The 57,671-nt window shown below is 45.8% G+C and carries 45 protein-coding genes, 1 tRNA gene and 2 riboswitches (1 of these 48 running past the window's edge); of the genes, 28 read left to right on the top strand and 18 right to left on the bottom strand.

Annotated features, from left to right (window positions below):
* Positions 1-110: part of a GlsB/YeaQ/YmgE family stress response membrane protein coding region (locus ACWNM1_RS18560; protein ID WP_449602143.1), annotated on the bottom strand (this coding region is incomplete at its 3' end). The annotated region extends 126 nt beyond the left edge of the window; the window shows 110 of its 236 annotated nt.
* Between the two features lie 249 nt (positions 111-359).
* Here ACWNM1_RS18560 and ACWNM1_RS18555 point away from each other — a divergent pair.
* Positions 360-1,409, top strand: coding sequence for a lactonase family protein (locus ACWNM1_RS18555; RefSeq protein ID WP_449602142.1), 1,050 nt, complete (start codon positions 360-362; stop codon positions 1,407-1,409).
* Positions 1,410-1,538: 129 nt separating this feature from the next.
* On the opposite strand, the gene ACWNM1_RS18550 is transcribed toward ACWNM1_RS18555, so the two are convergent.
* On the bottom strand, positions 1,539-3,806 hold the full coding sequence (locus ACWNM1_RS18550) for an alpha/beta hydrolase (protein WP_449602141.1): 2,268 nt from the start codon (positions 3,804-3,806) through the stop codon (positions 1,539-1,541).
* 389 nt (positions 3,807-4,195) lie between these two features.
* On the opposite strand from ACWNM1_RS18550, the gene ACWNM1_RS18545 reads away from it, so the two are divergent.
* The 4 genes from ACWNM1_RS18545 (at position 4,196) to ACWNM1_RS18530 (ending at position 7,997) form a co-directional block, all read left to right on the top strand.
* Positions 4,196-5,323, top strand: coding sequence for a sulfate ABC transporter substrate-binding protein (locus tag ACWNM1_RS18545; protein WP_449602140.1), 1,128 nt, complete (start codon positions 4,196-4,198; stop codon positions 5,321-5,323).
* 101 nt (positions 5,324-5,424) lie between these two features.
* On the top strand, positions 5,425-6,279 hold the full coding sequence (cysT, locus tag ACWNM1_RS18540) for a sulfate ABC transporter permease subunit CysT (protein WP_449602139.1): 855 nt from the start codon (positions 5,425-5,427) through the stop codon (positions 6,277-6,279).
* Between the two features lie 518 nt (positions 6,280-6,797).
* Positions 6,798-7,661: a sulfate ABC transporter permease subunit CysW gene (gene cysW, locus ACWNM1_RS18535; protein WP_449602138.1), complete on the top strand. Its 864-nt coding sequence runs from the start codon at positions 6,798-6,800 to the stop codon at positions 7,659-7,661.
* A gap of 111 nt (positions 7,662-7,772) precedes the next feature.
* Positions 7,773-7,997, top strand: coding sequence for a YezD family protein (locus tag ACWNM1_RS18530; RefSeq protein WP_042184406.1), 225 nt, complete (start codon positions 7,773-7,775; stop codon positions 7,995-7,997).
* Between the two features lie 298 nt (positions 7,998-8,295).
* Here the strand turns inward: ACWNM1_RS18530 and ACWNM1_RS18525 are convergent, their stop codons facing one another.
* Positions 8,296-8,604: a hypothetical protein gene (locus ACWNM1_RS18525; RefSeq protein ID WP_076285185.1), complete on the bottom strand. Its 309-nt coding sequence runs from the start codon at positions 8,602-8,604 to the stop codon at positions 8,296-8,298.
* Positions 8,605-8,857: 253 nt separating this feature from the next.
* On the opposite strand from ACWNM1_RS18525, the gene ACWNM1_RS18520 reads away from it, so the two are divergent.
* The 3 genes from ACWNM1_RS18520 (at position 8,858) to ACWNM1_RS18510 (ending at position 11,790) form a co-directional block, all read left to right on the top strand.
* Positions 8,858-9,271: a GNAT family N-acetyltransferase gene (locus ACWNM1_RS18520; RefSeq protein ID WP_449602137.1), complete on the top strand. Its 414-nt coding sequence runs from the start codon at positions 8,858-8,860 to the stop codon at positions 9,269-9,271.
* A 217-nt stretch (positions 9,272-9,488) separates the two neighbouring features.
* Positions 9,489-10,121 (top strand): NAD(P)-dependent oxidoreductase, encoded by a 633-nt coding sequence (locus ACWNM1_RS18515; RefSeq protein WP_449602136.1) that lies wholly within the window; start codon positions 9,489-9,491, stop codon positions 10,119-10,121.
* A 46-nt stretch (positions 10,122-10,167) separates the two neighbouring features.
* A complete protein-coding gene (locus ACWNM1_RS18510; protein ID WP_449602135.1) occupies positions 10,168-11,790 on the top strand; it encodes an NAD(P)H-hydrate dehydratase in 1,623 nt (540 codons plus the stop codon).
* A 7-nt stretch (positions 11,791-11,797) separates the two neighbouring features.
* On the opposite strand, the gene ACWNM1_RS18505 is transcribed toward ACWNM1_RS18510, so the two are convergent.
* Positions 11,798-12,253, bottom strand: coding sequence for a hypothetical protein (locus ACWNM1_RS18505; protein WP_449602134.1), 456 nt, complete (start codon positions 12,251-12,253; stop codon positions 11,798-11,800).
* 32 nt (positions 12,254-12,285) lie between these two features.
* Positions 12,286-13,185 carry an SDR family oxidoreductase gene (locus ACWNM1_RS18500; RefSeq protein ID WP_449602133.1) on the bottom strand — a complete coding sequence of 300 codons (900 nt, stop codon included), beginning with the start codon at positions 13,183-13,185 and terminating at the stop codon, positions 12,286-12,288.
* A gap of 129 nt (positions 13,186-13,314) precedes the next feature.
* On the opposite strand from ACWNM1_RS18500, the gene ACWNM1_RS18495 reads away from it, so the two are divergent.
* The 3 genes from ACWNM1_RS18495 to sdaAA all read left to right on the top strand — a co-directional run bounded on the left by ACWNM1_RS18495 (position 13,315) and on the right by sdaAA (position 15,785).
* A complete protein-coding gene (locus ACWNM1_RS18495; protein ID WP_449602132.1) occupies positions 13,315-13,890 on the top strand; it encodes a DUF4269 domain-containing protein in 576 nt (191 codons plus the stop codon).
* Positions 13,891-14,199: 309 nt separating this feature from the next.
* Complete coding sequence (gene sdaAB, locus ACWNM1_RS18490) at positions 14,200-14,910, top strand: L-serine ammonia-lyase, iron-sulfur-dependent subunit beta (protein WP_449602131.1); 711 nt, start codon at positions 14,200-14,202, stop codon at positions 14,908-14,910.
* The gene (sdaAA, locus tag ACWNM1_RS18485) at positions 14,907-15,785 is read left to right on the top strand and encodes an L-serine ammonia-lyase, iron-sulfur-dependent, subunit alpha (protein WP_042184434.1); all 879 of its coding nucleotides are present in this window, start codon (positions 14,907-14,909) and stop codon (positions 15,783-15,785) included. Before sdaAB ends, sdaAA begins: the two co-directional genes overlap by 4 nt.
* A gap of 28 nt (positions 15,786-15,813) precedes the next feature.
* On the opposite strand, the gene ACWNM1_RS18480 is transcribed toward sdaAA, so the two are convergent.
* A complete protein-coding gene (locus tag ACWNM1_RS18480; protein ID WP_449602130.1) occupies positions 15,814-16,116 on the bottom strand; it encodes a hypothetical protein in 303 nt (100 codons plus the stop codon).
* 61 nt (positions 16,117-16,177) lie between these two features.
* Between ACWNM1_RS18480 and ACWNM1_RS18475 the strand changes: the two genes are divergently transcribed.
* On the top strand, positions 16,178-16,375 hold the full coding sequence (locus ACWNM1_RS18475; RefSeq protein ID WP_042184438.1) for a YwbE family protein: 198 nt from the start codon (positions 16,178-16,180) through the stop codon (positions 16,373-16,375).
* A gap of 104 nt (positions 16,376-16,479) precedes the next feature.
* Here ACWNM1_RS18475 and ACWNM1_RS18470 read toward each other — a convergent pair whose 3' ends face one another.
* Entirely contained in the window at positions 16,480-17,205 is a 726-nt protein-coding gene (locus ACWNM1_RS18470) for an HNH endonuclease (RefSeq protein ID WP_449602129.1), read from the bottom strand.
* Between the two features lie 365 nt (positions 17,206-17,570).
* On the opposite strand from ACWNM1_RS18470, the gene ACWNM1_RS18465 reads away from it, so the two are divergent.
* From ACWNM1_RS18465 to ACWNM1_RS18410, 12 genes are all read left to right on the top strand, one after another.
* Complete coding sequence (locus ACWNM1_RS18465; protein WP_449602128.1) at positions 17,571-18,053, top strand: hypothetical protein; 483 nt, start codon at positions 17,571-17,573, stop codon at positions 18,051-18,053.
* Between the two features lie 52 nt (positions 18,054-18,105).
* Complete coding sequence (locus ACWNM1_RS18460; RefSeq protein WP_449602127.1) at positions 18,106-19,125, top strand: LacI family DNA-binding transcriptional regulator; 1,020 nt, start codon at positions 18,106-18,108, stop codon at positions 19,123-19,125.
* 302 nt (positions 19,126-19,427) lie between these two features.
* On the top strand, positions 19,428-19,673 hold the full coding sequence (locus ACWNM1_RS18455) for a hypothetical protein (RefSeq protein WP_449602126.1): 246 nt from the start codon (positions 19,428-19,430) through the stop codon (positions 19,671-19,673).
* A gap of 8 nt (positions 19,674-19,681) precedes the next feature.
* Positions 19,682-20,758, top strand: coding sequence for a glycoside hydrolase family 30 protein (locus tag ACWNM1_RS18450; RefSeq protein ID WP_449602125.1), 1,077 nt, complete (start codon positions 19,682-19,684; stop codon positions 20,756-20,758).
* A gap of 28 nt (positions 20,759-20,786) precedes the next feature.
* A complete protein-coding gene (locus ACWNM1_RS18445; protein WP_449602124.1) occupies positions 20,787-24,014 on the top strand; it encodes a cellobiose phosphorylase in 3,228 nt (1,075 codons plus the stop codon).
* 254 nt (positions 24,015-24,268) lie between these two features.
* Entirely contained in the window at positions 24,269-25,219 is a 951-nt protein-coding gene (locus tag ACWNM1_RS18440) for an ABC transporter permease (protein ID WP_449602123.1), read from the top strand.
* Positions 25,220-25,237: 18 nt separating this feature from the next.
* Positions 25,238-26,128 carry a carbohydrate ABC transporter permease gene (locus ACWNM1_RS18435; RefSeq protein ID WP_449602122.1) on the top strand — a complete coding sequence of 297 codons (891 nt, stop codon included), beginning with the start codon at positions 25,238-25,240 and terminating at the stop codon, positions 26,126-26,128.
* A gap of 110 nt (positions 26,129-26,238) precedes the next feature.
* Positions 26,239-27,921 (top strand): extracellular solute-binding protein, encoded by a 1,683-nt coding sequence (locus ACWNM1_RS18430; RefSeq protein WP_449602121.1) that lies wholly within the window; start codon positions 26,239-26,241, stop codon positions 27,919-27,921.
* Between the two features lie 127 nt (positions 27,922-28,048).
* A complete protein-coding gene (locus ACWNM1_RS18425) occupies positions 28,049-29,950 on the top strand; it encodes a cache domain-containing sensor histidine kinase (RefSeq protein ID WP_449602120.1) in 1,902 nt (633 codons plus the stop codon).
* A complete protein-coding gene (locus ACWNM1_RS18420; RefSeq protein ID WP_449602119.1) occupies positions 29,947-31,509 on the top strand; it encodes a response regulator in 1,563 nt (520 codons plus the stop codon). The genes ACWNM1_RS18425 and ACWNM1_RS18420 overlap by 4 nt, the downstream gene beginning before the upstream one ends.
* 156 nt (positions 31,510-31,665) lie before the next feature.
* Positions 31,666-32,469 (top strand): aminoglycoside N(3)-acetyltransferase, encoded by an 804-nt coding sequence (locus tag ACWNM1_RS18415; RefSeq protein WP_449602118.1) that lies wholly within the window; start codon positions 31,666-31,668, stop codon positions 32,467-32,469.
* A gap of 36 nt (positions 32,470-32,505) precedes the next feature.
* Positions 32,506-33,144, top strand: coding sequence for a histidine phosphatase family protein (locus tag ACWNM1_RS18410; RefSeq protein ID WP_449602117.1), 639 nt, complete (start codon positions 32,506-32,508; stop codon positions 33,142-33,144).
* An 84-nt stretch (positions 33,145-33,228) separates the two neighbouring features.
* Here the strand turns inward: ACWNM1_RS18410 and ACWNM1_RS18405 are convergent, their stop codons facing one another.
* The gene (locus ACWNM1_RS18405; protein WP_449602116.1) at positions 33,229-41,049 is read right to left on the bottom strand and encodes a 5'-nucleotidase C-terminal domain-containing protein; all 7,821 of its coding nucleotides are present in this window, start codon (positions 41,047-41,049) and stop codon (positions 33,229-33,231) included.
* A gap of 433 nt (positions 41,050-41,482) precedes the next feature.
* On the bottom strand, positions 41,483-42,769 hold the full coding sequence (serS, locus tag ACWNM1_RS18400; protein ID WP_449602115.1) for a serine--tRNA ligase: 1,287 nt from the start codon (positions 42,767-42,769) through the stop codon (positions 41,483-41,485).
* A 497-nt stretch (positions 42,770-43,266) separates the two neighbouring features.
* Here serS and ssuE point away from each other — a divergent pair, with 497 nt between their 5' ends.
* Positions 43,267-43,815: an NADPH-dependent FMN reductase gene (gene ssuE / locus ACWNM1_RS18395; protein ID WP_042184465.1), complete on the top strand. Its 549-nt coding sequence runs from the start codon at positions 43,267-43,269 to the stop codon at positions 43,813-43,815.
* Positions 43,816-43,986: 171 nt separating this feature from the next.
* On the opposite strand, the gene ACWNM1_RS18390 is transcribed toward ssuE, so the two are convergent.
* From ACWNM1_RS18390 to ACWNM1_RS18375, 4 genes are all read right to left on the bottom strand, one after another.
* Positions 43,987-45,018 (bottom strand): ribonucleotide-diphosphate reductase subunit beta, encoded by a 1,032-nt coding sequence (locus ACWNM1_RS18390; protein WP_036682584.1) that lies wholly within the window; start codon positions 45,016-45,018, stop codon positions 43,987-43,989.
* 247 nt (positions 45,019-45,265) lie between these two features.
* Positions 45,266-47,599: a ribonucleoside-diphosphate reductase subunit alpha gene (locus ACWNM1_RS18385; protein ID WP_042184468.1), complete on the bottom strand. Its 2,334-nt coding sequence runs from the start codon at positions 47,597-47,599 to the stop codon at positions 45,266-45,268.
* A gap of 55 nt (positions 47,600-47,654) precedes the next feature.
* Positions 47,655-48,170, bottom strand: coding sequence for an anaerobic ribonucleoside-triphosphate reductase activating protein (gene nrdG / locus ACWNM1_RS18380; protein WP_449602114.1), 516 nt, complete (start codon positions 48,168-48,170; stop codon positions 47,655-47,657).
* The gene (locus ACWNM1_RS18375; RefSeq protein WP_449602113.1) at positions 48,167-50,152 is read right to left on the bottom strand and encodes an anaerobic ribonucleoside triphosphate reductase; all 1,986 of its coding nucleotides are present in this window, start codon (positions 50,150-50,152) and stop codon (positions 48,167-48,169) included. The genes nrdG and ACWNM1_RS18375 overlap by 4 nt, the downstream gene beginning before the upstream one ends.
* A 217-nt stretch (positions 50,153-50,369) precedes the next feature.
* A riboswitch (cobalamin riboswitch) is annotated at positions 50,370-50,604 on the bottom strand.
* A gap of 375 nt (positions 50,605-50,979) precedes the next feature.
* Between ACWNM1_RS18375 and ACWNM1_RS18370 the strand changes: the two genes are divergently transcribed.
* Entirely contained in the window at positions 50,980-51,288 is a 309-nt protein-coding gene (locus ACWNM1_RS18370; RefSeq protein WP_076285946.1) for an MTH1187 family thiamine-binding protein, read from the top strand.
* 95 nt (positions 51,289-51,383) lie between these two features.
* Positions 51,384-51,455 (top strand) — tRNA-Thr (locus tag ACWNM1_RS18365).
* 346 nt (positions 51,456-51,801) lie between these two features.
* On the opposite strand, the gene ACWNM1_RS18360 is transcribed toward ACWNM1_RS18365, so the two are convergent.
* The 5 genes from ACWNM1_RS18360 to ACWNM1_RS18340 all read right to left on the bottom strand — a co-directional run bounded on the left by ACWNM1_RS18360 (position 51,802) and on the right by ACWNM1_RS18340 (position 56,048).
* Entirely contained in the window at positions 51,802-52,278 is a 477-nt protein-coding gene (locus ACWNM1_RS18360) for a DUF2231 domain-containing protein (protein WP_449602112.1), read from the bottom strand.
* Between the two features lie 17 nt (positions 52,279-52,295).
* Positions 52,296-53,630, bottom strand: a complete 1,335-nt coding sequence (locus ACWNM1_RS18355) for a sensor histidine kinase (protein WP_449602111.1) — start codon at positions 53,628-53,630, stop codon at positions 52,296-52,298.
* Positions 53,617-54,312 carry a response regulator transcription factor gene (locus ACWNM1_RS18350; RefSeq protein WP_449602110.1) on the bottom strand — a complete coding sequence of 232 codons (696 nt, stop codon included), beginning with the start codon at positions 54,310-54,312 and terminating at the stop codon, positions 53,617-53,619. Before ACWNM1_RS18350 ends, ACWNM1_RS18355 begins: the two co-directional genes overlap by 14 nt.
* Before the next feature lie 136 nt (positions 54,313-54,448).
* On the bottom strand, positions 54,449-54,559 hold the full coding sequence (locus ACWNM1_RS18345; RefSeq protein ID WP_449602109.1) for a hypothetical protein: 111 nt from the start codon (positions 54,557-54,559) through the stop codon (positions 54,449-54,451).
* Positions 54,560-55,655: 1,096 nt separating this feature from the next.
* Complete coding sequence (locus ACWNM1_RS18340) at positions 55,656-56,048, bottom strand: hypothetical protein (RefSeq protein WP_449602108.1); 393 nt, start codon at positions 56,046-56,048, stop codon at positions 55,656-55,658.
* A 491-nt stretch (positions 56,049-56,539) separates the two neighbouring features.
* A riboswitch (cyclic di-GMP riboswitch) is annotated at positions 56,540-56,630 on the top strand.
* 111 nt (positions 56,631-56,741) lie between these two features.
* Between ACWNM1_RS18340 and ACWNM1_RS18335 the strand changes: the two genes are divergently transcribed.
* Positions 56,742-57,671: choice-of-anchor A family protein (locus ACWNM1_RS18335; protein ID WP_449602107.1), on the top strand; the 930-nt coding region annotated here is incomplete at its 3' end.

The raw sequence follows: 57,671 nt of genomic DNA, 5'->3' as shown, positions 1-57,671 counted from the left end.
ATACCTGCGATAATGTTACCAATTACCCCGCCTGGAATATCTCTGCCCATAATCAGACCCGCTAACCAACCAATGATCCCACCAACAATTAACATCCATAAAAAACTCATGTTACTTCAACTCCTTCGTTTTGTTGTTTTCGATGTCTACTATTAACCTTGCCAATCATGTTTAAACCACTTGTAAAAACTTACTACTGCCGGTAGAGTTAGGAAATGGCCTCAAAATTGAACCCGATAATGTATTACAACTATAAACATGCTATAGTGAAAAAATATTATGAAATACTGAGTAAGTTGCTATCAGTAAAGGGTAATTAAGAAGTAAATACAATTTATACAAACAAAGGAGTCGCTACTATGGAACGGCCTAATGAGGTATTGTTTTATGTGGGAACGTACAACCCTGAAGGTGAGGAAGCTATTCTACTATGCTCACTTAGTTCTTCATCAGGGGAAATGAAGATTCTTGAGGGTACTAAGGGCATTGAGAATCCATCGTTTTTAGCAGTAAACAGCACAGGCAGCGTGCTCTATGCGGTTAGTGAGAAGGATGAGGGCGAGGTCTATGCCTTTGCTATTAATCCTGTTACTAAAGCCTTGAGTCCACTTGGAAGTCGTCCTACGGAAGGTGGCGCTCCTTGTTATGTCTCAATCAGTCCTAAGCAAGATTACATATTCGTCTCTAATTATTCGGGTGGCAATGCCAACGTATTTCCTGTAAATGAGGATGGTTCGCTTCAGGTCATGTCTGATCAAGTGAAACATGTAGGTTCAGGAATTCGTGAAGACCGTCAGGAAGCTCCGCATCCACACTCCGTCATTCCGGATGGAAGCGGCAAGCATATACTGGTTTGCGACTTGGGACTGGATCAAATCCTGATTTATCGCCTTGAAGAAGGTAAGCTGTCTAAGCATCGGGAGATTAATCTTCCACCAGGTTCAGGCCCACGCCATCTAGCGGTACACCCTTCAGGACAATGGATTTATCTGGCGAATGAACTAAACTGTACCGTAACGGTATTTGCTAATGATGAGCAGAATGGGAACCTCAGCATTTTACAGCATGTCAGCACGCTTCCAGAGCAATATAATGCGGGTAGTGATGATACAGCTTCCGATATTCATGTATCGCCATGTGGTAAATTCTTGTATGTCTCAAACCGGGGACAAGATAGTATCGCCTTGTTCCATATTGAGGGTTCAACAGGTCATCTTGAAGCGGTAGATTGGCAGGTTACAGGCGGACGTACTCCGCGTAATTTCGCCATTATTGGTGGTAAGCTGCTCGCTGCGAATCAAAATAGTGATATTATTACTTCGTTCTCCATCGATAGTGACAGTGGCAGATTAATTCCTACAGGGAACGAGCTGAAGATAAAGACACCGGTCTGTATTCAAGCCGTGTAGGCTGGGAATAGGTTATTGTATGTTTCAATATTAGGGGCTATTCCCCGGAATTCATCAAAATAAAAGGCCTTCCCATCAGCTGTACATGTGCTGAGGGGAAGGCCTTAAATGGTATAATGGCAAGTTACCTTAAAACATATTTCGAATTCCTAGATCGTAAAAGCCTATGTCATCTAGCATGATTTTATCTCCCTCGGCTTCAAGGTAGAAGGTGATTTCCGTCAGGTTCTCAGGCTCTAGCTCAGGTTCTTCTTCCTGAAACTGTTCAAACGGCATCTCATAGGTCTGAAATACAGCTTCGGACAGATCACCGTACTTCCCATCATTAATCCGTTCTTCAAGCCATGGGAATAACGTGAACTGAGTTTGCGGAAGTGGAAGAATATCCATTACCTCACTTAACGGCAAGCGTGCTGAGGTATCATTTTTGTCGGTTAACTCAACCTCTACATTGGGAGGTAGTGGAATACTTAGTTCATCTTTGATATCACCATTGAGGTTTGCTAGCGAAAATGTAAGGCCATCTGCGTCTGAAAGGGCCATTTCAGTAACAACACTGTCTTTAAGCTTAATGTTGTAATAAGCTTCCTCGTCTTTTTTGGCTGTGCGTTCAAGAACGACACCATATGTGGCTTTGCTCTTCGATTCACGATCCTTCGCGAGCTCTTCCGACCAGGATAATCCGGATGCTTCTGCTGTTCCAAGATTAACGGTATTCTTGTTGCGGTCCTCGTCAAATGTGGCTACTGGCCGATATCCCCCATCCTGGAATCGATTGTAGTAAGTGGTCTCCGGTAGCCATTTCAGTCCGCTGCGGTAATCCCGGAACAAGCTCTGGTATTCGTCTTTTCCATGCAAAGTGGTCTCCAGAAAAGCTGACACATACACTTTAGCGATTTGCCGCTGCTTGTCCGCATCCATAATTTGCGCTCGATTTAAAAAGAGGCCAGCAGGTAATGTCTGATCATACGCGCCCCAATCGCTGTTGAATTGACTATGATTGGCGTCCGCAATATACAGCGAGCTTTTGAAAGCAGAGGACCCTTGAGAATAGGAAGTACGTATATACTGCCGGTCACCATAGAAATCATGTACATCCCCATCACGAGCCCCTTGCAGAGTCAAATAGTTGACATCCTTGAGACGGGCTTGCTGATCGTCTATCGTTTTGTCCGTAGGGGCAAGGGCGACCACAGAGGCTATATTAAAACGATCTACTGCCTTCATAACGGGATCATTTTTGAACCAACGTTCGGCGTCTGCTGCCATAGCAACAGCTTGTCCTCCGCGGCTATGGCCGAGCAGGGCGGTTTTTGTGAAATCTATTTTATTATAAAAAGGATTGCCTGGTTCATCCGAGAAAGCTGCTAGCTGTTCCAGGTGTTTCAGAATGATCCAGGTCCGTACTTTGAAATCATTGTCCGGAATACCGGACCAAGCAGAATAGTTCAGGAAATTCTCATCCAGCGAAATTGCGATAAACCCCCGGCTGGCCAAGAGTTCACCGAGATAAGCGTACCCTCCGTCAGAGTAATCTTCCATCATATGATTTCCGTGCACCATCAGAACTACCGGATAGGGACCTTCGCCCTCAGGCATCCATACTCGGCCGTTCAGTGGTAGTGCATTATAATCGAAACCCCAGAATAAAGTGCGGAGTTTTGACCAATCCTTAATATAAGCAGAAGCATCTACTGTAGAAGAAATCACATTGGTATCCTTGCCGTATTCGGTCCGATGCAGATCCTTACCGCTGGCATAAGTGAAGGTCTGATAGGCTTGATTGCCAGGTTGTGACGGACTTGCGGCTGTCAATGGAATCACATCGGAATCACTGATATCAATGGGTTCCAAAGTAGGTATTTCCTGCACTCCGTTTGCTAGAGCAAGTTGGGAAAAAGTCACCGTAATGCTAAGCAGAAGTCCCATGGTTATTCTTTTACTGCGCAGCAGACCGATGGCTAATCCGCCCAATGCACCTAATACGGATAGTAGAACAGCAATGAGAACCGCAGCTTCAATCTCAAAATCTGCGTAATATAAGATTAGTAGAATCGCTCCAACATCGCTCAATACACAGCCTGCGAATAGTCTTGGGATGCGTAGTCCGGTCAACGCGATCAGTACAGCAATGATATTACTGGCAATGGCCAGCAGAATGGTACTGGTACCTGCAGCAAGTGCAATATCTGTTGGCACCCCTAATCCAGTGGGTATACCTAATACGGCAGTGGTGAAGGCTAAAAAGCAAACGATCCAAAGACCAGCGATTGCTGTCCTCCAGACCGTTGTATCATAACGGTAAGTTCCCCTAATCCTTCGACTAATTTCTTGAGTCATTCTCCTATGAAGCCGTGGTCTTATCGGCGCAGGGACGTACTCTAAATCCATACCCATGATTCTCACTCCCGACATTAAGCGGTAATTTCTCTAGACCATAAGCTGTAGCAATAATATTACTTTATAGCATCAATAACAAGTGGATCTTACAGGAACCCACACCATGGCCTGTATAGCATGGGATTTGAAAGATTCCTTTGTCATTGGTTGGAAAAAAAGGTTTGACACGGTTAAAGGGTTTCAGTATTATATCCATATAAACCAACTAAGTAGATAGGAATAATTGAAGAAAGTTCTTACCGTACAGACGGAGGAACGCCTGCATTAGGCTCGCAGACACGTGTCATAGGACCGGTTTGACCTGCCATACGTGGGCTTTCCTCCGTTCTTTTTGTTATCCACAGGAAAGAAATGATGGCAAGAAAAAACATGGGGGAGTGGAAAAGATGAAGAAAAAGATGAATAAAGGTCTTCTTGTAGGGTTTAGCTTGTTGCTGACGGCAGGGCTTACTGCTGCTTGCGGCAGCAATAACAACAACGGCAATAGTGCTAGTTCGGCAACAGACGCACCAGTAACAACCAATTCAGTGGAGGCCACAAATGCGGCTGAAGCAACAAAAACTCCATCTAAAGATCCAGTAGAACTACTGAACGTATCTTATGACCCTACTCGCGAATTGTACGAGAATTATAATAAAGCTTTTGCTGCCTATTGGGAGAAAGAAACAGGACAGAAGGTCACCATTAAGCAATCCCACGGTGGATCGGGGAAACAAAGCCGTGCTGTACTTGATGGTCTGGAAGCGGATGTTGTGACATTAGCACTTGGTTATGATATAGATGCCTTGCAGGAAAAGGGACTTATTAATGAAGGCTGGCAAAGTAAATTTGATCATAACAGTTCACCGTACACCTCGACGATCGTATTCTTAGTACGCAAAGGAAATCCAAAAGGAATCAAAGATTGGCCGGATTTGCTTAAGGAAGGCGTAGAAGTGATTACACCGAATCCGAAAACATCAGGTGGCGCACGTTGGAACTACTTGGCGGCGTGGGGTTACGCGCTAGACCACAACAATAACGACGAAGCTAAGGCTGAGGAATTTGTAAAAGAATTGTTCAAACATGTTCCGGTGCTGGATACGGGTGCGCGCGGTTCTACGACCACTTTTGTAGAGCGTGGAATTGGCGATGTGCTGATTGCATGGGAGAATGAAGCTTACCTTTCTGTAGAAGAGCTTGGTCCAGATAAATTCGATATCGTAAATCCATCTGAGAGCATTCTGGCTGAACCGCCGGTAGCAATAGTAGATAAGGTTGTGGATAAAAGAAATACGCGTGAAGTGTCCGAGGCTTACTTGAAGTATCTCTATACGGAGGAAGGACAAAAAATCGCGGCTGAGAACTACTACCGTCCAACGCTAGAAAGCGTGAAAGAACAATATAAAGATAAGTTCCCGGAAATAAAGCTCTTCACATTGGCTGATAAATTCGGAACCTGGAAAGAAACGCAAGAGAAGCATTTTAACGATGGCGGGATCTTTGACAAGATCTATGTGCCGGGTGCTAAATAACAGACTAATAAAACGGAAATTATATTTTTTCTTTAAGAGATTTGTCCCTAGTAAGGGGCTGATCGGCTAACTTGCCGAAGGCGAGAAAGGATGAATAGGGGATGAATGTCACCACAACGACTACAGCTGTATCGGCGACAACGCGGCGAAAGATACTACCCGGTTTTGGGATAACGATGGGGTACAGCGTACTTTACCTGAGTCTCGTGGTACTCTTGCCACTTTCAGCATTGTTGTTCAATTCTACTGGGCTGAGCTGGGCGAAATTCTGGGATGTAGCTACCGATCCGCGTGTATTGGCTTCGTATCGTGTCAGCCTGTCTACGGCAGCGGCCGCTGCTTTTGTGGATGCTATTCTAGGTCTCTTGCTGGCGTGGGTACTAGTGCGTTACGAATTTCCGGGCAAAAGAATATTTGATGCGCTGATTGATCTTCCGTTTGCTTTACCGACAGCTGTAGCTGGTGTCTCCTTGACGGCTCTTTATGCCACAAATGGCTGGATCGGGGCGTGGCTTGAGCCACTAGGATTAAAGGTGGCATTTACTCCGCTTGGCATTACCCTTGCCTTAATGTTCATCGGGATACCGTTCGTCGTGCGAACGGTACAGCCGGTGTTGGAGGATTTGGACCGAGATATGGAGGAAGCCTCGGCAACCCTCGGTGCAGGCCGCTGGAGAACCTTTCGTTCAGTAGTACTGCCTGAGCTGTTCCCTCCGTTGTTAACAGGCTTTGCTTTGGCATTCGCCCGTGGTATTGGTGAATTCGGCTCTGTCGTGTTCATCTCCGGTAATATGCCGATGAGAACGGAGATTGCTCCTTTGCTTATTATGTCCAAACTGGAGCAGTATGATTATGCTGGTGCTACCGCCGTTGCGTTGCTCCTGCTTCTCATTTCCTTCTTAATGCTGTTAGTCATTAATACGCTCCAGCGTTGGGTGCGTAAGACTTCTCGTTAAGTCCTTTGGTTCTGACTCTCTATATTGCAAGTATTTAATTTGGAAGTTTTGTTTTGCTGAGCGAGTATTAGCGAGGCTACATCCTAATAGGTAAATGACGACTTTATTTTACGAAGCATACTTGCTTCCGTAAAATGCAGAATCCTTCGTTAGATAGAGGACTCGAAGAGTAATCCGGGTGTTGGAGGAGCGATAGCGATCTCGGTGTTTGAAACTGAATAATTGGTAAGAAAGGAACGGAGAGGAATATTGGAACTGTAGAAGCGTTAGCGTTCGCCTTTATCCTCGGATTTCTACCGTGACAGCGGTTCAAATCAGGAAATCTGAGGATAACAGCGATCGGAAGTCCAATAATCCTCGGAGTGACCTATTACCAGTAATCAGGGTTAACAAACTCTGAGATAGCAGACAGTCTGATAACTCCCAAATTTACTCAAGATGCTTCACATCTACCGAAATTCGGCATTTTTCAGAAGCAAATCATGTCTTCGTAAAACCCTTTAAAGGAGGAATAACTTGTGGCAGGCACCATCCCACTCCAAGCTCCCCGGCTGCAGAAGAATACGTCCTCGCCAGCGACAACGGAAACCAAGGCTGTAAAATGGGTGTTGATCGGAGCTGCTGGACTAGTCCTTTTTTGGCTGATTGCCTTGCCTTTGTTTGTTGTGCTGACAGAGGCGCTGAAAAAGGGCTGGGACGTATATATAGCTGCCCTGACCGATCCAGATGCCCGTTCCGCGCTGCGGCTGACGTTGCTTGTTGCAGCGATCACTGTTCCACTGAATACTTTTTTTGGCGTAGCGGCTGCATGGGCAGTAACCAAGTTTCGTTTTCGCGGCAAAGGGTTTCTCATTACTCTGATTGATCTTCCCTTTGCAGTGTCGCCGGTGATCGGCGGACTGATCTTTGTGCTCGTCTTTGGTGCCAATGGTTGGTTTGGTCCTTGGCTGAGCGCTCATGATATTAAGATCGTATTTGCGCTTCCAGGGATCGTGTTGGCCACACTGTTTGTGACATTTCCTTTTGTGGCGCGTGAGTTGATTCCACTGATGGAGGATCAAGGGACACAGGAGGAAGAGGCAGCGATTACCCTCGGAGCACATGGGTGGCAGATCTTTTTCAGAGTCACGCTTCCTAATATTAAATGGGGTTTATTATATGGCATTATTTTGTGTAATGCGCGGGCTATGGGCGAGTTCGGTGCAGTCTCAGTGGTGTCTGGGCATATACGTGGAGAGACAAATACACTGCCGCTGCATGTTGAGATTTTGTACAATGAATATCAATTCTCAGCCTCTTTTGCAGTAGCATCACTGCTCCTGTTGTTGGCCTTGGTAACGATGATTATTAAAAGCTGGTTATCACGGAAAAATGCCCATTGACAGTACTTTTGGTTCCATGCTAAGTTAATTCATAGTATACGGGTTGGTAATAACGGAATTGTGAAATTTAGGCGGATATAATCCTTTGGATGGGGAAAGGGAGGCTAGAGAATGGCTAAACCGCTGAAAGTGGATGATTTATGGCTTACGCGGATTGCAGGGCTTCTGGATGATATGGAATTTGGCTCCTTGCATATCGTGGTGCATGAAGGTCAGATTGTTCAGATGGAGCGTACGGAACGCAAACGTTTTGAGAATGGCAATGGCAATGCAAATGGGCGTTACATTAATGAGAGTGGAACCCGGCGGGCCGATTCCCAATCGGCAGGACGTTGATGCAATCTCGGGCAATCATAAAGGGATCTATTATCTTTCTGGATAAAAATTATGGAGTTGCCTCAGCAGCCTTGAAATCACTGCTGGGGCAACTCCTCTGTTTTTTGATACAAAGCACCGTTTAGGACTCAGAAGACTCTAAACGCAGTTTTTTGCACATTTGGCATGCTAACGGACCCTAGCTCTTTTTAATGAATAGCAGCAGTGGAGAAGACAGAGCAGCGATTCTTCCGAACATGGAGAAACGCTGCTCTGTTATCTTTTTACCAAGTAAGCGACCAGCGATGCAGGCAGCGTTTTAATAACGATTTGCCTGACGTGAAGAGGAAATCCCTTCAACCAACAGTACGAGCGCAGTGATGCCATGCATGATCCAACCTAAGAGTGGGATAAACGCTAAAATCGAGGTGATAATGCCTAGAACATTCCCTACGATGGGTTTCCGCTCTCTTTGCAGGATTACAATGGCTACAGCGTGGAGCAAAAAGGCAACGGCAAGAGGGACCCAACCATTCGCTATAATAAAGAGACCGCCGAGGACAGGGAGAGCCAGAAAAGCCTCATACACACACGTTCCCCATTTAAACAGCTTTGCTACAGGAGACATTATGCCACCAACCTTTTTAGAATATTGTTATAGATACTATTCCACACAGTGAGTAATAGGATTCAAGAATATAATACTTACCACTTTGGTGGATGTGTTTGCTTGCTTTTGTTACTTAATGGTTAACAGATCGTTTCAAGCCAACGAATGCCGGCGAGTCTTGCCTGTGCACCATAGAGTCGTATATAGTTGGAACAGCAATGCTGAACGGCGCTAATTCTATTTTATTGTAAGATGCTAGGAGGCGAACGGTATGGGGACAACAGGAAAGCTGGATATACGTCATGAATGTCCTTCAGTGGAACAGTATTTAGCGCTGAGAAAAGAGGCTGGACTGAGTGCAATGAGCGCGGAAGGGGCTGCGATAGGGCTGCCTCGTTCTATTTTTGCGGTAACCTTGTATGAGAAGGATATCTTGGTCGGGATGGGCAGGCTGATTGGCGATGGGGGATGCTTTTTTCAGGTTACGGATATCGCAGTGAAGCCTTCTTATCAGGGTCGCGGTTTAGGGAAATTGATCATGCGAGAAATCAGGGAGTTCCTTCATACTGTACCGGACAAGGCTTATGTCAGTCTAATCGCGGATGGGGAAGCCTCTAAATTATATGCACAATATGGCTTTGAATCGGTCATGCCACGTTCTCAGGGAATGTTTTTGCGCCCTTAATGTGAGGACATGCTACTTAGTAAGAGAGTTCCCCTTGTATTGGTGAAGGGGTTTTTCGTTTGGGAGTTAACTTACGGGAACTGATTTCAAGTGGACCTCATGGGATAAATAATGTTTAAAGGTTGTAAGGGAAAAGCTATTGAGACGAGGATTAAAAATATAAATAAGTAGGAAGGTCGTACGCTGGCCTTGCCTGGACAAAGTGAGGAAAAAACAGATGGATGTTGTAGTATTGGGTGCTTCAGGAACGATTGGAAAGGCGATTGTACAAGAGGCTTTAAAAAGAAAACATGAGGTAACAGCTGCGGTGCGTAATCCAGAAACGTTCACCCTTGAACATGAACGTCTGCATATCACAACTGTAGATGTTCTAAATCCTGCTTCAGTTGCAGATGCGGTCCGTGGACACGAAGAGGTAATCAGTGCATACGGTCCAGTACTTGGCCAAGAGAAGAATTTGATAACAGCTGCTAAGGCAATTGTAGAGGGAATGCAAGAAGCTGGGTTAAATCGACTGCTAGTTGTAGGTGGTGCAGGTAGTTTGAAGACTGAAACTGGAGAGCTGTTGATGGATACGGCAGACTTCCCAGCTGAGATTAGACCACTGGCAGAGGCACATGCGGAAGCTTATGAAATTTACAAAAACACAGAACTGGACTATACATATGCCAGTCCTGCTGCGGTAGTTCATTCAGGTCGACGTACAGGCCAATTTCGCATTGGACTCGACCGTCTCGTTTTTGATGAGAATGGCGAAAGCTTGATCAGTGTAGAGGATTTTGCTGTAGCTATGGTGGACGAGCTGGAGGAAGGGAATTTTAGCCGGACGAGATTTACTGTAGCTTATTGATATCAGGCTAGTTGTGGATTGAAGTGTAGCGGAAAGGGGCCGAACCATGTATCTGGTAACTGCTGAGCAAATGCGGCGGCTGGACGGAGAAACAATTCAGCGGCTGGGGATTCCAGCTATTGCGCTGATGGAGAATGCGGGAAGAGTGATCGCAGAGGAGATCGTTGCGCTGTGCCGGCGGAGAGGTGGAGAGGGCTGCAGAAATGCAGCCGGATGGGAAGACGCCGGGAAGGATGCATTTCAGGTCAGCGCAGATCATGCGCTGACCCTGGACAATGCCGCCGCCGAGCGATGGTTCATCCTCGTCGGCAAAGGCAACAACGGCGGCGATGGCCTTGCCGCCGCACGGTATCTTCGCGAGACTGGCATCGCCGTCACGCTCGTTTATGCGGTGCCGCCGGAGTCGCTCTCCGGCGAGGCCGCCCTGCAGCGCGATGCGGCTGCAGCCATGGGCCTTCCTGCCGTGGTATACGGCAGGGACCGGGTGGACCTTGCCGAGTGCAGCGGCATCTTGGATGCGCTGCTCGGCACCGGCGCCGCGGGAGCCCCGCGCGGCGCCTATGCGGAGCTGATTGCCGCAGCGAATAGCAGCGGCAAAGTGATTGTGTCCGCGGACATCCCGAGTGGTCTGAACGCGGACACGGGGGAGACGCATGAGCCTTGCATTCATGCGTCGGTGACGGTTTGCCTCGCGTTTCTCAAGCGAGGCCTCCTGCAATATCCCGGTGCAGGCGCAGCGGGGCATGTGAAGGTCCGGGCCATCGGCATTCCGTCTTCTTTGGCCCCTGAAAGCGGTGTGCAGGTTCACCTGCTGACACCGGAAGTGCTGCATGCCCATCTGGGCGTAGATCTGGCCCGCCGGCGTTCGCCTGAAGGCCATAAGGGTACTTATGGGCATGTCCTTCTTGCTGCAGGCACCTTAAGAATGAGCGGCGCCGGACTGCTCTCTGCCCGTGCTGCGCTTCGGGCAGGCTGCGGATTAGTGACATGGGCGCTTCCTCAGAAGCTGCTGCCCTATATCATCGGTTCTGCCCCTGAACTCATGTTAGCCGATGTTGGGGGCAATGAAGATGGAACCTGGCAAGCAGGGAGCGTTTCAGAGCTACTGAAGCTAAGTAAAGAGCGAGATGTTCTTGCCATTGGTCCCGGTCTTGGTCGATTCGAGGCTGATACAGAATGGCTTCGCAATCTCTGGGAAGGGACGGATTGTCCTCTGGTGATCGATGCGGATGCTTTAAATATATTAGCTGATGCTGATTACAAGAGCTGGGCAAGTAGACGCCATCCGGTGATTCTGACGCCTCATCCAGGTGAGATGGCCCGTCTTGCTAGTATAACAACAGCTGAGGTGCAACGGGACCGCATCAGTCTGGCTATGGGATATGCGAAAGAGCATGGGGTTACGCTTCTATTAAAAGGAGCACATACGGTTATAGCGACGCCTGAAGGGCAAGCTTATGTAAACACCACAGGCCATCCCGGCATGGGTACTGGTGGAGCCGGTGATGTGCTAACGGGCATCATTTCCAGCCTGCTGGCTCAGGGACTGAATGAGGCGCAGGCAGCAGCTTTTGGTGTATATCTACACGGATTAGCAGGGGAGAGAGCCGCCCGTCAGCGGAATAATCCAGCGGCTATTATTGCCGGTGATATCATAGAAGCACTCTGAGTGCAGCTTATAACAGCAGCAAGCAAAGCAGCGGTAGAAATAGTGCAAACACAGGCAGTAACAGAGGGGAACGCTCTACACCCAGTTGCGTCACTCGTAGCAGCAACAGTCCCAAAATTCCAGCCAGGCCCCACAGCAGTAGCTCTGCACCTTGTTCTGCTGCCAGCCATAGACCTGCACCGAAACCTGCGGCTACGTATACAACAAGGGAAACGATGTGGGATGTGATACGCAGGAGGCGCAGCAGAACATCGGCTACTAGTGCGGCAGGCAGTCCATAAGCGTAAATCGCATAGGGGATCGAAAGTGGCCAACCCTCTGGTATGCCGTTATGTTGTGGAAACCCAAGCATAAGTAAGGAGATAAGGACGTATGTTAGCCCAGCGCAGGCTAATTTTGTTAATGCATACATGCCGCTTGTTAAACGGACAGAAGGAATATCATAATCGGGCATCTTATTCATAGGTATACATTCCTCTCGTGTTGTGTTGTGTATCAGCTGGTGACCATATCTCCACCGTTGACATGTATACATGTCCCGGTAACATATGAAGAATCAGGGCCCGCTAAAAAGAGATATGCTCCTGCTAGCTCATAAGGCTGTGCAGCACGTTTAAAGGGTGTATCTGTACCAAAGATACTAACTTCCTCTGCAGAGTAGCTTGAGGGAATCAGTGGGGTCCATACCGGACCGGGAGCTACACTGTTGACACGGACGCCAGCGTCTACGAGAGATAAGGCTAAAGAGCGGGTAAAAGAGACCACCGCCCCTTTGGTGGAGGAATAATCTATGAGCTCTTTATTTCCTTGATAGGCAGTAATGGAAGCGGTATTAATGATGGATGCACCTTTTTTAAGATGTGGAAGTGCGGCTTGAGTTAAGTAGAAGAATGGGAAAATATTTGTCTGAAACGTCTGGTACAGCTGCTCTTCTGTGATATCCAAAATACTTTTTTGTGGATATTGGACCCCGTGATTATTGACCAGAATGTCCAGCTTGCTGAAGGTGCGGATCGTATGCTCCACAGCCCTGAAACAATTTTTCTTATGGCGTAAATCAACTTCAATCCGTAAACAGCGTTGCCCTAATTCTTCGATCCGCTTTTGAGTGACTTCTGCATCTGAGGCTTCGTATAAATAAGCTATAGCAACGTCTGCACCTTCTTTTGCAAAAGCAATGGCTGCGGCTTTACCAATTCCGCTGTCACCTCCGGTGATGAGTGCAACCTTTCCCTTCAGTTTTCCACTGCCGATAATTTCCGGGTTTTCACTGATAGGACGAGGATTCATCAGACTCTCTAGGCCCGGCTGACGATCTTGATGCTGTGGAGGAAAAGCAATAGGCTGCTCTTTACATACTGTCCGCTCCCCATAATAGGGGTAGATGGGATTCATTTTTTTGAAATAACCTCCTTGCGTTCTACCTTCCGTATATTTCTATGCATGCGCCCAGAAAAGCGTGCGCTGTCATCAATACATACATATGCGTTTATAAACCCGAGTCGGAGGAGGCGCTTGTCTAAAATGAATGATTGGCGAAATATCGATGATTTGATTCATGGAACCGCGGTTCAGAAAGAGGTCTATAACCTTCTTTTAGAGCTTGATATTATGAATTTGCTAAAGGACTATAACCCTTTGTTGGTTGGGACAATACCGCTTGGAATTCAAGTGGAGGGCAGCGATTTGGATATCATTTGTGAGGTTTATGATCCTGTGAAGTTTAAAGCGCTAGTTGTTCGATATTTTGGAGCTACGGAGGGGTTTGTTAGCGAATCACGAGTGGTTCAAGGCATTCCTCGAACGAAAATTAACTTTATGGTAAAGGGCTGGCCTATCGAACTGTTTGGACAGCCGAGGCGAACGGAGCTTCAGAATGGTTATTTGCATATGATCGTTGAAGCTGAAATTTTAGCTCAGATGGATGATGATTTTCGCGAACGGATCATTCTTTTAAAATCAAACGGATGGAAGACAGAGCCTGCCTTTGCGAAAGCTATGGGATTAGAGGGCGATCCTTACGAAGCGCTGCTGGAGCTGGAAGAGCTTCCTCGAAGCGCTCTTCATGCTTTATGCCATTCTATACAAGCGAGGCGATAAGTATGATCTTGTCTTGAGAATATACGTACAGCCGGTATTGCCAAGTGCCACCTGATGGTTATTGGAACCAACGAACATGGAAGAGGGTTCTGGGAAGGAAGGGCTGGCAGTATAGAGGTGGAATTATGCTGTATTCTCAGGATATCTTATGATACTCAGGACAAAATAGAAATACCACCCTCCCTCTGAAATACGCAATATTAGGTATATGTATATCTCAGCAAAAGTTACGGTGAACTAAGGGCTGCTAGTGCAGTATACTATATAGGAGTATGATAATTGCCTATTTTTGCAGGCAGGAGGTCTTTTATGCGTTTTAAGGATGTATTTTCAATTATTGGTCCGGCAATGGTCGGTCCTTCAAGCTCACATACCGCTGGCGCGGCGCGGATCGGGAGGGCTGCGAGGCAGGTGTTAGGTGAAGTTCCACGTGTGGCCGAAGTAACGTTTTTTGGCTCTTTTGCAGCAACTTATCAGGGACATGGTACAGATCGAGCGATTGTTGGAGGGTTACTTGATTTCACTACCGATGATCATCGGCTTCCAGATTCTCTAGAACTGGCAGAAGAAGCGGGGATGGATGTTTCTTTTAAGCAGGGAACAGGCCTGTTTCCACATCCAAACACCGTTAAGCTGCATCTTATCGGACAAGAAACAGGAAGCGAACTGACGCTAACAGGGACATCTATTGGTGGCGGGAACATCGAGATTGTTGATATTGACGGTTTTGGAGTGAAGCTTACGGGGGTCTATCCGACGGTTCTGATTAATCATATGGATTATTTGGGTGTTCTGGCGAGTGTTACGGAAGTGATGCGTAACGGACAGTTTAATATAGGGCATATGTCTCTCGATCGTAAGAATCGCAGTGGTGCAGCCTTAACGGTGCTGGAGCTGGATGAAGCGGCTACACCGGAGCTTATTGAAGCGCTTAAAGCGCTCACTGCTGTGAAATCCGTGAAGCTAGTTAATTTAAATGAAGGTAAGCAAGATGAGAAGGGGAAGGAAAGTTTAACATGAATTTTCAAACACTTAGCGAGCTGGCTGTATTGTGTGAGGAACGGGGTCTCACGATTGGAGCACTTATGCTCGAAGAGCAAAGCGCGGAATCTGGACGTTCCAGTGATCATGAATTTTCCACGATGCGTGAATATTATGGCGTGATGAAAGAGGCTGTTCATCGCGGGATGCATGAAGATACAACTTCGCGCAGCGGCCTTACAGGCATGGATGCCCAGCGTGTAGGAGCATACAACGCGGCTGATGAGCCATGCCTAGGTGGACCTGCTGGTCAAGCTATGGCTTACGCGCTGGCTGTATCCGAAGTGAATGCTTCTATGGGCCGGATCATTGCGACGCCTACTGCTGGTTCATGCGGGATTATTCCGGGTGTATTTCTCAGCTGTCAGGAACGGTTTGGCTGGGATGATGACTACATGGTATCCGGATTGTTCGCAGCCGGGGCCATCGGTTATGTCATCGCCAATAACTCCTTTGTATCGGGTGCGGAAGGCGGCTGTCAAGCTGAGGTAGGTTCTGCCATTGGGATGGCAGCAGGCGCGTTAACCGAGCTACGCGGTGGAACGCCTGCACAAGCAGTGCATGCTGTCGGGCTAGCACTTAAGAACACTTTAGGCCTGATTTGTGATCCGGTTGGCGGACTTGTAGAGATTCCTTGTATTGTTAGAAACGGATTCGGTGCAGTTACCGCACTTGCCGCCGCAGATATGGCACTGGCTGGTGTTCGTAGTGTGATTCCTTCCGATGAAGTTATCAAGGTCATGCTCGAGGTAGGCTCAGCTATGCCAGAGAAACACCGCGAGACTGCAGGGGGCGGGTTAGCGCAGACACCTACCGGCCGTAAAATCATGCAGGATTTACGCAAAAAGAAGTAATTAATATGTCTCAAATCACAATTTGTATTTAGAGCATTTTGAAACGTTCCAGCTGATCCCATTGACCTTCTTGTCGAAGGATTTCTGCCTGCCTAGGTCCAATGAGGTCAAAGTGGGGAAACGATGAACGATTATGAATATATTGGGCAGGCAATCCATTCTCTTCGCACCAGTGTTTCAGTGTGGTAAGATCACTACAGCCCACCTTAGTGACGGTAGTGATACCGGGAAAGCGTGGATCCAGCCAATAATGAGTCAAGAAGGCGATCTCTCCTGCGGAGACCGCTTTTTTCCACCGGGATAATTCTTCTCTATTGATGCCGAAGGCCATAACGTCTCATCCTTATCTATTGTAGTTGACAACATTATAACCCATGAAAGGGGATTACATCATGAACGGACAAGTAAGAGCGGATATTCGTCCTGGGCTTGAAGTGGATATTGTACTTAAGCAGGATCAGCCTACAGGCAAGCTAACACACGGTACAGTGAAAGATATTCTCACGAACTCGCCTCGGCATCCGCATGGCATTAAGGTCAGATTGACTAGCGGACAGGTAGGACGAGTTAAGAATATTACAGGCAACTAAATAAACTACACTTCTCCACATTAAAAAGCGACCCTAATCTCATAGGTTGTTCTGTTCACGGAAACAGAACAACCTACGAGATTAGGGATTTTTGATTTAAGTTGTTATATTCGGCCCATAAAATCCTCAACAGATTTATCAGCTTTAGTCTGATTACATAACGTGCAAGCGCAGACGCAATTATCTGGGGTTGTATGACCCCCTTTAGCACGAGGTAGTAAATGATCAATGGTGTCCCCATAAGCGCCACAGAAGTAGCAGATGTAATTGTCTCTGGCTAGTATATAAGCGCGAAAATCCTTATTACTATACAATCGTCGAATCGTTCGACGGTTTACAACGATAGCGGCATGTTCCCTGACCAGGGTAATTGCAAGCGCTAGATCAATCTCCTGATGCCAGCGCCGTCCCTTGTCGCTATGACCGCGCATTAGAATCATCCCTTTGGTAGAAGGAATCAATTGGGTTGGATCTTCCGGATTTAGCTTTGTGCCTTGAGCATGCGGCCGTTTTCTTCGCTGCTCCAAACCTCGTACGCGTCGGTTCGGATTAGATTCTCCTGAAGAAACAGCAGTGGAAGAGGGCTTTCCCTCCTTGGGACGCACCAATAGAGTGTGCTGATGGGTTTGGATCGTATCAAGCTTCACCAGTAAGGGGTTCGCTGTGAGTTTTATATTTAGTGTTTCCCGTTGTTTGCGACATTCACGGCAGGCACCACGGCGTGAATGTCCCTTGGAACGTTTGCCTGTACGTCTTCGAAATTCTGTGAGCGGCTTTAGCTTGTGGCAATAAGCACACTGCTTGGTAGATAGAAGGTCGGTATCGTTCATAGGTATGTTAGGTGCAGCGCATGTGTACGCATGTCCTGTCTCCTTGTTTTTGAAATATAATAAACTATAGGTTCCACACCATACTTTATGTCTTAGATTTCTCGCTTATAAGGACGTAGAAGTTGTTTATGCTTTGGATTCCATGATGTTTATTTATGAGTTCCGTTAGGTGAAAGGTTAGCTTCTAAACTTAGTATAACGTAAAGCGCTGCTGTTCACATCGTACGTAAAAAAAACGTAAACACAGCCAAATTTGTGATATGCATCTCGGTGAAAAACAGGTAAAACTTGTAAAATAGAAAAAAGGGCAGATTCGTTATCTAGATAGGGTTGCTCTAATTCTTATTTGGAAATGGGGAAGTGAAATGGAATTAACGAAGGGAAGGCCGGGTACAGTAACATGGCTTTATATTCTTCTTATTTTTTTGGGGGTTGGAGCGTTAGGAGGGGGCGGTGCTCTTGTAATAGATCCAAGCGGGGATCTAATGAAAATGCCGACTTCTATGCTGGAAAGATCGCCATTCTCAGATTTTTTATTTCCTGGTATTCTGCTATTTATCGTATTTGGTTTACTGCCCCTCCTCGTTGTTTATGGTCTGATCAAGAGACCTCAGTGGCACTTGGTGGAACGATTAAATCCCTTCAAGAAATTATATAGCTTCTGGGCTTTGTCTCTGTATATCGGGTTTGGGCAAATCATTTGGATAACGGTGCAGACGTACATGCTGAATAGTGTTGCAATTATACATCTGATCTATATGAGTCTAGGGCTGTTGATTCAGGCCGTTACAATACTCCCCTCTGTACAAAGTTACTTTTCGCTGGACGTCGGTACGGAAAGACGTTAAAATTGCAGTGAACAAAAGGCATTTCATTTGTCAGGGCAAGGAGCGAGCCGATTTGACAACGATATACGATATTGCCAAAAGAACCGGTTACTCTCCAACAACGGTTTCTAAGGCGTTTAATAATTATTCCGATGTACGTGAGAAGACGCGTCAGGAAATATTCCGGGTTGCCCAAGAAATGGGATATTTGCCAAATTCACATGCCCGTACATTGACCACTAAGAAATCGTGGACCATCGGCGTGCTGTTTGTAGAGAATACGGGATTTGGTATTCGCCATCCTTTTTTCAGCGCTGTGATCGAGAGCTTTAAGAAGGTTGCCGTGGAAAAAGGGTATGCCCTCATGTTTATCTCCAAAGATGTCGGTGGTAAGCAAAGCGGTTATTTAGAGAATTGCAGGATTCGTGGCGTAGACGGTGTAGTTGTCTTCTTGTCCGATTATGAGGATCCTTATTTCCGTGAACTGCTTGAGAGTGATATTCCTACGGTTATTATGGATTTTGAGACTTCTGAGACGCATACGGTATGCTCCGATAATACAACTGGGGCACAGCTGGCGGTGGAGTATCTAGCCTCTATGGGGCATTGCAAGATTGCTCATATATCCGGAGGCATGAACACATTTCCAGGTAAAATGCGGGAGTTGGGTTACAAGACCGCTATGAAGCAGCGAGGGTTTAAGGTGCCTAAGTCCTATGTTATAAACGGAGCCTTCTATTCTCGGGAAAGCGGCTATAACGCGATGCTGGAGCTTCTTAAGCTCCCTGAACGTCCAACCGCCGTCTTTGCTTCGGGTGACTTACTAGCCTTAGGGGCTATTATGGCTGCTAAAGATAGTGGACTTTCCGTACCGATGGATATTTCAGTGATAGGTTACGATGACATCGATCTTGCCGAGTATGTTTCACCTGCATTGACAACGGTGCGTCAGGATACGGAGCTTCTTGGTAGCCAAGCGGCAGACATTCTTTTATCGTCAATTGAAGGCAAAGTGATAGATAAGGAAGCGATTTTAGTTCCGGTGCAAGTGGTTGAACGGCAATCCTGTGCACCTCCGGTTAGCGGAAGTTAGTCGATATTAAAATCAGGATAAATCTTGACGAACTGAAAAGAGTCCTGCTAAAGTAAAAGACATTATAGCTTTCAATTTTTTCGAGAGAGTGGTATTTGGCACATCTTATGTTGTTAGATGGAGCTATAATCGACTCATGATTATAAATGCTCTTTCAATTGATTTGAAAGATCATTTTTTTTAGAAATAATCGAAACCGGTTTCGATTATTTAGTTTTAATGGCTCATTGCTCCGAATCCGGAAGATGATCCAGTAAAGACTAGTGCTTTGGTAAGAAAACAATTCAGAGGAGATGGATGAAATGGCAAAAGTTCAAACTGTGGTAACTGCAAAAGATACAGGGGAACGCTTAACTCCAAAAGATGCAATTGTTTTTAGCGCAAGAGTAGGATCTGGGTCTGCCGATGTGGAGCTTAAGCCAGAGCAGGAGTTTCAAAAGATGATTGGATTTGGCGGCGCTTTCACTGAAGCTGCTGCTTATACGTTGTCACGCCTGAGCTCCGAGAAACGAGCAGAGGTTATTCATCGGTACTTCCAGAGGGATTAGGCTATAGCATGGGGCGTGTTCATATTCACAGCTGTGATTTTGCCCTCGGCAATTATACTTATGTTGCTGATCATGACACAGAGCTAGCTACTTTTGATATCTCACATGACCATAAGTGGGTACTTCCGCTGATAAAAGATGCCATGGAAGTAAGAGGCGGTGCATTCACGATGCTGGCTTCTCCTTGGAGCCCTCCGGCATGGATGAAAACAAATGGAGAAATGAATAACGGTGGATCACTGAAGCCGGAATACGCAGAAGTTTGGGCACGCTACTATACGAAATTCATTGAAGCTTATGGAAAAGAGGGAGTACCGATTTGGGCAGTTTCCGTGCAAAATGAGCCCGCTGCCGTTCAGGTCTGGGATTCATGTATTTATAGTGCGGAAGAGGAACGGGATTTTGTTAAAAATCATCTTGGACCGGTGATGCATCAGACCGGCCATTCAGATGTGAACATTGTAATCTGGGATCATAACCGCGATATTATGGTCGAGCGTGCTTCGGAAGTATTATCTGATCCTGAGGCTGCAAAGTATGTGTGGGGTACAGGTATTCACTGGTACGGAGGCGAGGAGTTCGACAAAGTAGAAAAGGTACATGATTTATTTCCTGACAAGCATCTGTTGTTCACAGAGGGCTGCCAAGAGGGCGGCGTTAAGCTGGGGGAATGGTTTACTGGCGAACGTTACGGCAGAAACATGATTGGAGATCTCAATGCGTGGACAGAAGGATACCTGGATTGGAACCTGGTACTGGATGAGACTGGAGGTCCTAACCATGTAGGCAATCTCTGCGATGCGCCAATTATTGCAGATACGACAACAGATGAAGTGCATTATAACAGCTCCTATTATTACATTGGGCATTTCAGTAAATTCATTGCGCCAGGTGCAGTACGGATCGGATTTACATCTGAAGCGGAAGGTATCTTAACCACAGCATTCCGTAATCCTGACGGTAGTATTGCTGTCGTACTGATGAATGAAAGTGAAGAAGTGCACAGTGTGACGCTAGGTCTAGGCGAAGAGGTTGCAAGCTGCGAGCTAGCGCCGCATTCCATCGTAACGCATTTGATTTCATAAATAATCTACAACTTAGGAGGACATAAATATGAGCAACTATTATTTCGAATCAGGTACATTTGTAATGGAGCAATTTGATGAAGGAAAGCCTTTTTCCAGTTTCTTACCGGGTCTTGCCGGACTGAAGGGAATTCCGATGTGGACTTTTTATGTGAATCGGGGTCAGGCCATTTGCAGCTTCGGGGTACGCGATAAGAATTCGCCGATCATGGAATTCTCTCCTGCAAATATCTCTTATAAGAACGTAGGGACGACCGGTTTCAGAACCTTTATCAAAATTAAAGGCGAGCAAGAGATTTATGAACCGTTTCAATCTGCACGTCCAGATCCTGCTGCAAAGCGCCTCATGACCATTTTGCCTAATGGGCTTACTATTGAAGAAAGCCATGCCGTACATGGTCTGAAGACGACCGTACACTATTTTAATTTGCCTAATGACGATTATGCAGCATTGGTGCGTCGGGTAGAGATTGAGAACATCGGCGGTAAAGAGATCGAGCTAGAGCTGATGGATGGTTTGCCTGAAATATTGCCTTACGGCGTAGAGAACAGTGGATACAAGGAAATAGGGAATCTGCTGCGCAGCTGGATGGACGTATACAACTTAGAGAATGGTATTCCTTTCTATAAGCTGCGTTCCAGCACCAATGATGATGCACAGGTTAGCGAAATTACCAATGGCCATTTCTACCTGTCGTTCACTGGAGAAGGAGAAAAAGTCTCGCCAATCGTCGATTTCGAGCTAGTCTTTGGTGGCAATACCTCGCTCACGTATCCAGACCGCTTTGCGGGATTAACCCTTGCCGAACTGGGCGAGCTTCCGCAATACCCGGTCAACAAGGTTCCGTGCGGTTTTAGCGGAGTGGCAAGACGTTTAGCACCAGGTAGCAATCTGATCCTGAACACTCTGGTTGGACATGTAAATGACATCGACAAAATCAATAAGAAGGCGGAGCAGTTATGCCGCGATGAATATATCCTGTCTAAATCTCAAGAGGCTGCAGGTCTGACGGAAGAATTAACGGAAGACATTGCCACTCACACTTCTTCGGCTGTGTTTGATGCGTATTGCCGTCAATCCTATCTCGATAACTTCCTGCGCGGAGGCTATCCTTTTGTCTTCGACAATGGTGGGGATGGCTTTGTAGTTCACTTATACTCGCGTAAGCATGGTGACTTGGAGCGTGACTACAACTTCTTCTCTCTCGCCCCAGAATATTATTCACAGGGGAACGGAAACTTCCGTGATATGAATCAGAATCGGCGGAACGATGTGTTTTTTAATCCAAAGGTGGGTAGCTTCAACATCAAAATGTTCTATAGCTTGATTCAGGCGGATGGTTACAATCCACTGAGCGTGCAAGGAACAACCTTTGAAGTGAAACCGGATAGTAAGGCACAAGCTGTGGAGTGGATTGGAGAAGCTGCGGCAGATCATCAAGCTGAGCTTGTAAAGCTGTGTAGCACTCGGTTCACACCAGGTAGCTTAGTGAACTATATTGCGGATCATAATGTTACCTTGAAGGTAAGCGAGCAACAATTTTTGTCGGGATTACTTGCCCTGTCACAGCAAAACATTGAGGCAGCTTTTGGCGAAGGCTTCTGGTCGGATCACTGGACATATAATATGGATCTGGTAGTAGGTTACTTGGATATCTTCCCTGACAAAAAGCAGGAGCTTCTATTTGGGGATAACACCTATGCGTTCTATGACAGCCCAGCGTATGTGCTGCCACGCAGTGAGAAATATGTAATCAGTGACGGAAAGGCCCGGCAATATGGTGCACTCCTTGAGGATGAGGAGAAGCTGCACAAGCTGAAATGGAAAGCTGGAGATACCCATTGGCTGCGTACTGAAGGCGGTCACGGCGCCATTTACCACACCAATCTGTTCGTGAAGATGTTGTCTCTTGCCTTGAATAAATTTGCTACGCTTGACCCTTACGGTATGGGTGTAGAAATGGAAGGCAATAAGCCGGGCTGGAACGATGCTATGAATGGACTGCCAGGATTGTTCGGCTCCGGAATGAGTGAGACTTTTGAGCTGAAACGTACCGTAGTCTTTTTGTTAGATGCTCTGAACGGCAAAGAGAGCGTCCAAGGAGCTGTAGACCTGCCAGAAGAAATTGCACAGTTACTTGAGGCGGTATATCATGCGGTCACGGCGGTTCTGTCGGGAGATTTGGAACAATTTAATTATTGGGATACTGTAGCTTCGGCGCGTGAGGCTTATAGAGCACGTATCCGTTTCGGTATTACTGGAACTGAGTCTGAAGTAACCTTAGAATACATTCGTGAGGCCCTCTCCAAGTTCTTGGTCAAAATCGACGAGGGAATTAACAAGGCAGTAGAACTTGGTAACGGACTTACCCCAACCTATTTCCGCTTTGAGGCGAAGAAATTCCAGCAGGTAACAGATGCTGAAGGTCAACCAGTACTTAGCGGATACGGCCTCCCAAAAGCTGTGGTAGAGGATTTTGAGGTCTATGCATTGCCATACTTCCTTGAGGGGCCTACTCGCCTGTTGAAGACGCTGAAAGATCCGGTGCAAGCCAAAGAAATCTATAATTTGATTAAGCAAACAGAGCTATATGATCCGACTACGTCTATGTATCAAACCTCGGTTAGTCTAGAGGGAGAGTCTCATGAGATCGGACGAATGAGAGCCTTTACGCCAGGCTGGCTAGAGCGGGAGTCCAACTTCCTGCATATGTCCTACAAATATTTGCTTGAGCTGCTGAAGGGCGGGCTTTATGAGGAGTTCTACGGAGAACTGAAGACCTCGCTAGTTCCGTTCCTAGATCCGGCTGTCTACGGACGCAGCACGCTTGAAAATTCATCCTTTATCGCTACCGGAGGTAATCCTGATCCGAACAATCACGGTAGAGGGTTCGTTGCAAGATTAAGTGGGTCGACCGCTGAATTCCTGAGTATGTGGAGAACGATGATGGCCGGAAGCCATGTTTTCAGAGTAGAAGATGGACAGCTTACGTTATCTTTGGATCCGGTTCTACCAGGCTGGCTATTTGATGAACAAGGCAATCTCTCTTTCACATTCCTAGGTGGCACGGAAGTAACTTATTCGAACCCACAATGTGAGAATACGTTTGGGGAGAAGAAGGTTGTTATTCAGAGCATGACGCTCGTCTATCACGATGGAACAGTGACCGAAATTTCAGGAGCACTCGTTCGTGGGGAAGAGGCAGAGGTTCTACGGCGTGGAGAGATCAAGCAAATTCGAGCAATAATGGCATAGAAAATAAGGGAGGGCCTAGGCCCTCCCTTTATTTTTTTCTCCAAATATAAGAAAGTCCTTAAAGGATACCGAGGCGTTTCTTCTTAAACCCGAAAAATGGAACCTATAATCCGAAATTCAATACCTTACGGAGACAGGCAAAAGCAAATACAATGAATATATAATATTTGTAAGCGCTTTATACAAGAGCGGATATAGAGATTCTGGAGGTCCATATGATGGAGAAAAAAACAAATGGGGAATTAAGCCCAGCGATGAAGCCTCAATTTTCGGGCAATTTCGAAACCGGTAAAGTAAATCGTACGCCGCTTTGGAAGAGGTTCGTTGCCCAGCGACATTTGCAGACAATGGCACTGCTCGGTGTCATCTGGATGATTATTTTTAACTACATTCCGATGTATAGCATTATTATCGCCTTCAAGGAGTACAACATCGTCAAGTCAATCTCGGAAGCCCCTTGGGTCGGTCTCGCGAATTTCAAAGAGTTCCTGGCGGATGATAATTTTATGTATGTAATGAAGAATACGCTGGGCATCAGCTTAATCAAGCTGTTGATCTTTCCGCTGCCGATCATATTCGCCCTCTTTCTGAACGAAGTCCGATCTGTTCGCTTTAAGAAGAGTATTCAGACGATATCGTATCTGCCCCACTTCCTGTCCTGGGTCGTCCTTGGCGGGATTCTTGCCACTTGGCTGGCAGATGTGGGCATCATCAACAATATCTTGATGGCGCTGCATGTGATCGATCAGCCGATTTCGTTCCTGGCTGAACCAAAATATTTCTGGACCATTATTATTACCTCGGATTTATGGAAGGAGCTGGGCTGGTCAGCGATCATCTATCTGGCTGCCATTACCGGCATATCTCCTGAAATGTATGAAGCGGCCACCATCGACGGTGCCGGAAGATTCCAGAAAATGTGGTATGTTACCGTACCGACCATCAAAGGAACGATCAGCATTTTGTTTATTCTGGCGGTCAGCGGTGTACTGAACTCCAATTTTGACCAGATCCTAGTACTGCGTAATTCGCTGAATGACAGCGCGAGTAATGTGATTGACTACTATGTTTATTATACCGGCCTGCAATCGGCCCGCTTCTCGTATTCAGCCGCCATCGGGCTGTTTAAATCGGTTATCTCTCTCACACTGCTGCTGATTGCCAACCAAGTATCCAAAAAACTCAACGACACTTCGTTGTTTTAGGCCAAGGAGGACCTGTACATGATTACATTGAATCGCAGAACCAAGGGCGAAGTCGTCTTTGATATAGTCAACAATATTGGAATGCTTTGTATTTGCTTCGCTACGCTGTATCCGATCTGGTACGTACTTATTAATGCTTTTAATGACGGAAAAGATGCTATGCTGGGCGGAATCTACTGGTTCCCGCGCAAGTTTTCTCTGGAAAACTTCAATGCAGTATTTGCTAACCCAGGTATTATGAGAGCGATGTGGATTACAGTAGCTAAAACAATCTTAGGTGTAGCGATGCATGTGTTCTTTACGGCGATGGTTGCCTATGCATTTTCCCGCAGGGAACTAATCGGAGGAAAATTCTACATCCTGTTAGGCACGATAACCTTGATCTTCTCAGTCGGACTCATTCCGATGTATCTGCTGAACAAAAATCTTCATCTGTTAGAAAATTTCCTGGTCTATATTATTCCGGTCATGTTCAGCTTCTTCGATCTGATCATCTTCATGACCTTCTTCCGGGATATTCCTGATGGTCTGGAGGAAGCGGCGCGTATTGACGGAGCTAATGACTGGTCCATCTTCCTGCGGGTTGTCCTACCGGTCTCCTTACCCGTACTGGCTACCATTGCGCTGTTCCATGGCGTCTACCAATGGAATGATTATTTTACCGGAATGATTTATATGAACAATGAAAGCATGCAACCGATTCAAACATTCCTGTACCGGGTTGTCGCCCAATCCAGCTCCAATCTGATGATGACTGCCGTACAGGGAAGCGCCGTGACCAGGACGGTGACCTCGCAGTCCATCAAGCTGGCTACGATGGTTGTTACAACACTTCCGATCGTCTTTGCTTACCCGTTCCTGCAACGCTATTTCGTCAAAGGGATGATGATTGGCTCCATCAAGGGCTAAGTGCCGATCGCACTTCACCCGAACTAGTGGTGTCTCCTCCGGACCGCTCCCGCAGTCTTGGAGTTATAAATTATAATTATTAATCAATCTCAGAAAAGGGGTAAACAAGCATGGACATGAAAAGAAAGCCAAAGAAAATGATGATGCTGCTTATGGCAACAATCATGGTTCTGTCCGTAGCGGGCTGTTCCGGTAACAATGGCAACGCCGCAAACAAGACTGAAGGTAACACAGCAGAGGCAACATCTACAACAGCGCCAGAAGCTACAGCACTATCCGCTGATGAGCCGGGTTGGAAATCCGACACATCACCAATTAAGTTTGACTGGTACCTGAACTTTGCCTGGTTCCCTAATAAATGGGGTGTGGATCCAACTTCCCAATATATCACTAAGAAAACCGGTGTGGACATTAACTTTATCGTTCCAGCCGGTAATGAAAATGAAAAGCTGAACACATTGATTGCTTCCGGTAAACTGCCGGACTTCATTACACTGGGCTGGTATGAAGAAGCCGTTAAGAAAATGATCGAAGGCAATCTCGTGCTTCCTCTGAACAAACTCGCCGAAGAATACGATCCGTTCTTCTTCAAAGTATCTGACCCTGACAAACTGGGATGGTACACACAAGCTGACGGCAATGTATACGGTTATCCGAATGCTTCTTCCTCCCCTAAAGATTACGAGAAATATGGCGACACTTATGTATCCAACCAAACCTTCGTAGTCCGCAAAGATATTTATGAAGCGATTGGCAGCCCTGATATGCGCACACCGGAAGGATTCGTGGCCGCGCTGAAGGCCGCTAAAGAGAAATTCCCCGAAATCGACGGTCAACCGATGATTCCACTCGGTCTGCACGAATTCATCGCAACCGGTAACGATTCTCTGGAACAATACATTCAGAACTTCTTGGCTATTCCAAGAGAAAAAGACGGCAAGCTGTATAATCGTGAGATTGACCCTGAATATATCCGCTGGATGAAAACTTTGCGTCAAGCGAACCAAGACGGCTTGCTTTCTAAAGATATCTTTATTGACAAACGTCCTCAAATGGAAGAAAAAATCGCTCAAGGCCGTTACTTCGCGATGCTGTACCAACGCTCTGACTTTGGAGCCCAACTGGGAACTCTGTACCAGAAAGACCCGAACAAAATTTATATCGCTGTTGACGGACCGGCTAATACCAACCTGGATGCGCCTACTCTGAACGGCCCTGCCATTTCCGGCTGGACAGTAACGCTGATCTCCAAAGATGTTAAAGACAAAGCTCGCGCTATTAAATTCCTCAGTTATCTGAACAGTGAAGAAGGCAACAAAGACCTCTATCTTGGCGAAAAAGGCGTCTCCTATGATACAATTGACGGCAAAGACCAATTTAAACCAGAAGTCTTTGATCTGATGAATAAGGACCGTACGGCATTCGACAAGAAATATGGTTCTTCCTTTACGTTCTGGATGCTGATGAATACCAATATTACAGCTCAATGGACACCGAAAGCTGTAGAGCCTTTCAAACAGCTTGAAGACTGGACTCGCGGAAAAACAAAGAGTATTTCCGAGTTTGATCAAATCGATCCGTTGGCAAGCTCCCCTGAGGGCGTCATCTTATCTAAAATCAAAGATTTGCGCAGCAAAACGCTACCGAAGCTTTTGATGGCTCCATCCGATGCTGAATTTGATTCCATCTGGACAGATTACATCAAGAAGCAAGAGGATCTGGGACTGGCTAAAGTGCAAGCCTTCCAGCAAATAAAATATGAAGAGAATAAGCAAAAACTCGCAAAAAAATAAAATAAACAGGACCCAATCGCCCGCTAATGCGGGCGATTGGGTTATTTTCAATCTATAATATGGTATAGATATTAAATAGGTTAAGTATTCACTATTTAGCGAGGTGGACAGAACAGGAGTGTATAGTGTGAACAGGCGTGAGCGAGCTAGAGCATTATGGCATTCTTTTAGTTATTGGTGGGGAAGAAGATCTCTCCAGAGTCGTTTAATTGCAGCCTATGTTTTTATTATTTTAGGCCCGTGCTTGCTGGTATCCGTCTACTTCTATGAGTCTATCAATAATACCTATCTCAGAGATGCCGTCGAGAAAAATGATTATTTGCTGCAAATGGAAAAATTACATATCTATAATCAAGTCGAGGCGATGGAACGTGCGGCGCAGATGGCTTATTCTGATGCCGATGTAGAAGACTTCCTTGCGAATGAAACCGAACCGCAGCTAGTAGATTTGATTAATTTTAATACCAATGCTTATGTGAATATGACTCGTATTCAATTTAACAATCCAAATATTGAGCATTTGCGGCTGTATTCGAGAAGCAATAAAGTGCATGAAATTTGGCCGATTATCTTTCGTGAAGAGCGAGTTTCTTCCAAGCCATGGTTTCAGAAAGCGCTTCAAATGAAGGGGCAGGAATACTGGTCTTTTCAGAAAAGTGATCCGGATCTGATGCAGAGATACTTGGGATCGCCGGAGGAGAATCTGCCCAAGGTTTCGTTGTTGCGTGAGAAGAGTCGTCCAGCAGACAATTATATCGGCATGGTGCAGGTGGATATGATGCTGAGTCGTTTTACACCTAAGACGTATACAGATGTCCGGGATAATCAGACTCAAATGTTCCTTGTGGATAGTGAGCTGCAGCTTTTCACCAGACCGGACCATTCTTTTTTGCAGAATAATCTGAAGATGGCTGATATGATTGCAGAACGGTATAAGCATTTTAGGAAAACTGGGGAATGGGATAGTGAGTACTCGGAGAATGGTAAATCGTTTTTGTTGATTAACACTCCACTAGAACGTATTGATGCTTATTTGTTAAATGTAGTGTCCATGGAGGGAGTTATGAAGGATATCTCCCGAACGCGCAACTTAATCATTGGAGCCAATGTCGGGTTTATTACCTTGCTGACGCTGATTGCTTATGTGACAAATGCCTTTATTCTAAACAATCTACGTAGATTGACCGAAACAATGAAAAGAGTGCGTAGAGGTGAAGCGTACACTGGAATTATGATTCGGGGTGGAGGGGAAGTTGGTGAGCTTGCCCATCATTTCTCCAAACTGATGAACACGATCAATACATTGGTGGCTCAAGCAGTAAACAAGCAGGCATTGTCAAAAGAGGCTGAGCTACGTACGCTTCATAACCAGATTGACGCACATTTTTTGTATAATACGCTGGAAAATATTAAAATGCTGGCTGAAATTGAAAACCAACGAACGATCTCAGATGCATTAACCTCACTAGGGGGGATGATGCGTTATAATTTCAAATGGTCCGGAGAGTATGTGAAGCTACGAGACGAAATTCGCCATATTGAGAATTACATTGAAGTGATGAATATTCGTTTTGAGTATCCGGTTAAGCTGATGCTTCATATTGAACCACGATATTTGGAGCTGGAGGTGCTTAAAATGTCACTGCAGCCTATTGTGGAGAACAGTGTTAAGCATGCTTGGTGTGATGAGAAAGAGAATCTACAGGACCCGAGCGTTCATATTCATATTTCGGAAGCTGAAGGTGATATTTTCATAGAGCTTCGTGATAATGGCATGGGGCTAACACCAGAGCGTCTACATGCTTTAAACGAGGCGATTTATGCGAAAGATGAACGCTGTGAGAGCACTGCTGAACAGAAGGGGACTGCCCGCCGAACAGGTGGCATTGGTCTGAGAAATGTACATCAGCGTTTGCAAATCTTTTATGGCGATGAATATGGGCTTGTAGTACAGAGCGAAGCAGGAAGTTGGACGATGGTACGTTTAACCTTGCCGAAAGTTCTTTTGACGGGAGAAAAACAACTATGAAGAAGCTACTGATCATTGATGATGAGAAGAATATTCGTTTCGGTCTCAAGACTATGATAGAAAGAGAATTTCCGTCCATTTATACCATCACGATAGCGAGTAATGGCGCAGAGGGGTTTGATATCTATGAGACCGACGGTGCAGATATTATTATTACAGATATACGTATGCCAGTAATGGATGGGATTACGCTGTTGGAGCGGTTGTCTTCGGCGACAAGGGGCGAGAAAAGTCCGGCAGTGCTAATTTTAAGCGGGTATGACGATTTCGAATATGCCAAAAGCGCGATCCGTTATCGCGTGAAGGATTATTTACTTAAGCCGATTCGTAGAGATGAATTATTCGAAATCTTGAAGTGTATAGATAAGGAGCAGGAGGAGCAGAATCTCAGCGCAAGACAGCAGGAGCAGGAAGCAGAACATTTTCGCCGAGAGCTGCGTTCTAGCCGTTTACGTGGGCTGCTTATGCAGCAGGAAGTTCAGTTGGAGCGAGAGCAGCAGGAAAGCCTAAATGACTTGGAGGTTCCTTTTACAGTAGGTGTGTTAAATTACTATTGTAATGACGGAACAAGAATGAAGCCGGGGGATGTTCAGGGGCTTGCTGAACGATTGATGGGACCACTTGAAAAATGTTTTTCGGAAATCACAACGGACTGGGACGGTAAATTAGTATTGCTCGGAACCAGAAAGCAGGACTTTATAGAGTTGTCCAGACAAGCTGAAGCCAAAGAAATAATGGGATTGTCGATTGGAATAAGTAGCGAAGGAAGAAGTCTTGCAGACCTTCGTTCCTGTTATAAGGAAGCGTGCCGGGCATTACAGTATACTTTTGTATATCCGCAAGTGAACTTATTGAATTATGCGGATGTGAGTCAAGAACGGTCTAATTCCCCCTTACCGAAGGAGGAAATTCGCAAGCTGCTCAATATGCTTGGAACAGAACGCGAGAAGGAGATGAAACATCTTCTGGCTGAAATTTTTCAAACCGAGCATTTGAAGGTGCTTGACCTGTCATATTTGGAGTCGGTGGGACAGAATATCAATGAATTGGTGCTGGATGAAGTATTTCGGGTGCATGGCGAAGCCTCGGTAGAGGTGCTGAAGCTGTATCGCACAGTGGGCAATATGTACAATTATCGTCATTTTCATGATTATTATCGTGCACTTGAGAATTTGCTCCTGAGTGTGAGTGATTATATTGTAGGGGTGCGCTCTGCTCATACAGAGCATGCTGACATGGAGGAAGCGCTGAATTATATTGAAACGAACTATGCTCGTCCACTAAATATGGCTATGGTTAGTAACCATGTGTCTTTGAATTATTCTTATTTTAGCGAAGCTTTCAAGGCATATACTGGTGAGAATTTTGTCATTTATTTAAAAAAGGTACGCATCCGCCATGCTAAAGAGCTGCTAGCACAAGGCTGTAGCAAGCTTGCCGAAGTCTCGGAAAAAGTAGGTTTTGAGAACAGTAAGCAATTTGCCCGTGTATTCAAAGAGTTGGAAGGGATCTCTCCGGGGGATTATAGAGCCAAAATAGTGTCCAGAGATTTGTCGTAAACAGCAAGATACGTAGCTGTGGTATGAATATCATTGCTGTACTTGTAGCCTTGATGACCATTAAGGGTGTTGTTAGAAGAGATCCTCCTATATAATGGCAGTGAGAAGCTTTGCTAGAATTGGCATTAGCAGTAAGAGAATTTGGAGGAATGAAGGGTGGAAGAAATTCAAGGCAATTTGATTACAGTTCAGACGTTGGCAGAGGATTTTCGGCGACTGGGTGTACAGGCGGGGATGACGATTATACTGCATTCGTCTTTTAAATCACTAGGCCAATGGGTGGCAGGTGGCCCGGTTGCCGTTATTTTGGCGCTTGAGGAGGTCCTTGGAGAGTCAGGTACACTTGTGATGCCCACGCATTCTAGTGATCTGACGGACCCTGCTGGCTGGAGTAACCCACCGGTGCCCGAATCTTGGTGGCAGAGTATCCGTGAGCAGATGCCAGCTTATGATCCAGACCTGACCCCACTGAGGGGAATGGGGGTTATTCCGGATTGCTTCCGTAGACAAAAAGAGGTAAAGCGCAGCGATCACCCCATTCATTCTTTTGCGGCTTGGGGCAAGCATAGGGATGAGATTATATATGGCCACTCCCTCGAATACGGTTTGGGGGATGACTCTCCATTAGCTCGTATTTATGATCTGGGGGGAAGTGTGCTGCTGCTAGGCGTAGGAAATCTAAATAATACTTCATTACATCTTGCTGAATGCCGGGCCTTCTATGAAGGGAAGAAGGAAGTCATTGGCGGGGCACCTATACTAGTGGATGGTCATAGACAGTGGGTGGAATTCAAGGAGCTGGATTGGAACTCTGACGACTTCGTTGAACTTGCTGAGCAATTCGGGCAAGAGACAGGGCTCATTACAAATGGTCATATCGCCTCAGCTGCAGCTCAATTGATTCCACAGCGTGAAATTGTTGACTATGCGGTGAACTGGATGGAGCGAAACAGGAATTAGACTATCTGGATTTGGGATTAGGAGGAGAAGCAACGGATGAGTACTACAACGATATATCTAACGCGTCATGGACAGACAGAATGGAATGTGCAGAATCGTATGCAAGGTCATATGGATTCTGCGCTAACGACGCTTGGCGTACTACAGGCGGAATGGTTGAGCAGGGGAATGCAGGCTACAAATCTGGATATCATTTATGCAAGCTCTAGCCCAAGGGCGCTGCGTACAGCTGAAATTATACGCGGAGAGCGGGATGTTCCGCTGAAGATTTCCGATGCATTAAAAGAAATTGGCATGGGCGTATGGGAAGGTAGAGATTCTGCTGAACTGGCAGCTCAGTTTTCAGACCAGCATCGTTATTTCTGGAAGGAACCCGACCGGTTTAAAGTGGAGGGCAGCGAGACCTTCGCAGAGGTGCAGACAAGAGCACTGGAGAAGCTTCAGGAAATTCTCACTTCCCATCAGGGGGAGACGATTCTTATCGTAACACATACGGTAGTGATCAAGCTTTTGATGGCTTATTTTGAGGGCAGAGAGTTGCCTAAGCTATGGGATCTGCCTTACATATATCCAACCTGCTTATCAAGGATTGATTTTACGGATGGTGTGCCGGAGATCCTGCTGCACGGGGATACAAGTCATTATGAAGAGAATGAGGCTGGGATGGAATCCTAGAGGTTATATGAAAAAGAGGCGGTTCCTCGAGTGCATTATGCACCCTAGGAACCGCCTTTTTGTCCTCAGAGCTGTGGGCCTTTATTAATTGATGAACTGAAGAGATTTCAAGGTCTTCTCCAGCATCGTAACGGCTTCAGCACGAGTTGCCAGCTTTTGTGGAGCAAAGGAACCGTCTTTCGCTCCTTGAATGATGCCCTCAGAAGCGATTTCTGCTACTGCTGCTTGGGACCAAGCAGGAATGTTTGCTGCGTCACTGAATTTAGCAAGTGCTGCGGGATCGGCATTTAAGGTTTTGCCCGTGTACTTGATGGCTTTAGCTAATACAGAGGCCATTTCTTGCCGAGTGATCGGGCTATCTGGCTTAAAGCTGCCATCGGTATAACCAGAAATCAATTCGGCTTCTGCAGCAGTGCGAATAGCATCAGCATACCATGCGCTTGGATTTACATCCTTAAAAGTTGTCTCGCCAGCCGTTGTCACAAGTCCAAGAGAACGCGTAATTAATGCTGCGAACTCAGCCCGTGTGATCGACTGTGAAGGAGAAAATGTATCGCTATTGGTTCCACTAACGATCAGTTTGGAAGCTAACAGATCAATGGACGCTTTAGCCCAGTGTTCGCTAATATCTCCGAACGTTTTGGATGATTTAACAACGGTGTAATAGCTGTTGCTGTTCCGTTTAATCGTAACATCTGTTGTTCCATCAGCCTTAGGGGCAAATATCGCAGGCACAAAGGAAATCTTGCCTGTAGCAGGATCGAAGACCACTGCCGTTGCGTTATTTGAATTTAAGGAACTAGGTACATTGATCGTCCGATTAACATACGTACTGCCGAAGTTGTTCAGCGGTACACGTTTAGATCCGGCTACTGCTGAAACACTAAATTCGATTACTGGAGCAGTTAAAGTAGCATTACCTAGCTGTGCAGCGATAGCTTGGTTTGTACTGCTTAGTGTTCTCGAATCTGCTAATAGAATGGATACTGTAATTGTATAGTCGCTGGTGCCTAATTGAGCGGCAAGCGATACATTGTTTACAACACTGAGCGGCAAGGAATACGAAGCGCCATCAGTAGTAAGGGTAAGAATGGTGTTAGGCTGTGCAGCAGCTTGTTTTACAAGCACGCTGCCTGGGAGTTCTACTTGAGCGCCGCCAGTAGTCGCTTTAACCGGAATAACCAGCTCATGTTTACCAGTTGGCAGTGCAGCAAATTGTTTGGTCAGATCAGCAGCATCAATTGTTGTTACTTGCGGTGCAGCCGTTGGTGCTGTTGTTGCAGTAGGTGTTGGTGCTACTGTTGCTGTTGATGTTGATGTTGGAACTGTTGGTGATGTTGGCACCGGTGTTGGCACTGGTGTTGGCACCGGTGTTGGGGTTATCTCCGGCAGTGGTGCACCTTTCAGATCCACAATCCGGCCCTCAACAGCGGAAGTATTCGCAGTGACAGTTCCAACTTCTTTAAGGTACTTCGTAAATACATCAAAGTCCGGCAGGTAGAGTAGATTCACACGGCCTTCTTTATAGGCCTTCTCAAGGGAAGTATAGAAATCTCCACCTTTAGCTGTGAAAGCATTAGTAGCTACTTCATAAGATGCTTTTAGATCTAGAGGAACATATTTATCTCCGTTCTTCACTTCAATACGTAATACGCGTTCGTTCACAGGCTTCATAGAGTCATAGTAGAATTTCAACCCTGCAACATGTGGGAAACGTCCGTCTGCTGCTGGAGTTTTGGAAACCCCATTCTCCATAGCATCCTTAATTTCTTGTCCGGTCAAAGTGATCGTAACCAGATCGTTATTGAATGGTAGTACTCCGAGTACTTCACCTTGTGTAATTGGTCCTTCATTGATGGACTCGCGAATACCGCCACCATTTTGCAGGGCGATTACCGCATTAGTACCAGCTTTCTTGGCTGCAAAAAGCATACCATCGGCAATCAGGTTACCGAGATTGGTTTCCTTTGTGCGAACATCGTTACGAACGCCGTTCAGGACAACCTCTGAGTTTCCTACTACCTCGTTGGTTAGCTCTTGAATACCTGGCTTATAGTCGGTATCCAGGATCTTTTTAGCTTCAGGATCTTCTGCGATAACGTAGTTAGCGCCGATCTTAGCGTCGATGGAGATTAATTGGTCTTTCCAATCTGTCAGTACGCCATCTTTGTTAAATTTAACTTCAAGCTGACCAAGGAAAAGTCCTTTTTCACCGGTTTGTACAATAAGCTTTGGTGCATTAGGATCGCTGTTATCTACAACCGCTTGATTCAGTTGCGTGTGGCTGTGACCACCGACAATAATATCAATACCGTTCACGGCTGTGGCTAACTTAAGATCTTCTTCATAGCCAAGGTGTGATAGAACAATAATCTTGTTAACATTTTCTTTTTGCAGCATAGCAACAGTATCTTTTGCTTTAGCTACAGCGTTATCGAAAGTCACTTTACCTGGTGAAGCGATGTTAGCAGTATCTTCTGTCGTCAGACCAATGATACCAATCTGTTCGCCGTCTACTTCTTTGATCAGTGCAGGGTAGATGGTTCCCGCATTACCCGACCGACCAATTTCGTTGGTGAACTTTTTGCTTAGAATGTCATCCGCAGAGAAATTCACATTAGAGGAGACAAATGGGAACTTAGCGTTAGTGATGAATTTGGAAAGGACTTCAGGTTCTTTTTCATTTTTATCAAATTCATGGTTTCCGAAAGTCATAGCATCATAACCAACCAAATTCATGAATCTGAGGTCTGCTTGACCCAGATACTTGTTGAAGTAAAGCGTTCCGGAGAACACATCACCCGCATCGAGAAGAATAGGGTTTTCTGTAGTCGCCTTAGCAGTTTTGATTGCCGTTACACGGCGCAAAATGTTATTTGGTGAGCTTACCGTATCTAGTCCTGCATGCGTATCGTTGGTGTGCAGAACTGTTAATGGGAAGTCTTCAGTTGTCTCCGGCAGTGGTGCACCTTTCAGATCCACAATCCGGCCCTCAACAGCGGAAGTGTTCGCAGTGACAGTTCCAACTTCTTTAAGGTACTTCGTAAATACATCAAAGTCCGGCAGGTACAGTAGATTCACACGGCCTTCTTTATAGGCCTTCTCAAGGGAAGTATAGAAATCTCCACCTTTAGCTGTGAAAGCATTAGTAGCTACTTCATAAGATGCTTTTAGATCTAGAGGAACGTATTTGTCTCCGTTCTTCACTTCGATACGTAATACACGTTCGTTCACAGGCTTCGTGGAGTCATAATAGAATTTCAACCCTGCAACATGTGGAAAACGTCCGTCTGCTGCTGGAGTTTTGGAAACCCCATTCTCCATGGCGTCCTTAATTTCTTGTCCGGTCAAAGTGATCGTAACCAGATCGTTGTTGAAAGGAAGTACTCCGAGTACTTCACCTTGTGTAATCGGTCCTTCATTGATAGATTCGCGAATACCGCCACCATTTTGCAGGGCGATTACGGCATTAGTGCCAGCTTTCTTGGCTGCAAAAAGCATACCATCGGCAATCAGGTTACCGAGATTGGTTTCCTTTGTGCGAACATCGTTACGAACGCCGTTCAGGACAACCTCTGAGTTTCCTACTACCTCGTTGGTTAGCTCTTGAATACCTGGCTTATAGTCGGTATCCAGGATCTTTTTAGCTTCAGGATCTTCTGCAATAACGTAGTTAGCGCCGATCTTAGCGTCGATGGAGATTAATTGGTCTTTCCAATCTGTCAGTACGCCATCTTTGTTAAATTTAACTTCAAGCTGACCAAGGAAAAGTCCTTTTTCACCGGTTTGTACAATAAGCTTTGGTGCATTAGGATCGCTGTTATCTACAACCGCTTGATTCAGTTGCGTGTGGCTGTGACCACCGACAATAATATCAATACCGTTAACCGATTTGGCTAACTTAAGATCTTCTTCGTAGCCGAGGTGTGAGAGAACAATAATCTTGTTAATCTTTTCTTTTTGCAGCATAGCGACAGTTTCTTTTGCCTTCACTACAGCATTCTCAAAAGTCACATTACCTGGTGAAGCAATGTTCGCTGTATCTTCTGTCGTCAGACCAATGATACCAACCTGTTCGCCGTCTACTTCTTTAATCAGAGCAGGGTAGATGGTTGCCGCATTACCCGACCGACCAATTTCGTTGGTGAACATTTTGCTTAGTATATCATCTGCAGAGAAATTCACATTAGAGGAGACAAAAGGGAACTTAGCGTTGCCGATAAATTTGGAAAGCGTATCAGAATCTTTATCAAATTCATGATTACCGAAAGTCATAGCATCATATTTGACCAGATTCATAAAGGCCAGATCTGCTTGACCCAGATACTTGTTGAAGTAAAGCGTTCCGGAGAAGACATCACCCGCATCGAGAAGAATAGGGTTTTCTGTAGTCGCTTTAGCAGTTTTGATTGCCGTTACACGGCGCAAAATGTTATTTGGTGAGCTTACCGTATCTAATCCTGCATGCGTATCGTTGGTGTGTAGAACTGTTAATGGAAAATCTTCAGCAGTACTAAAATCAATCTGTGCTACAACCGCATCATGATCGGATACCCGACCTTTCGATGGAGAGAAGTCGGCATTTAGATGGACGACATCTACTTTGGAAGAAGCCGTTAGATTTTTACTGACAAGAATATGATCCAGTACTTGAGAGTTTCCGTCATAGGTGTACGTATACTGCTCATTTAAAGGCAATGTGTCAATCAAATTGTCCAGCTCTGTGCCTTTTAAAATGGTTGCAGTTTTAGTGAATTGGAAATCATTCAAATCGCCAAGAGCTACAACGTTGGCTTTAGGATTTGCAGTCAGAACCTCTTTGACAAATCCGTTTACGACCGCTGCAATTTTATGACGTTGTGTTTCACTGGACAATACCGGTGGCTGGACGTTCCCGAAAGGACCATTATCGCCGCCTTTTGAATTGAAATGGTTTGCGATCACGATCACTTTTTCGCCGCCGAAAATAAATTGTGCAGCAAGTGGTTTACGTGAACTAGCAAATGCAGCATTCGTTGGATCAATTCGTCCCGGATTGTAAGTCAACTTGTCTGTCGCTGCATCATAAGCAACGGATTGTGTAGATGCACCTTTTTGACCGTTTATACTATCCGCAAGCTGTACTCTTGCTGGATTGTACAAGAAGCCTACACGAATGTTTCCGCCTGGAGCTCCGCCATCCTGATTGTTGACTGGAGCGATGTCTGTGTATTTATATACAGGACCGCCAGCAGTTTCAATAGCCTTAATCAGTTCGTCAGCACTTGCTTCAGTGATTCCATTATTGGTTTCACCATTGCTATCCTGCATTTCGACAACGCCGATAATGTCAGGCTTCTTCATATTATTGGTGATGGAGTCGGCTAGTTTCTGAATTTTTGATGCTCCGACGCCTGGGTAGAAGTTCTCAATGTTGTACGAGGCGATTAATAGCTTGTCCTCATTAACCTCAAGTGTAGTTGTTTCTTGTTTAAAAGTACTTGGGGTAATGGCTGGCAGTTTACCGTTCTCCGGAATTACTTTGAAATTGCCATTGTTGTATCCGATGACCCCTGTAACATCTCCAGCGAACTTATCTCCGGTGATTACTTCTTGACCCGGATTTCCATAAGCAATGATAAGGCGCTGAGGATTGAATTGGTTATATTCTTTTAGAACTAGTCCACCCGCTGGTGTGATGACATCAGGAGTATCATTTTCTACTCTTGTAGGGATGTTATAAAGCATGGAATTTCCGCTACCACTTGTCCAGTAAGGACTAATAATCGTAGGGGTAGGGAGTTTTACAAGCATACCTTCTAACGATTCATAAAAATCTATGGCATCTTCATTAGGTTCAAAATCAGCCATGCCGTCATTATCAATGATAGAAGAAGGAATAGCTCTTCCACCTTTGCCAAGTACGATAGGTTCAGGCACAGTATAACTAGAAGAGGAATCTACTGTTAGTGTTGTCATATTAATTTGAGTGGAGGTTAGATTGCTCGTACTTCCTTCGTTATACTCGGAAACGGCTCCATTAACGCGCACTAAATCTCCAACTTTAGGTTTAAGGGATGCATTTGTGCTGTAAACGAAAATACCTTCCGATGTGTTCACATTATTGTCCGGCTGAGGGTCCTGCATAAAGAAACCCCTATAAGCACCATTTGCAAAAGTATATCCGTATTGGGTAACGATACCTTCTACGTCAGTAACGTTCTGGCCTACATACTCAGAAGTATGAGATTCTCCTTGGATATCATGTATACGAGGGAGATCAGAAGCTTTATAAGCAAAGGTATACACCTTACTTGTCTTGCCATCTGCTAAGACAATTGCATGAATGGTAAGATCTTTATTAACTGTAATTGGATCTGAATAAAGCTTGCTTGCTGCTGTCGGTTCAGTTCCATCGGTCGTGTAGTGGATTTGTGCTCCAAGGGTAGGGCTGGATAGGGTCACAGCACTTCCTTTAATGATGCGACCTGCACCAGGGCTTGCCATTACGGAAAAGGTTTCTTCCACCAAAGCGTTTTCGTTAAGTGGAATGAATTGATAAGTTGTATTATATTGCTCGATAACCCCAGTGATACTATCAAAGGTTGCACCCTTTACTAGTTTAGGCAGGGTGGAGAAAATTGTGAATTGTTGTCCGCCTTGACTTGCAGTCACTGTATTTCCATTTACATTATCTATAGTGACATTATTCATAGTTACCAGCTGAGCTTCATGGTTTTCGCCGTTCGCTGCAGACAAGTCTGTTGCAGTAATCAATTTAGGTGCGGGTACACCTACATCACTCGCAACGACAGAGTATTGAAGTCCGCTTTGGAGTTTGAGTTCTTGCAGGTTGCTGTAGATATCCATCTCGCCACTAACTGCAACACGATCTCCAACGTTTGCGAACTCTGGGAATCCATAAAGTACGATCCCGCCGGTTCCATCCTGAATATACATTTTTGCTGCGTTAATGTGAGTTACGATACCTTCTGTTGAAATATTCTGACCTTTATTACCAAGGCGTGCTGTTGCGACGTCTGTTTTGGTCAGAATCGTGTAGTCAAAAGTCGTTATTGCGCTGTTTGGCATATTCGGTTCTGAAGCATACGCTTTAATCGTAGTGTCCTCAGTTAAGGTAATAGGCCCTGTGTAAGGTTGGAAATCAGTTGAACCAACTGATCCATAAACAGCTGAATAGACGGATGCTCCAACTGTCGGGGAGCTCAGAGAAATTTTAGTGCCTACCGGCCAGGCATTAGCGGCTGGTGAAGCTACTACGGAGCTAGCTGTCTCTGGTGCTTTACCATAACTACTATTGCGTGGACTTGCTGCTTGAACAACAAAATCCGTAACGTTGTTATCCGTATCTAGACCACGGCTATCAGCTGGTGCACCTGCTGCGGCTTTACGAATAGCGGCTGTCGCGTTGGTGAGAGCAGGGGTTGGAGTTCCCTCAACGCCTGTAGCTGTACCATAGCCAACTAAGTCTATCGTATTATTCGATGGGTCCACTAAGTCGACTTTACCGCTTGACCCACTCATAGCTAGGGAACCTGCGGCATCAGGAGTAGGTAGTGCAGTAGTTCCTCCTGTTCCTGCAGCCTCTTGGACGAGGTAGTATCCATTTGCAGGAATGGTTCCTGTTAATTCTGTTCCGCTGCTAAAGGTTCCAGTTGCGGAAGTATACCGAACTTTCCATCCAGTCAAGACTACTGGTTTGTTGGTAGGATTGTATAATTCAATAAAATCATTCTTAAACTCTGCTCCGCTGTTTCCACCACCGCCATAAACTTGTGAGATAACAACATTGCTATTATCCGGTGCTGCCTCGGCAGTCTGAATAGCTGGTAGCACACTGCCGACAAGCATTAACATTGCTAGTCCACTAGCCCACCATTTCCTTACTCTTGAAGAAATAATCATTTGGATAAGTATTCTCCCCTCAAATCTTGTATTAGAAACCTACTAAATCTTATCATTCAAATGTAAAATGAAAGGTTGGTTTGCATTAATATAAATTAAAGGTTCTATAAATTAAAATAAAAAAATAAAAAGTTATTGTTTTCGCATAAGAATAGGGACTGAAAATAGTGCATAAAAACAATAACCCTTAAGATCTAGTGATTATTGGATGATAAATAGTCCCATATATGAATTAATTTTTACAGTTGAATTATCAAAGGATTACAACAAATGTATTCTATACTTCCGTTAAATTTTACATTTCAATAACAATAGAGAAGGAGTTATTGGGCTCGGCTATTTGGGAGGTCTTAGAACAAAAAAATGCCCATTCAGCTTCTTGTTGAGAAGTGAACAGGCATTATTTATTTCAAATTAACTTGGATAGAACATACTACTGTTGTGGAAGTACTAGCCGCTCTAATCCATCCATATATTTACGCAGCGCCTGAGGGATGTAGATAGAACCATCCTCTTGCTGGTGATTCTCCAGCAGCGGGATTAGTATTCTTGGCGTAGCCACTGCGGTGTTATTTAAGGTATGGCAGTATTGTAAGCGACCGTCCGCATCCCGATAACGGATGCCTGAACGGCGAGCTTGGAAATCGAGTAGATTAGAAGCCGAATGGGTCTCACCGTATGCGCCTCTGCTAGGCATCCATGTCTCGATGTCATACTGCTTATGCGTCTTCAGGGACATATCTCCTGTGCAGACAGCCATGACTCTATAGGGGAGCTCTAAGAGCTGGAGTATGTGCTCGGCATTCGCGAGGATCTCGTGAAGCATATGATCCGAGACACCCTCGTCATTTCGGCATAAGACGACTTGTTCAATCTTCGAGAACTGATGAACACGGTATAGCCCCCGCACATCTCGCCCCGCTGATCCAACTTCACGGCGGAAGCAAGTCGACATTCCAGCTAGTCGCATGGGTGTGTCAAGCTCTACAATCTCATCGCTGTAGAGTGAAACTAGCGACACTTCAGATGTGCCTACCAGCCAGCGATTATCTCCGCTGAGCTCGTACGTCTGATCCATCCCACCAGGGAAGAATCCGGTTCGCTCCAACGCTTCAGGGCGGACAATCACAGGAACATCCATCACGGTGAATCCGCGTGTAGTGAGCACATCTAGGGCTAGTCTCTGTACAGCAAGATGTAACATCAGGCCGGCTCCTTTAAGCACATAGCTGCGGGGGCCACCTGCTTTGACGCCACGAGGGATATCGATGATATCGTGGAGTTCACCTAGCTCCACATGATCACGAGGGTCAAAGCCGAATTCCGGCACCGCTCCGTTCAACCGCAGTTCTACATTATCGTTATCATCGTGGCCGATGGGTGTATCCTGCGACACCGGATTCGGTGCGAGCAGCATGAGCTCTCTACAGCGGCGTTCAGCCTCGTTCAGATCTGCTTCCAGCAGGCTCAGCCGATGATTGAGTTCTCGTACCTGTGCTTTGACGATCTCTCCAGCAGGGCGGTCACCCTGCCGCAATAATCGTTCAACCTCTTTGGTTAGCCCATTACGTTCGGCTCTCATTTGTTCGGTTTCTTGTCGCAGGCTTCGGCGCTTCTCATCCCATTCCAGCAATTCATCCAGTGGGAAGCCGACTCTTTTCCATGTGGCAGTGTTTCTTACAAGTTCCTGATTATCCTTGATCCAGTTCATTTCCAGCATCTCGCTCGCTCCTTTTTGTTTAAAAGATAAGAGAGTGTAAGTTTCACACTTCACTTTATCCTTCTATTTCTCGCACAAACACTTACCGTCCTTATAAAGACGCCGAAGGTATTTATGCTTGAAAAAACGCAAAAAACGCCCTCATCCATGGGACGAGGAGCGTCAGCTCGCGGTGCCACCCAGGTTGATCGAAGTTCCTTAACAGCAGGAAAGAATTCGACCCTCTTTGGTCTTCGCGGTAACGGGCGAAACCCGGTGAACTTAGGGAGTCATTATAGGCTCCGGTCGCAGACGCCTCACGGTTGGATGCCGATCATTGGCCTGATTCTTGGATTTAATATTGTTGCTTAGTATATCGCAAGAGTGGGATGAGCGCAAGCGTTTATGGTTTGACAATAATATCTAATCTGCGATAGGATTAATACTAATTTAAAGTATTCCTGTCGGGATAAATACTTGCAGTGTGAGCTGCTTAATGGGATGAAAGAGGTGGAGAAGTGGCTAAAATTGTTGTGATTAACGGAACGCCTTCCTTGGTATCGCGCATCAATGCAGTTATAGAGTATGCGGAGGCAAGCTTAACGGATCAGGGTTTTGAGGTTGAGCGTATTAACGTAGCCGAGCTGCCAGCGGAAGATTTGATTCATACCAAGTTTGAGAGCGATTCTATCGTCAAAGCGAATGGTCTTGTAGCCGAAGCGGATGCGGTAATCGTGGTTAGCCCGGTTTATAAAGCCTCCTATACAGGCGTGCTGAAGACCTTCTTAGATCTAGTTCCACAAAAGGGGTTGGCCGGCAAAATCGTACTCCCGCTCTTCATGGGTGGCAGTCTTGCCCATCTTCTTACGATTGATTATGCATTGAAACCTGTGTTGTCTGTACTCGGTGCACGTTACATTCTTGGTGGAGTGTATGCCGTAGATTCTCAGGTGGTTCGTAATGATCACGGAGTGGTAGAGCTTGCTGAGGAGCTGAAGCTGCGTCTGAATGATGCGTTAGCTGAGCTTGCAGAAGAAACTACACATCGTGTGGAACGCAAGGCTTAAGACTAAGTAGCAAGCATTCTGTTTCGGATGGATTCATACCAACTATATAAGCGTCTCATTCATACCTGATCCAAGGGGTGAAGGGACGCTTTTTGTTATAGCAAAAAGGCCATCTCACTGTGAAAGTAGAGAATGGCCTCTTTTTTATATAGGGTTCGTTATAATCCGGTCTTACAAATCGTCGAATCCGTTATCGTCGCCAACCTTACCGTAGTTACGGGATTTAGCTTCGAAGAAGTCGGTTTTGGTGGCATTAAGCGCATCATCGGAGAAAGGTTTGATCCAAGGCATGCAGTTAACGTCAACACCTTGGTAGGCTTTTTCCATACCCATCAAGGTTAAGCGCTTGTTGGCTGTATATTTGATGTAGTCACTAAGCTCGTTAAGATCAATACCACGGACATTAGTAAGGGTGTAGTAAGCCCAGTTGGTTTCAAGCTCTACCGCGCGGTCGATCGTACGATACACGTAATCCATGTTCTCTTTAGTGTTCAACTCAGGGAAATCTACAAGCAGCTGCTTAAATACTTCTGCGAAGAAATAGCAGTGCTGATTCTCGTCACGTTGGATATAAGAGATCATTTGGCTGGTCGCCATCATCTTCTGGTCACGGGCCAGATTGTAGAAGAAGGCGAAGGTGCTGTAGAAGAAAATTCCTTCCAGGATGAGATCCGCTACCAGTGCATGGAAAAAGGTTTGTCTCGTAGGGTTATCACGGAACTCTTGATAAATATCAGAGATAAACTGATTGCGTTCCAGCAGGACAGGGTCTTTTTTCCAATATTCAAAAATTTCTTTCTGCTCACTTTCCGACACGATAGAGGAAAGAACATAGGAATAGGATTGGTTATGCACCACTTCTTGTTGTCCGATAATGGCAGAGATAGCTTCTAGAGAAGAGTCAGTAAAATAACGCTTCACGTCGCTTACGAACATCGTCTGCATCGAGTCTAACACGGCGAGCAGAGAGATGTTGATCTTAAATACGCGTTGCTCCTCAGCATCGAGCATAGGGAATTGTTGTGCATCTTTGGACATTGGGATTTCATCCGCGATCCAGTGATTAAGCAGCAGCACCTTGTACAGCTTGTACATATGCGGCATGCGAATATCGTTCCAGTTCAGAATACCTGAACACTCACCGTCGATGATGCGTGTGGATTGGTTGGGTGCTTCAGTGTTAAAAATCTTTTGTAGTTGCATTTATTTTCCCTCCATTTTTTTGCGCGGGTAATCTTTCTTTGGTGTCTTGTTCATAGAAAGACGGTGATGGAGTAACGGAGAGGAAGTTTGGAGCTGTAGGAGCGTCAGCGACCGCCTTTGTCATCGGATGTCATCCGCTAATAGCGGTGAAGATCAAGACATCTGATGACAACAGCGGCCGGAAGCCCAAACATTCCTCGCAGTTACGAAATTCATCATCGTTTTTCTATTCAGGGCACTAAGATAATTAGCTAGCGCAAGAATCACACTCTTCTATTGTCAAAGCACGGCTACGCACATAATAAGTTGATTTCAATCCGCCCTTCCAGGCGTTCAGATGCAGCTCAAGGAACTCGGTAGCCTTGATGTCAGGACGAACATACAGGTTGAAGCTTTGGCCTTGATCGACGTGACGCTGACGAGCAGAAGCCATGCGGATCGACCAGTTTTGGTCAATTGTAAACGCAGTTTTATAGTACCAAATCGTCTTGTCGGACAGATCGGGTGCTGGGTTAGCGATCTTGTAAGTTGTTTTCTCTTCATAGGAAAGCAATTCATACAAAGGATCAATGCTGGCTGTAGAGCCGGCAATAATCGATGTGGAGCCGTTCGGTGCAATCGCAAACATCCATGCGTTACGAACACCGTCTTTAGCCACTTCTTCTTGCAGCTCGCGCCATTGTTCAGTGGTTACATATTTACCTTCTTGTTCACCGCTAACGTAGCCACGTGAAGTAAAGTATGCACCTGTCTCCCAATCGGAACCGGCGAACTTCGGATATCGGCCTTTTTCACGGGCAAGCTCCATGCTCGAACGTACCAACAGGTAGTTGATGTGTTCATACAAATGGTTGTTATATTCTACGGCTTCATCAGATTCCCAACGAATGCCCTTGAGTGCCAATAGGTGATGCAAGCCGAATGTGCCGAGACCCACTGCGCGGTATTGGCTGTTCGTATATTGTGCTTGCAGAACTTCAATATTATTAATGTCGATTACGTTGTCCAGCATACGTACTTGGATAGGTACAAGTCTTTCCAGCACACCAGCTGGAATCGCACGTGCCAAGTGAATCGAATTCAGGTTGCAGACTACGAAATCGCCAGGGATTTTGGAGATCACAATCCGGGTCTTGCCATCTTTGGTTACTAATTCTTCCTGTTCAATAACGGTAGCGGATTGATTCTGCATAATTTCTGTGCACAGGTTGGAAGAGAAGACCATACCTTGGTGACGGTTCGGGTTCGTCCGGTTAACCGTATCACGATAGAACATATACGGAGTACCTGTTTCAAGCTGTGATTTCATAATCCGTTTCATGATGTCGATCGCAGGAACGGTAATGCGGGACAATTCCAAATTGGCTGTAGCTTCAGCATATTTTTCACGGAAAGTGCCTTTACCAAGCTCTTCATCGTAGAAGTCTTCCAGACCAAGCGGACGACCATTCTCATCCGTCCAGCCCATAACCTTCTTTACTTCATGAGGGCAGAAGAGGTTCCAGTGGCTGCGTGATTCAACGGCTTCCATGAACAAGTCCGGCAGGGTTACACCGTGGAATACGTCATGTGCACGCATACGCTCGTCACCATTATTTAGTTTAAGATCGAGGAAAGCGAGAATATCTTTATGGAATACATCAAGGTAGACAGCGACAGCACCTTTACGTGTTCCGAGCTGGTCTACACTGACTGCTGTATTGTTCAATTGGCGAATCCAAGGAATTACGCCGGAGCTAGTGTTCTTATGGCCACGGATATCCGAACCCCGTGCCCGAACTTTACCAAGGTAGACGCCGATACCGCCGCCCATTTTGCTGAGGCGCGCTACGTCTGTATTAGAGTCAAAGATACCCTCTAGGGAATCGTCTACCGTATCAATGAAGCAGCTGGATAGCTGTCCAGCGACCTTTTTGCCGGCATTGGACATTGTAGGGGTAGCAGCAGTCATGTAGATGTTGCTCATAGCCCAGTAGGCTTCTTTTACAAGCTCAAGACGTTTCTCAGCTGGTTCACGGTGCATCAGGTACATAGCAATAATCATATAACGTTCTTGTGGAAGCTCCATTACACGTCCGTCAAAATCATGCGCCAAATAACGGTCAGATAGCGTAAGCAGACCGATATAGTCAAACAAAAGATCGCGTGTATAATCGATACACCCACCTAGTTCGATAATTTGTTCTTTGGTGTAATGACTTAGAAGCTCTTCACGATAGATTCCTTTTTTTACGAGATCCGTAATTAGCGGGTACAGCTCACCGTAAGGCTCTTCTGGATAAGCTTTATAGCGGCGATGAACGGCTGCTTTTTTATAAAGGGTAGTCAGAAGGGCACGGGCAGCTGCAAACTTCCAAGTAGGCTCTTCTTTCGTTACAAGCTCTAGAGCACTCATAGTGAAGGCATTGCTAATTTCTTCTCCGCTTACGGAGTCACGACGCAGTTTGGAAATTACTCCCCGCAGCAATGTTTCTTTATTTAGTTGATCAAGACCTTCCAAGATACGGTCGGCGTATACGGAAAGGCGCTTCTCATCAAAAGCTAGTTGGCGATTGTCTGGTTTTACTACGAATTGCGGCATGGTTATTTCATCCCTTCTTATTTTGGGTTAATTTTGAATATCAAAAATTGATATATTATAGCGCAGTAGGCTGCCACAGAAAGACCTCCGAGCCGTTCGTACTGGCCGGAATGTCGATTATGCGTTGGTTAGAGCTTCCTCGGTAAGGAAGTGTGGTATCTTTCAATTCTTCTATAAAACGTCCATCTATTAATACCTGACACTGTGTAAGTAGATTCCACTCCGGCGAACCGGGAAGGGCGGTTAGTTCCTCATACGTATAACCACTGTAAATCCAGATGGGGAAGTCAGGGAGCACGGCGCGAAGCTCATGAATGAACCCAACTACCTCTTCTGCAGAGAAAAAAGGATCGCCGCCTGCCAGTGTTAGACCATCCAGCAAAGGGTTAGCGGCGATTTCTGCAATGATTTCATGTTGACGTTCTAAGGTGAAGACTTCTCCATATTTAAAGTTCCATGTCTCGGGATTAAAGCATCCCGGGCAACGATGGCGGCAGCCGCTGATGAAGAGGACGGCCCGCATGCCCTCTCCCTCGTTAATCGACTCCGGATAGTATCCGCAAATATTCATAGATGCTTAACGCGATCCCGTACTTCGGCTTGTTTGGCGGCATTGAAGCGGGTCTGATAGTCGCCAGTTAAATAACCTGTAACTCTGCGCAAACGACGGATGTGCACGTCATTCTCATGTGCGTTGCAGGAAGGACAGTTTGTCCCAATTACGCCTTCGTATCCGCAGCTGGAGCAGCGGTCAATCGGATGGTTAATGCTGAAGTAGCTGACCTGTTGTTCTAGTGCATATTTAATGATTTTGATAAAAGCAGATGGATTGCTGCGGGCATTGCCATTTAATTCGACATAAGAAATAGCCCCGGCATTGCAGTATTCATGGAAATGAGCTTCCAAGCTGATCTTCTGAGCAGCACCTAGATCGTAGTATACAGGGATGTGGAAAGAGTTCGTATAATACTCACGGTCAGTTACGCCCGGAATAGAACCCAGTACCTTGCGATCAATCTTGGTGAATTTGCCGGACAGGCCCTCTGCTGGTGTTGCGAACAAGGTAATGTTGAGATTAAGTTCCTCACTTTTAAGGTCGCAATACTCCCGCATGTGACGCACGATAGCCACAGCCTTGGCATGGACTTCCATATCCTCGCCATGGTGTTTGCCGTACATGGCTTTCATGCATTCCGCCATACCGATGAAGCCAAGCGACAGACTACCATGTTTCAGCAGTTCGCCTACAGAGTCTTCAGGAGCGAGATTTTCGCCGCCTTCCCAGACGCCTTCTCGCATCATGAAATCGGATGCTTTAGCTTTTTGCGCGCTTTGGATGTGGAACCGATGAAGCAGTCCTTCCAGCGCAATATCCATATAGTGGTTTAGATCCTCATAGAAGCCAGCTTCATCTGCGACGGTACGTCGGCCTGTTACTGTGCCGTGTGCCAGACCGAGCCGAACCAGATTCAGTGTATTAAAGGAAAGGTTGCCCTTCCCGGAGCAATGATTACGCCCAAAACGGTCACCGAGCACTCGGGTGCGGCAGCCCATTGTAGCAAATTCCGTATCAGGATCACTTGGATCATAATACTGCAAGTTGAGCGGAGCGTCCAGATTAGCGAAGTTCGGATATAGTCTGCGTGCAGAACATTCCGCCGCTTTTAGGAACAATTCATAGTTAGGATCGCCTTGCTGTTGATTGACTCCTTGCTTGCATTTGAAGATTTGAATCGGGAACACAGGTGTTTCTCCGCTGCCAAGTCCGTTCATCGTTGCTGTTAGCAGGGAGCTGATCACAAGCTGACCTTCTGGTGAAGTACAAGTACCATAATTGATGCTGGTAAACGGAATTTGCCCACCGGACCGGCTGGACATGGTGTTGAGATTATGTACCATACTTTCAGCCGCTTGCAGGGTTTCGATTTCGGTTTCCTTTAGTGCAAAACGGAACGCTTTTGGATATAACTCCGCCAGATCGGTACGGCTCATTGTAATCTCGCCCAAAGATTCATTAGCTTGTCCCTCATCAAAATAATCCAGACCCTTGCGGAACAGCTTAGCGAAGGATTTGGTTACATAAGGTGCCAGATCATAGTCGAGCTTATTGGCGGATACGCCGCCATATTGAGCGTTTTGCTGGGATTGAAAAATAATTGCTACCAGTGACATAGCTGTCATTATGGAGTTCGGAGGACGTACACTGCCATTGCCGGTGTTGAAGCCTTCGCGGAGAAGCTTATCAAACGGGATAAAAATGCAGTTAGTCGTTCCGATTGCGTATTGATCCAGATCATGCACATAGACGACATTGTCATCAATGGCTTGCACTAGTTGCGGCGGCATCGTAAAGTTGCGGGCGTACCATTTTGAATATTCACTGCCGAACTTGCTCATTTTACCGGAGAAACTCTCTCCGTTCAAATTGGCATTCTCGCGCAGCAAGTCCAAATCCCGGCTGTCGATAATATCGCGTCCTAAATCAATGAGCTCTTCTAAAAGAACTTCTCGTGCATTTGTTGTACCGTTAAATTGTCTCTCCAACAACGTCATTGTATAGCTCTCCTCTCAGTCTATCGTCCTATCATTAAGAAGTGGGGCCGCGTAAGCGGCCGTATATTCATTGTGATCTCATAAAAAAAGCATCCTCTAGCGAGGATGGCAGAAAATGCCCGATGCGTTATGTAAATATCCACACAGATATTTGCAGTGGTCTCTAAGAAGATGACCGCATGCGGACACCGTTCCTGTTCCTCGCAGGCACTCATAGTTGGTGTCGTCGAAACAGGCAGGTCTCCTGGCTTCCGTAGGACCTCTCAGCGCCTTCCCAAGGGGGCTCTTACCCCTCAGTGGCTTTTGCCAGGAGATCTGCCCATCTTAAGCTTCTAAAAGCTTGTAAGGGGCATCCGGTTACAGTGGCGGGACCGCAACGGATTTTCACCGTACTTCCCTATTAAGCTCTAATTCCGATAAAGGATTAAAGCGCCTGTCTCCACTATATTTTGTTGTCGTTAGATAAAAATAACCCAAGATGTTGTGTTTGTAAACAGTTTTTTAGAAAACCCGCGCGGGGAGCGGGTTCTTCAAAAGTACTCCACAAATGATCCACAGGCTGTCCATAAGTAATCCACAATTGATCCACAGGCATATGAAAAATGATTCATAAATTGTCCGAAAAAATGCCACAAAGAGTCCATAAATGTAGTGCAGATGACCCTAGAATACATGTAAGAAAAAATACTTGTGGCGAAAGTCATATTTCGGAGAATTTTTTAGGGAAAAAGAAGGGGCATAATAAAGCTGAGATCATTTGTGGGAGAGGGGAGGAGTTGTTACAATAGAAGGAGACGCATATTATAAAATTCCGAGGAGGCATTCTCATGCCTATTGCTGAAGTAACCGTTATTCCGATTGGAACAGGCAGTACGAGCCTTAGCAGCTATGTTGCGGATATGCAGCGAGTGCTGAAGACGGTAGAAGGGATTACTTATGAGCTTACATCCATGGGTACAATCATCGAGGGGCCTCTTCAGCGTATTTTTGCTGCAGTCGAAGCGCTGCACGAGTCTCCTTTTGCCGCAGGTGCAGAGCGTGTCTCTACTTCACTTAAAATAGACGACCGCCGCGATAAACCCTCCACTAGCCGTGGAAAGCTGGAGTCTGTGGAGCGTAAACTACAGGTGGAATAGCAGTTCGGGAGAGTAGGGAAATAGGGAGAAACAGGCTTGCGTTTCTGGCTGAAAGTTGTATAATGTTTTTTGTTTGACAGAAAAATCAGCCTTAAGCTGGTGTAGCTCAGGGGTAGAGCAACGCACTCGTAATGCGTAGGCCGGGGGTTCAATTCCCTTCACCAGCATTCTTAACAATTCAATCATGGCGCGGCCTTCCGGGATTTCGGGGACCGTGCTTTTTTATGGAGTAAACCGATCTTCTAACCTTTACTCAAGTAAAGTGGTTATTTCGGCCTTTTCCTGCACTTCATGGCGGGTTCCTAAGGTGGAGTCACCGATGCTCCGGAGGACGGCTTCTTGCAGGTTTGGCAGGACATGAGAGCAGGCTTCGGAGCTCAAATTCAATATCTGTCAAAACGCTATAAGCATCTACTCGACCGAAAAAGAAAAGTAAAGTTTGTCTAAGCAGGTGGATAATCAAAAGAAGCCGGGGCTCCCTTTTTCAGGAGAGCATCGGCTCCTTTGATTTGATTACTTGTGATTACCTTGCACAGGGGGATTGACCGGAGCTCCGTTGGTCGATACGCCTACGCCATCTGAATACACCATTTTGCCGCCGTAATATCCGGTTCCCAGCACAAGTCCGCAGGAAGTAAGCGAGACGACCAAGTACAGCACCAGTGGAACTTTTTTAAAAGTATGTTTGCCCTTCCAGTACATCAGCAATCTCCATACAACGATCAGAGAAACTACCCAAGCGGTTAAGGTGGCGAGCATCTCGTGGGGCTCTATGAATGAAGTCACACCGCGGGCATCATCATCTGGTCCGGTCGCTATTGCGACCCAGGATCCCGCTGCAGCAAGAAGCCACATCCATAACCCACCTGCAGGATTCAAAGAACGTTTTTTCAGGGCCACCACCAAATCATGCCCAAATCCGATGATGATCAGAGCGATAGGGAAATGTACGACAATGGGATGGATGTGGTTAAAGACTTCAGTAAACATAGTAAAACCTCCATTTTTCAAAGTGGTTGCCTAAGGATTCGTTGTGTTTCAGGAAGGATAACCGTGAAGGTACTTCCTTGATGGAGGGTGCTGGTTACCACGATTCTGCCGCCGTGCCTGCTGACGATCTCATAGGCGATAGCCAGTCCCAGTCCGGTGCCGCCATGTTCCCTTGTGCGGGCTTGATCTACCCGGTAGAACCGTTCGAATAAGTGGGGAAGATCCTCCTCGGGAATCCCGCAGCCCGTATCCTGAATGATTACATTCGCAGTGCCGTTGTCATTCCGGGTAATCCCCAGTATGACTGTGCCTCCCTCCGCAGAGTATTTAATGGCATTATCCAAAAGAATATACAGCAACTGATCAATCTGTTCGCTGTCCCCGATGCAGGTGAAGGCTTCTTTAAGATTCCCTATGTTCAGCTGCAACTGAATCTTTTTCTCTTGTGCTACTAATTGCATTCTGGCGGCAGCGAACGAAAGGGAGTGCTGCAGATCGAAAGCTTCCTGCCTCAGAGGTGGCAGAGGCGAATCATTTCTGGCCAGCTTAAGCAGCTGTCCGGTCAGGCGGGTCATGCGCTGTATTTCTTCCTTCATATCCTGAAGCACGGCCTGATGGATCGGTGGTAGCTTATGGCGTTCCTCCTCCAGAATATCCACGGACAGCTGCAGCACGCTTAAGGGTGTCCTCAACTCATGGGAGGCATAGGCCGTGAATTTTTGCTGCCGTGTAAACGCATGGTTGATGGGAATCATGGCCTTTCCAGCCAATATATATCCTACAACTGTAGCTGCCGCAAGCAGGATAATGGTGATCGCAATGAGGAGCATTTCCATCTCCTTAAGTAGGTCTGCCTGCTTTGTAATATCCTCACCCAGCAGGAGAATATGATTTTTCCGGTCGCCGACCGTCTTGCGCAATACCGCATAAATCGTCTTTTTGTTACCGGAATCCTTTGTTAAATATAAGAATGGTGTATTGCTATGAGCATCCAACTGCTGCTGATAGGACGGCAGCAGCAGCGGGTTGTCTCCCGCAGGTGACTGGACTGTGATTGTCCACAAGGAGTCTGTTATGACAGCGAACTGGTCGCTTTGCAGATACTCCCATTCCATTCTGTGGGTGACCGCCTGCCGTTGTTCACGAATTTCCTCTGCGTCCTGCGCCTGCGGCGATTTATTGAGCCACTCATCCAATGCTTTTTGCCCGGCAGATTCCAGATTATGTCTCTGATCCCTGTGCATCACATCCGTCAGTACCCAATAGAAGGAAGCCGCCATGATGAGTAGAATTAATCCAATCATGGTACTGTAAAAGATGGTTAATTGCCTGCGGGTATTAGGTATCATCATGGTCAACTCCGTTATCTATTAAACGATAACCTCTTCCGTGGACACTCCTAATCAGCCTCACAGAGAAGGGCTCGTCGACTTTTTTTCGCAGCAGCTTGATGACGGCATCGACCGCATTCAGAGTCACATCAGCCTCATTGCCCCACACATAATTGAGTATACGTTCTCTGGAGAGCACGGCATTGGGATGGCGTACAAGAAACTCCAGCAGTTGGAACTCGCGTTTGGTCAGTGTTAAGGGAACGCCGTCACGCTCTGCTTCCTGCGTGTCGGGATTGAGCCGAAGACCATTGACCTCATACTTTGTGGTATATCCCCGGGTTTGCTTTCTGCGGTCCAGGGAAGTAATTCGGGCTAATAGTTCTTCGAAAGCGAAGGGCTTGATCATATAATCATCCGCCCCTGTCAGAAGTCCGCTGACGCGATCCTCAATCTCGCCTCGTGCAGTCAGCATCAGAATGGCCGTGTTGTCATTCAGACTCCGCTGCTGCCGGCATAACTCAAGACCGGTTTTGCCGGGAAGCATCCAGTCCAGAATATACAGATCAAACTCCGCAGTGGAAAACAACAGTTCCGCCTCTTCCGAATTGCGGGCCCATTGCGTCAGATGTCCTGCAAGCTTAAGCTTGTGCTGGATCATGTATCCAAGCTTAGCGTCGTCTTCTACTAAAAGAATGTGCATGATGTCCTGCTTTCTTGTCCTAATATGTTTGGATTATGCAGTCCCGATAGTCATGCTTTGTGGAGGCCTAGTGGTAGTATAAAGTACCAGGATAACTTAAATAGAAATTATCACGAGATCAGCTGAAATACTAGAATTACCAGAAAAGCACAAACAAAATCAAGGAACGTATTCCATAACCTATCTTCAGCGTCTGGGCCAGCAGTTCACCGGCAGTCGCTCCTAATGTCGTGGTGTTAATTTTCATATCGCCCACTTCGGTTATATCATCCTTAAGACACATTATAGCCATTAAAAATGAAAAAATAATGAAATAATACTCATGAGTTAAGCCTAAATAGCTGGATATAGAAGATGCTAAGTCCAAGGTTATTAAAGGAAGTTCTAATTTGAATCTGTCAATAGCATGGAGTTTTCTTCCCTCAAAACAATTTTTGGTTCAATTACAATAGTTCCCTCACTATAGCGAGGAACTGGATTTTCTTATGTTAAGTAATACAGCTACTTCACAAATACTCTGTATAGTTCCAGTGGGGAGGCGCGTTCGAGGAGCATTGCGATGCCAGTTTTTCTTCTAGCAAAACTTCTAACCAATCTTCTAATAACAAGCAAATATCAACAAAACCATAGAAGTAACAATATGCAAAAATATCGCTATTTACTAGCCAACAACTCCCAGTAAAACCTTATGCTACTACTGGTTCGCACTCGTAATACGTAGGCCGGGGGTTCAATTCTCTTTACCAGCATTCTTACAATGCTTATACAGCGCGGTATTCCGGGAATTCGGAGACCGGGCTTTTCTGTATCTTCCAGATGGATTGAAGGGATGGTTATGATGCGGTGTTTAACGATACGACAGCCTTGGGCAATGTTGATTGCTCTTGGTGAAAAACAGTTCGAAACTCGGTCATGGAGAATAACCTACCGTGGAGAGTTAGGGATCATGCCGGGATGGTCAGCTCACGGGGTGTTATGAGGTTACACCGGAGGTGGACCTAAGGGAATGGATAAAGGGGTATGAATATGATTTTGGTGACTATAGTGAAGGACGTTTTGCTTGAAAGCTTGAGGATGTTCTTCCGCTGAGTTTTCCTATCCCGGCTAAAGGTAGATTAAGCTTGTGGGAGCATCCAGATCTAGCCTAAGCGACGAATTGAAGTTTTTAATGTAATTTTCATGTGACCATCATCTTATTTTCAGGTTCAAGGTATATATTGAAGACACCAAACACCCCCCAGTGTTTTGTGGTATAAATCTCTCGGGTCTTGCCAACTCCCATGGTAAGGCCTATTTTTTTGTTCGCTAATTAAATGGGGGAGGGGGGCAGCTTCTTCGCTACTTCACTTAATCTGATACTGCTCTTCATAGCTCTTAAAAGATGAAATATCCAGACCGAGATATCTGCGCATATGAATGGCAGCTTGGGCAGCGACAATGTCGTTTAACAGCAGCATTCGTTCATGGTATCCACGACATATAAATTTGGCCTCTATCCCCGTGTTAAGTCTGTTCTGCTCATAAACCTTGATTCCCCTTTTTCTCATCTCTGAACGAACATCTCTTAGATCTGTTGTAGCAACTGCTGCGGCTGTTTCAAGAACCTCCAAATAGGGGGTGGGTGTTCGTAAATGTGCAGATAGAATGGCGGAATCCCGTTCGAAAGCTGATAAAATCATCGGAAGCAATAAATAAGATTTCACCAGCATGTTGTCCCTGCTTTCAGCTCTATGCATAAATCTCATCACCTCTAATGGGAACGTATATTCGTATTCTACCCCGATATTCCAAAAATAATCAATGGTATTTCTAAACAGCTAGTCCAATGTGATTGAATTCACAACTAAATTAGAAAGAATAAAATATATTAAAATTGTAATAATAAAAAATAATGCTTCAGACTTATATAAAGGGAGAATTAGGATGAAAGAAGAAGGAAGTCTCCGCCGTGGAATGGTATTTGGTTTGATTCTAAGTATTCCATTATGGATATCGATATTAGGTTGGATAAAGTTACTTTAAAATTGAAGGAAAACCTTTGTGTGAAGCGCCTTTAGGCGCTTTTTTTGTGCTTGCTTACGCGTATGAATATCAAAAGGAATTGATTGACAATTGTGGGGATGGAGCGCTAAACTATTATTAGTTCAAAAGTATTAAAAGTCATAGACGATTATTTAATAGGATGCTTAAAATGCTAGTTCTAATCTGCAAGTCAATACATATATTATCATGATAATAGCAAACCGCCTGAAAGGGTGGGACGCAAAGTCCAGGAGTCTAAAGTGTCTTAAATGCGCTATGACCGTCCGACTGCCATGAGAAGGGAATTCCACTTCTTTTTTGGCGGTCTTTTTTTGTTGTTAGGTCCTTTAGAGTTTCTGGTAATTATTCTGATTAAATATAAATCATAGATTTAGGAGGTGTGCTTTTTGAAAAGAAGAATAAAACCGCTGCTTGCACTAGTATTAGCGGGGATATTGACGGTAGGTAGTGGGCTTTCCTCTTTGGGAGCCGGGACTGTTAATGCTAGTTCTACTACACTCGGGATTGCAGGAAACTACAATGTGTTTATCCTAGGGGATGTTACAACCTTTTCGGATACGGAGGGAAGGTTTGCTGCTGGAGGTAATGTTACTTTAACCAACTACAGCGTTGGTGATAGGCTAAGTGCTGCTGAGATCTCCTTCACTGACACACTTGTTGTTGGAGGGAATCTTACTTTCAACAATGGCTCTGTTTACGGGAATATCGTGCACGGGGGAAGTTTTGCAGGTAATGTAACGATTAATAGCGGAGGAACCAGAACTTCGGGAAATCCGATTGACTTTGTGGCCGTAGGCCAGTTTTTGAAGGATAAATCAGCTGAACTAGCAGCAATACAAGCCAATGGAACAACAAAGTATGAATATGGCGGTCTTACATTGACAGGCACAGACCCTGTGGTCAATGTTTTTAATGTTTTAGGAGATAACGTCTCTACTAATCACGGATTCACAATTAATGTTCCTTCCGGCTCTACTGCAATTATTAATATTGATGGTTCAAGCGTAAAAATGAAAAATTTCGCATTCCTACCTAATGGTGCATTGAACAGCAAGAAAATTTTGTTTAACTTTAGTCAAGCCACATATCTTGATATGGCAGGAATAAATGTAATGGGGAGTGTGCTTGCTCCCTACGCTGATGTAGATTTTATTAATGGTCAGGTTAACGGAACATTCGTGGCGGCTTCGCTCACAGGTACTGGTGGTGGCGAATTTCACCACCATCCATACGATGGTGATGATCCAGGAACGACGCCAACACCAACGCCGACCGTGACGCCAACACCAACGCCGACCGTGACGCCAACACCAACG

The sequence above is a fragment of the Paenibacillus sp. Marseille-Q9583 genome, assembly GCF_976954365.1.
The sequence above is the reverse complement of the archived record's forward strand: the minus strand, read 5'-3'. Positions and strand labels throughout refer to the sequence as shown.

What these genes read in the sequence shown, in the direction of transcription:
- ACWNM1_RS18350 (WP_449602110.1), bottom strand. Translation starts at nt 54,312, where the DNA reads ATGCACATTCTTTTAGTAGAAGACGACGCTAAGCTTGGATACATGATC.
- ACWNM1_RS18375 (WP_449602113.1), bottom strand. Translation starts at nt 50,152, where the DNA reads ATGACGTTGTTGGAGAGACAATTTAACGGTACAACAAATGCACGAGAA.
- ACWNM1_RS18520 (WP_449602137.1), top strand. Translation starts at nt 8,858, where the DNA reads ATGGGGACAACAGGAAAGCTGGATATACGTCATGAATGTCCTTCAGTG.
- ACWNM1_RS18545 (WP_449602140.1), top strand. Translation starts at nt 4,196, where the DNA reads ATGAAGAAAAAGATGAATAAAGGTCTTCTTGTAGGGTTTAGCTTGTTG.
- ACWNM1_RS18420 (WP_449602119.1), top strand. Translation starts at nt 29,947, where the DNA reads ATGAAGAAGCTACTGATCATTGATGATGAGAAGAATATTCGTTTCGGT.
- ACWNM1_RS18550 (WP_449602141.1), bottom strand. Translation starts at nt 3,806, where the DNA reads ATGGGTATGGATTTAGAGTACGTCCCTGCGCCGATAAGACCACGGCTT.
- ACWNM1_RS18465 (WP_449602128.1), top strand. Translation starts at nt 17,571, where the DNA reads ATGGAATTAACGAAGGGAAGGCCGGGTACAGTAACATGGCTTTATATT.
- sdaAB (WP_449602131.1), top strand. Translation starts at nt 14,200, where the DNA reads ATGCGTTTTAAGGATGTATTTTCAATTATTGGTCCGGCAATGGTCGGT.
- ACWNM1_RS18450 (WP_449602125.1), top strand. Translation starts at nt 19,682, where the DNA reads ATGGGGCGTGTTCATATTCACAGCTGTGATTTTGCCCTCGGCAATTAT.
- ACWNM1_RS18345 (WP_449602109.1), bottom strand. Translation starts at nt 54,559, where the DNA reads ATGAAAATTAACACCACGACATTAGGAGCGACTGCCGGTGAACTGCTG.
- ACWNM1_RS18410 (WP_449602117.1), top strand. Translation starts at nt 32,506, where the DNA reads ATGAGTACTACAACGATATATCTAACGCGTCATGGACAGACAGAATGG.
- ACWNM1_RS18435 (WP_449602122.1), top strand. Translation starts at nt 25,238, where the DNA reads ATGATTACATTGAATCGCAGAACCAAGGGCGAAGTCGTCTTTGATATA.
- ACWNM1_RS18555 (WP_449602142.1), top strand. Translation starts at nt 360, where the DNA reads ATGGAACGGCCTAATGAGGTATTGTTTTATGTGGGAACGTACAACCCT.
- ACWNM1_RS18515 (WP_449602136.1), top strand. Translation starts at nt 9,489, where the DNA reads ATGGATGTTGTAGTATTGGGTGCTTCAGGAACGATTGGAAAGGCGATT.
- ACWNM1_RS18510 (WP_449602135.1), top strand. Translation starts at nt 10,168, where the DNA reads ATGTATCTGGTAACTGCTGAGCAAATGCGGCGGCTGGACGGAGAAACA.
- ACWNM1_RS18370 (WP_076285946.1), top strand. Translation starts at nt 50,980, where the DNA reads ATGCCTATTGCTGAAGTAACCGTTATTCCGATTGGAACAGGCAGTACG.
- ACWNM1_RS18475 (WP_042184438.1), top strand. Translation starts at nt 16,178, where the DNA reads ATGAACGGACAAGTAAGAGCGGATATTCGTCCTGGGCTTGAAGTGGAT.
- nrdG (WP_449602114.1), bottom strand. Translation starts at nt 48,170, where the DNA reads ATGAATATTTGCGGATACTATCCGGAGTCGATTAACGAGGGAGAGGGC.
- ACWNM1_RS18340 (WP_449602108.1), bottom strand. Translation starts at nt 56,048, where the DNA reads ATGCATAGAGCTGAAAGCAGGGACAACATGCTGGTGAAATCTTATTTA.
- ACWNM1_RS18440 (WP_449602123.1), top strand. Translation starts at nt 24,269, where the DNA reads ATGAAGCCTCAATTTTCGGGCAATTTCGAAACCGGTAAAGTAAATCGT.
- ACWNM1_RS18480 (WP_449602130.1), bottom strand. Translation starts at nt 16,116, where the DNA reads ATGGCCTTCGGCATCAATAGAGAAGAATTATCCCGGTGGAAAAAAGCG.
- ACWNM1_RS18500 (WP_449602133.1), bottom strand. Translation starts at nt 13,185, where the DNA reads ATGAATCCCATCTACCCCTATTATGGGGAGCGGACAGTATGTAAAGAG.
- ACWNM1_RS18390 (WP_036682584.1), bottom strand. Translation starts at nt 45,018, where the DNA reads ATGCAACTACAAAAGATTTTTAACACTGAAGCACCCAACCAATCCACA.
- ACWNM1_RS18495 (WP_449602132.1), top strand. Translation starts at nt 13,315, where the DNA reads ATGAATGATTGGCGAAATATCGATGATTTGATTCATGGAACCGCGGTT.
- ACWNM1_RS18525 (WP_076285185.1), bottom strand. Translation starts at nt 8,604, where the DNA reads ATGTCTCCTGTAGCAAAGCTGTTTAAATGGGGAACGTGTGTGTATGAG.
- ACWNM1_RS18455 (WP_449602126.1), top strand. Translation starts at nt 19,428, where the DNA reads ATGGCAAAAGTTCAAACTGTGGTAACTGCAAAAGATACAGGGGAACGC.
- ACWNM1_RS18355 (WP_449602111.1), bottom strand. Translation starts at nt 53,630, where the DNA reads ATGATGATACCTAATACCCGCAGGCAATTAACCATCTTTTACAGTACC.
- serS (WP_449602115.1), bottom strand. Translation starts at nt 42,769, where the DNA reads ATGCTGGAAATGAACTGGATCAAGGATAATCAGGAACTTGTAAGAAAC.
- cysT (WP_449602139.1), top strand. Translation starts at nt 5,425, where the DNA reads ATGAATGTCACCACAACGACTACAGCTGTATCGGCGACAACGCGGCGA.
- ACWNM1_RS18360 (WP_449602112.1), bottom strand. Translation starts at nt 52,278, where the DNA reads ATGTTTACTGAAGTCTTTAACCACATCCATCCCATTGTCGTACATTTC.
- ACWNM1_RS18470 (WP_449602129.1), bottom strand. Translation starts at nt 17,205, where the DNA reads ATGAACGATACCGACCTTCTATCTACCAAGCAGTGTGCTTATTGCCAC.
- ACWNM1_RS18445 (WP_449602124.1), top strand. Translation starts at nt 20,787, where the DNA reads ATGAGCAACTATTATTTCGAATCAGGTACATTTGTAATGGAGCAATTT.
- ACWNM1_RS18405 (WP_449602116.1), bottom strand. Translation starts at nt 41,049, where the DNA reads ATGATTATTTCTTCAAGAGTAAGGAAATGGTGGGCTAGTGGACTAGCA.
- ACWNM1_RS18430 (WP_449602121.1), top strand. Translation starts at nt 26,239, where the DNA reads ATGGACATGAAAAGAAAGCCAAAGAAAATGATGATGCTGCTTATGGCA.
- ACWNM1_RS18385 (WP_042184468.1), bottom strand. Translation starts at nt 47,599, where the DNA reads ATGCCGCAATTCGTAGTAAAACCAGACAATCGCCAACTAGCTTTTGAT.
- ACWNM1_RS18530 (WP_042184406.1), top strand. Translation starts at nt 7,773, where the DNA reads ATGGCTAAACCGCTGAAAGTGGATGATTTATGGCTTACGCGGATTGCA.
- sdaAA (WP_042184434.1), top strand. Translation starts at nt 14,907, where the DNA reads ATGAATTTTCAAACACTTAGCGAGCTGGCTGTATTGTGTGAGGAACGG.
- ACWNM1_RS18505 (WP_449602134.1), bottom strand. Translation starts at nt 12,253, where the DNA reads ATGAATAAGATGCCCGATTATGATATTCCTTCTGTCCGTTTAACAAGC.